Annotated in this window: 51 protein-coding genes, 1 tRNA gene and 1 pseudogene; 33 read left to right on the top strand and 20 right to left on the bottom strand. The window is 70.9% G+C overall.

The features are described from left to right. Positions 1–50: 50 nt before the first annotated feature. From AB0M93_RS38415 to AB0M93_RS38365, 11 genes are all read left to right on the top strand, one after another. A complete protein-coding gene (locus AB0M93_RS38415) occupies positions 51–1,082 on the top strand; it encodes a glycosyltransferase family A protein (protein ID WP_364283643.1) in 1,032 nt (343 codons plus the stop codon). An 8-nt stretch (positions 1,083–1,090) separates the two neighbouring features. Next, on the top strand, positions 1,091–2,386 hold the full coding sequence (locus AB0M93_RS38410; RefSeq protein WP_364283956.1) for a hypothetical protein: 1,296 nt from the start codon (positions 1,091–1,093) through the stop codon (positions 2,384–2,386). Between the two features lie 61 nt (positions 2,387–2,447). After that, positions 2,448–4,427: a DUF6541 family protein gene (locus AB0M93_RS38405; RefSeq protein WP_364283641.1), complete on the top strand. Its 1,980-nt coding sequence runs from the start codon at positions 2,448–2,450 to the stop codon at positions 4,425–4,427. A gap of 17 nt (positions 4,428–4,444) precedes the next feature. Next, positions 4,445–5,188, top strand: a complete 744-nt coding sequence (locus tag AB0M93_RS38400; RefSeq protein WP_364283638.1) for a glycosyltransferase family 2 protein — start codon at positions 4,445–4,447, stop codon at positions 5,186–5,188. Positions 5,189–5,200: 12 nt separating this feature from the next. Beyond that, positions 5,201–5,635: a DUF2304 domain-containing protein gene (locus AB0M93_RS38395; protein ID WP_364283635.1), complete on the top strand. Its 435-nt coding sequence runs from the start codon at positions 5,201–5,203 to the stop codon at positions 5,633–5,635. A 37-nt stretch (positions 5,636–5,672) separates the two neighbouring features. Continuing rightward, entirely contained in the window at positions 5,673–6,176 is a 504-nt protein-coding gene (locus AB0M93_RS38390; RefSeq protein WP_364283953.1) for a uridine kinase, read from the top strand. A 327-nt stretch (positions 6,177–6,503) separates the two neighbouring features. Beyond that, entirely contained in the window at positions 6,504–8,183 is a 1,680-nt protein-coding gene (locus AB0M93_RS38385) for an ABC transporter substrate-binding protein (protein WP_364283632.1), read from the top strand. 86 nt (positions 8,184–8,269) lie between these two features. After that, positions 8,270–9,271: an ABC transporter permease gene (locus tag AB0M93_RS38380; protein ID WP_364283629.1), complete on the top strand. Its 1,002-nt coding sequence runs from the start codon at positions 8,270–8,272 to the stop codon at positions 9,269–9,271. Further along, complete coding sequence (locus AB0M93_RS38375) at positions 9,268–10,197, top strand: ABC transporter permease (RefSeq protein WP_364283626.1); 930 nt, start codon at positions 9,268–9,270, stop codon at positions 10,195–10,197. The genes AB0M93_RS38380 and AB0M93_RS38375 overlap by 4 nt, the downstream gene beginning before the upstream one ends. Positions 10,198–10,203: 6 nt before the next feature. Then, positions 10,204–11,199 carry an ABC transporter ATP-binding protein gene (locus AB0M93_RS38370; protein ID WP_364283623.1) on the top strand — a complete coding sequence of 332 codons (996 nt, stop codon included), beginning with the start codon at positions 10,204–10,206 and terminating at the stop codon, positions 11,197–11,199. Then, positions 11,196–12,308, top strand: a complete 1,113-nt coding sequence (locus AB0M93_RS38365) for an oligopeptide/dipeptide ABC transporter ATP-binding protein (RefSeq protein WP_364283620.1) — start codon at positions 11,196–11,198, stop codon at positions 12,306–12,308. The genes AB0M93_RS38370 and AB0M93_RS38365 overlap by 4 nt, the downstream gene beginning before the upstream one ends. Positions 12,309–12,355: 47 nt before the next feature. Here AB0M93_RS38365 and AB0M93_RS38360 read toward each other — a convergent pair whose 3' ends face one another. Both AB0M93_RS38360 and AB0M93_RS38355 read right to left on the bottom strand, forming a co-directional pair. After that, the gene (locus tag AB0M93_RS38360; RefSeq protein WP_364283617.1) at positions 12,356–13,552 is read right to left on the bottom strand and encodes a DUF6596 domain-containing protein; all 1,197 of its coding nucleotides are present in this window, start codon (positions 13,550–13,552) and stop codon (positions 12,356–12,358) included. Beyond that, positions 13,549–13,905 carry a YciI family protein gene (locus tag AB0M93_RS38355; protein WP_364283950.1) on the bottom strand — a complete coding sequence of 119 codons (357 nt, stop codon included), beginning with the start codon at positions 13,903–13,905 and terminating at the stop codon, positions 13,549–13,551. The genes AB0M93_RS38360 and AB0M93_RS38355 overlap by 4 nt, the downstream gene beginning before the upstream one ends. Positions 13,906–13,984: 79 nt before the next feature. Here AB0M93_RS38355 and AB0M93_RS38350 point away from each other — a divergent pair, with 79 nt between their 5' ends. Both AB0M93_RS38350 and AB0M93_RS38345 read left to right on the top strand, forming a co-directional pair. Then, positions 13,985–14,416 (top strand): SgcJ/EcaC family oxidoreductase, encoded by a 432-nt coding sequence (locus AB0M93_RS38350; protein ID WP_364283614.1) that lies wholly within the window; start codon positions 13,985–13,987, stop codon positions 14,414–14,416. A 500-nt stretch (positions 14,417–14,916) separates the two neighbouring features. Then, positions 14,917–15,564, top strand: coding sequence for a DedA family protein (locus tag AB0M93_RS38345; RefSeq protein ID WP_364283611.1), 648 nt, complete (start codon positions 14,917–14,919; stop codon positions 15,562–15,564). Here AB0M93_RS38345 and AB0M93_RS38340 read toward each other — a convergent pair. Continuing rightward, positions 15,561–16,457: an EamA family transporter gene (locus AB0M93_RS38340; protein ID WP_364283608.1), complete on the bottom strand. Its 897-nt coding sequence runs from the start codon at positions 16,455–16,457 to the stop codon at positions 15,561–15,563. The genes AB0M93_RS38345 and AB0M93_RS38340 overlap by 4 nt on opposite strands. An 86-nt stretch (positions 16,458–16,543) precedes the next feature. Between AB0M93_RS38340 and AB0M93_RS38335 the strand changes: the two genes are divergently transcribed. Then, positions 16,544–17,449, top strand: coding sequence for a LysR family transcriptional regulator (locus tag AB0M93_RS38335; protein WP_364283605.1), 906 nt, complete (start codon positions 16,544–16,546; stop codon positions 17,447–17,449). Here AB0M93_RS38335 and AB0M93_RS38330 read toward each other — a convergent pair. Then, positions 17,439–18,041 (bottom strand): TetR/AcrR family transcriptional regulator, encoded by a 603-nt coding sequence (locus tag AB0M93_RS38330; RefSeq protein ID WP_364283603.1) that lies wholly within the window; start codon positions 18,039–18,041, stop codon positions 17,439–17,441. The two genes, AB0M93_RS38335 and AB0M93_RS38330, sit on opposite strands and share 11 nt — an antisense overlap. Positions 18,042–18,099: 58 nt before the next feature. Here AB0M93_RS38330 and AB0M93_RS38325 point away from each other — a divergent pair, with 58 nt between their 5' ends. After that, complete coding sequence (locus AB0M93_RS38325; protein WP_364283601.1) at positions 18,100–18,714, top strand: peroxiredoxin-like family protein; 615 nt, start codon at positions 18,100–18,102, stop codon at positions 18,712–18,714. Here the strand turns inward: AB0M93_RS38325 and AB0M93_RS38320 are convergent. Continuing rightward, on the bottom strand, positions 18,701–19,252 hold the full coding sequence (locus tag AB0M93_RS38320; protein WP_364283599.1) for a VTT domain-containing protein: 552 nt from the start codon (positions 19,250–19,252) through the stop codon (positions 18,701–18,703). The genes AB0M93_RS38325 and AB0M93_RS38320 overlap by 14 nt on opposite strands. A 129-nt stretch (positions 19,253–19,381) precedes the next feature. On the opposite strand from AB0M93_RS38320, the gene AB0M93_RS38315 reads away from it, so the two are divergent. Further along, a complete protein-coding gene (locus AB0M93_RS38315) occupies positions 19,382–20,284 on the top strand; it encodes an SDR family oxidoreductase (RefSeq protein ID WP_364283597.1) in 903 nt (300 codons plus the stop codon). On the opposite strand, the gene AB0M93_RS38310 is transcribed toward AB0M93_RS38315, so the two are convergent. Both AB0M93_RS38310 and leuA read right to left on the bottom strand, forming a co-directional pair. Next, a complete protein-coding gene (locus AB0M93_RS38310) occupies positions 20,275–21,252 on the bottom strand; it encodes a YafY family protein (RefSeq protein ID WP_364283594.1) in 978 nt (325 codons plus the stop codon). The genes AB0M93_RS38315 and AB0M93_RS38310 overlap by 10 nt on opposite strands. Next, entirely contained in the window at positions 21,249–23,009 is a 1,761-nt protein-coding gene (leuA, locus tag AB0M93_RS38305; protein ID WP_364283591.1) for a 2-isopropylmalate synthase, read from the bottom strand. Before leuA ends, AB0M93_RS38310 begins: the two co-directional genes overlap by 4 nt. A gap of 228 nt (positions 23,010–23,237) precedes the next feature. Here leuA and AB0M93_RS38300 point away from each other — a divergent pair, with 228 nt between their 5' ends. Continuing rightward, the gene (locus tag AB0M93_RS38300) at positions 23,238–23,603 is read left to right on the top strand and encodes a hypothetical protein (protein ID WP_364283588.1); all 366 of its coding nucleotides are present in this window, start codon (positions 23,238–23,240) and stop codon (positions 23,601–23,603) included. A gap of 10 nt (positions 23,604–23,613) precedes the next feature. On the opposite strand, the gene AB0M93_RS38295 is transcribed toward AB0M93_RS38300, so the two are convergent. Continuing rightward, a complete protein-coding gene (locus tag AB0M93_RS38295) occupies positions 23,614–24,789 on the bottom strand; it encodes a Fic/DOC family N-terminal domain-containing protein (protein WP_364283585.1) in 1,176 nt (391 codons plus the stop codon). 115 nt (positions 24,790–24,904) lie between these two features. Continuing rightward, complete coding sequence (locus AB0M93_RS38290) at positions 24,905–25,501, bottom strand: nitroreductase family protein (RefSeq protein WP_364283582.1); 597 nt, start codon at positions 25,499–25,501, stop codon at positions 24,905–24,907. A 228-nt stretch (positions 25,502–25,729) separates the two neighbouring features. Between AB0M93_RS38290 and AB0M93_RS38285 the strand changes: the two genes are divergently transcribed. Beyond that, entirely contained in the window at positions 25,730–26,995 is a 1,266-nt protein-coding gene (locus tag AB0M93_RS38285; protein WP_364283579.1) for an aspartate kinase, read from the top strand. Continuing rightward, entirely contained in the window at positions 26,995–28,035 is a 1,041-nt protein-coding gene (locus tag AB0M93_RS38280; RefSeq protein WP_364283576.1) for an aspartate-semialdehyde dehydrogenase, read from the top strand. Before AB0M93_RS38285 ends, AB0M93_RS38280 begins: the two co-directional genes overlap by 1 nt. A 51-nt stretch (positions 28,036–28,086) precedes the next feature. Here AB0M93_RS38280 and AB0M93_RS38275 read toward each other — a convergent pair whose 3' ends face one another. Further along, on the bottom strand, positions 28,087–29,187 hold the full coding sequence (locus AB0M93_RS38275) for a DUF4034 domain-containing protein (RefSeq protein WP_364283573.1): 1,101 nt from the start codon (positions 29,185–29,187) through the stop codon (positions 28,087–28,089). Between the two features lie 10 nt (positions 29,188–29,197). Further along, positions 29,198–30,682 (bottom strand): M48 family metalloprotease, encoded by a 1,485-nt coding sequence (locus tag AB0M93_RS38270; RefSeq protein WP_364283570.1) that lies wholly within the window; start codon positions 30,680–30,682, stop codon positions 29,198–29,200. Positions 30,683–30,844: 162 nt separating this feature from the next. On the opposite strand from AB0M93_RS38270, the gene AB0M93_RS38265 reads away from it, so the two are divergent. Together AB0M93_RS38265 and AB0M93_RS38260 are read left to right on the top strand one after the other, a co-directional pair. Continuing rightward, a complete protein-coding gene (locus AB0M93_RS38265; RefSeq protein ID WP_364283567.1) occupies positions 30,845–32,035 on the top strand; it encodes an RtcB family protein in 1,191 nt (396 codons plus the stop codon). A gap of 15 nt (positions 32,036–32,050) precedes the next feature. Then, positions 32,051–32,440, top strand: a complete 390-nt coding sequence (locus tag AB0M93_RS38260; protein ID WP_364283564.1) for a hypothetical protein — start codon at positions 32,051–32,053, stop codon at positions 32,438–32,440. Positions 32,441–32,519: 79 nt separating this feature from the next. Here AB0M93_RS38260 and AB0M93_RS38255 read toward each other — a convergent pair whose 3' ends face one another. Then, a complete protein-coding gene (locus AB0M93_RS38255) occupies positions 32,520–33,659 on the bottom strand; it encodes an MFS transporter (protein WP_364283947.1) in 1,140 nt (379 codons plus the stop codon). Positions 33,660–33,841: 182 nt separating this feature from the next. On the opposite strand from AB0M93_RS38255, the gene AB0M93_RS38250 reads away from it, so the two are divergent. Together AB0M93_RS38250 and AB0M93_RS38245 are read left to right on the top strand one after the other, a co-directional pair. Further along, positions 33,842–35,368: a DHA2 family efflux MFS transporter permease subunit gene (locus tag AB0M93_RS38250; protein ID WP_364283561.1), complete on the top strand. Its 1,527-nt coding sequence runs from the start codon at positions 33,842–33,844 to the stop codon at positions 35,366–35,368. After that, positions 35,349–35,948, top strand: a complete 600-nt coding sequence (locus AB0M93_RS38245; protein WP_364283558.1) for a TetR family transcriptional regulator — start codon at positions 35,349–35,351, stop codon at positions 35,946–35,948. The genes AB0M93_RS38250 and AB0M93_RS38245 overlap by 20 nt, the downstream gene beginning before the upstream one ends. Before the next feature lie 7 nt (positions 35,949–35,955). Here the strand turns inward: AB0M93_RS38245 and AB0M93_RS38240 are convergent, their stop codons facing one another. Continuing rightward, positions 35,956–37,008 carry an alpha/beta hydrolase gene (locus tag AB0M93_RS38240; protein ID WP_364283555.1) on the bottom strand — a complete coding sequence of 351 codons (1,053 nt, stop codon included), beginning with the start codon at positions 37,006–37,008 and terminating at the stop codon, positions 35,956–35,958. 127 nt (positions 37,009–37,135) lie between these two features. On the opposite strand from AB0M93_RS38240, the gene AB0M93_RS38235 reads away from it, so the two are divergent. The 4 genes from AB0M93_RS38235 to AB0M93_RS38220 all read left to right on the top strand — a co-directional run bounded on the left by AB0M93_RS38235 (position 37,136) and on the right by AB0M93_RS38220 (position 40,242). After that, positions 37,136–37,708: an NAD(P)H-dependent oxidoreductase gene (locus AB0M93_RS38235; protein WP_364283552.1), complete on the top strand. Its 573-nt coding sequence runs from the start codon at positions 37,136–37,138 to the stop codon at positions 37,706–37,708. Between the two features lie 134 nt (positions 37,709–37,842). After that, complete coding sequence (locus AB0M93_RS38230) at positions 37,843–38,265, top strand: organic hydroperoxide resistance protein (protein WP_013230586.1); 423 nt, start codon at positions 37,843–37,845, stop codon at positions 38,263–38,265. Positions 38,266–38,302: 37 nt separating this feature from the next. Next, positions 38,303–38,779: a DNA starvation/stationary phase protection protein gene (locus AB0M93_RS38225; RefSeq protein ID WP_364283549.1), complete on the top strand. Its 477-nt coding sequence runs from the start codon at positions 38,303–38,305 to the stop codon at positions 38,777–38,779. 74 nt (positions 38,780–38,853) lie between these two features. Next, positions 38,854–40,242, top strand: coding sequence for a glutamate decarboxylase (locus tag AB0M93_RS38220; protein ID WP_364283546.1), 1,389 nt, complete (start codon positions 38,854–38,856; stop codon positions 40,240–40,242). On the opposite strand, the pseudogene AB0M93_RS38215 reads toward AB0M93_RS38220, so the two are convergent. Then, a pseudogene (locus tag AB0M93_RS38215) lies at positions 40,239–41,042 on the bottom strand (oxidoreductase); the annotation flags it as partial. The gene AB0M93_RS38220 and the pseudogene AB0M93_RS38215 sit on opposite strands and share 4 nt — an antisense overlap. A 316-nt stretch (positions 41,043–41,358) precedes the next feature. Between AB0M93_RS38215 and AB0M93_RS38210 the strand changes: the two are divergent. Then, a complete protein-coding gene (locus tag AB0M93_RS38210; RefSeq protein WP_364283543.1) occupies positions 41,359–41,985 on the top strand; it encodes a TIGR03085 family metal-binding protein in 627 nt (208 codons plus the stop codon). Between the two features lie 10 nt (positions 41,986–41,995). Beyond that, positions 41,996–42,181: a tautomerase family protein gene (locus tag AB0M93_RS38205; protein WP_033261660.1), complete on the top strand. Its 186-nt coding sequence runs from the start codon at positions 41,996–41,998 to the stop codon at positions 42,179–42,181. Between the two features lie 57 nt (positions 42,182–42,238). On the opposite strand, the gene AB0M93_RS38200 is transcribed toward AB0M93_RS38205, so the two are convergent. Further along, positions 42,239–44,089 carry a prolyl oligopeptidase family serine peptidase gene (locus AB0M93_RS38200; RefSeq protein WP_364283540.1) on the bottom strand — a complete coding sequence of 617 codons (1,851 nt, stop codon included), beginning with the start codon at positions 44,087–44,089 and terminating at the stop codon, positions 42,239–42,241. 39 nt (positions 44,090–44,128) lie between these two features. On the opposite strand from AB0M93_RS38200, the gene AB0M93_RS38195 reads away from it, so the two are divergent. Beyond that, entirely contained in the window at positions 44,129–44,899 is a 771-nt protein-coding gene (locus tag AB0M93_RS38195) for a methyltransferase domain-containing protein (RefSeq protein WP_364283537.1), read from the top strand. A gap of 126 nt (positions 44,900–45,025) precedes the next feature. Here AB0M93_RS38195 and AB0M93_RS38190 read toward each other — a convergent pair. Continuing rightward, a tRNA-Pro gene (locus AB0M93_RS38190) sits at positions 45,026–45,099 on the bottom strand. Between the two features lie 29 nt (positions 45,100–45,128). Continuing rightward, on the bottom strand, positions 45,129–46,109 hold the full coding sequence (locus AB0M93_RS38185; RefSeq protein WP_364283534.1) for a metallophosphoesterase: 981 nt from the start codon (positions 46,107–46,109) through the stop codon (positions 45,129–45,131). A 178-nt stretch (positions 46,110–46,287) separates the two neighbouring features. On the opposite strand from AB0M93_RS38185, the gene AB0M93_RS38180 reads away from it, so the two are divergent. Then, positions 46,288–48,072 (top strand): protein kinase, encoded by a 1,785-nt coding sequence (locus AB0M93_RS38180; protein ID WP_364283532.1) that lies wholly within the window; start codon positions 46,288–46,290, stop codon positions 48,070–48,072. 115 nt (positions 48,073–48,187) lie between these two features. Here AB0M93_RS38180 and AB0M93_RS38175 read toward each other — a convergent pair whose 3' ends face one another. Together AB0M93_RS38175 and AB0M93_RS38170 are read right to left on the bottom strand one after the other, a co-directional pair. Then, positions 48,188–48,661 carry a hypothetical protein gene (locus AB0M93_RS38175; RefSeq protein ID WP_364283529.1) on the bottom strand — a complete coding sequence of 158 codons (474 nt, stop codon included), beginning with the start codon at positions 48,659–48,661 and terminating at the stop codon, positions 48,188–48,190. A gap of 9 nt (positions 48,662–48,670) precedes the next feature. Further along, positions 48,671–52,528, bottom strand: coding sequence for a hypothetical protein (locus AB0M93_RS38170; protein ID WP_364283526.1), 3,858 nt, complete (start codon positions 52,526–52,528; stop codon positions 48,671–48,673). Between the two features lie 499 nt (positions 52,529–53,027). Here AB0M93_RS38170 and AB0M93_RS38165 point away from each other — a divergent pair, with 499 nt between their 5' ends. Continuing rightward, positions 53,028–53,516, top strand: a complete 489-nt coding sequence (locus AB0M93_RS38165) for a hypothetical protein (RefSeq protein WP_364283523.1) — start codon at positions 53,028–53,030, stop codon at positions 53,514–53,516. 46 nt (positions 53,517–53,562) lie between these two features. Here the strand turns inward: AB0M93_RS38165 and AB0M93_RS38160 are convergent, their stop codons facing one another. Then, on the bottom strand, positions 53,563–55,749 hold the full coding sequence (locus AB0M93_RS38160; RefSeq protein ID WP_364283520.1) for a transglycosylase domain-containing protein: 2,187 nt from the start codon (positions 55,747–55,749) through the stop codon (positions 53,563–53,565). A 344-nt stretch (positions 55,750–56,093) separates the two neighbouring features. Between AB0M93_RS38160 and AB0M93_RS38155 the strand changes: the two genes are divergently transcribed. Beyond that, positions 56,094–56,390 (top strand): WhiB family transcriptional regulator, encoded by a 297-nt coding sequence (locus AB0M93_RS38155; RefSeq protein ID WP_364283517.1) that lies wholly within the window; start codon positions 56,094–56,096, stop codon positions 56,388–56,390. Positions 56,391–56,501: the final 111 nt, after the last annotated feature.

Raw genomic sequence — 56,501 nt, 5'->3', positions numbered from 1 at the left:
TAAGGATACTGGCCGACCCGGCGCGGGGGCCGCCGGGTAGCCTCGGCCCGGTGAGTGCGAACCCGCTCCTCCCCTCGCTCAGCGTCGTGATCCCGGTCTACAACGAGCAGGACTGGATCGAACGCAGTGTCGGCGCGCTGCTCGCCTCGGCCGAGGCGGCGAACTGGCCGATCGAGGTGGTGGTGGTCGACGACGGCAGCACCGACGCGACGCCGTCGCGGCTCGACGACCTGCGCGAACGCCGCGGCATCACGGTACTCAGCCAGGTCAACTCGGGCCGGTTCGAGGCCCGGCGGGCGGGCATCGCCAAGGCCGCGGGGGAGCAGATCCTGCTGCTCGACAGCCGCGTGGTCATGGACGCCGGGTCGCTGTCCTTCCTGCGCGACCAGCTCGTGGACCACCCCGAGCGGACGGTCTGGAACGGCCACGTCAACGTCGCTTCGGAACACAACCCGTACGCCGGTTTCATGGCCGGCCTGGTGAAGATCCCGTGGCGCCGGTACTGCGCGAACCCGCGCCTGATGTCCTTCGGCATCGAGGAGTTCGACCTCTTCCCGAAGGGCACCGGATTCTTCTTCGCGCCGCGAGCCGTGCTCGAAGCGGCCTCCGACGCTTTCGTTTCGCTGTTCGACGACGTCCGCTTCGCCAGCGACGACACCGGCGTCCTGCGCTGGATCGCCGAACGGCACCGCATCCACCTGGCCCCGGAGTTCTCCGCGACCTACAACGGGCGCGACAGTTTCAGGAAGTTCGTCGCCCAGTCCTACTTCCGCGGGACGACCTTCGTGGACTCCTACCTCGGCTCGCCCGGCCCGGCCCGCAACGGCCTGTTCGCCGCGTTCGGCGTCGGCCTGCTCGGCCTCGCCGTCGCGGCCAAGCGGCCGAAGACGGCCGTGGCGCTCGCCGCGGCCGGCTCTGCCGCGGCCGGCGCGGCCGTGACCCGCTTCGGCGCGACGACCGCCGAGGCCAAGGCCGTCGCGAAGCTGGCCCCGGTGTTCGGCGCCGGCTTCGGCGCGGGTGCCGTCCGTGGCCTGGTGATGGCGCTGCGTGCCCGCCGTCGGCGGGGCGAGCAGGGCCGATGAGCTCGCCGATGACCGACGAGGCGGACGGGCGCAGCCTGGCGAAGGAAACCGGGCGCTCGGCCGGGAAGATCGGCCTCTCGCTGCTGGTCGCCATCGCGCTCGGGTACGTGCTGACCGTGGTCGCGACGCGCTGGCTCGGCCCGGTGAACAGCAAGGTCTACCTGTCGTTCTGGGGCATCCTGATGGGCCTCGGCAGCGCGCTGTCGCCGCTCGAGCAGGAGCTGTCCCGCCAGTCCGCGGTGGCCGCGCTCGACGGCGGCAAGGCCGGCAAGCCCGCGCTGCGGGCGCTGACCGTCGGCGCGGTGGCCGTCGCCGTCGTCGCGGCCCTGACCCTGGTGGTGCCGGTGCTCTCGGACCGGCTCTACGGCGGGAACGCCGCGCTCGGCGTCATCGTGCTGTGCGGGGCGGTCGCGTTCGCCTGCCAGTTCGCCGCGCGCGGCCTGCTCGTCGGGCAGCAGCGGATCAAGCCGTACTCGGGGCTGGTCGTGGCCGAGGCCGCGGTCCGGGTGGTCGTGCTGCTCGGGATCGCCGCCGCCGGGCTCACCGGCGTGACGTCGTTCGCGATCGCGGCGGCCGCCGGCTCCTTCGCGTGGCTGCTGTTCGTCCGGCCGGTCAGCCGCCTGGTCGACCCGCACGCCGACGGCGAGGGCTGGGGGCCGGTGACCGGCCGGATCCTCGTCCTGATGGCCGGTGCCGCGCTCACCGCGAGCGTCATCACCGGCTACCCGGCGATGGTCAGCCTGCTCGCACCCGGCGGGTCCGCGCGGGACGTCGGCGTCCTGTTCGCCACGCTCACCGTCTCCCGGGTGCCGTTGCTGCTGCTGTCCCCGCTGCAGGCGCTCGCGGTGCCGACGGTCGTCCGGCTTTCGGGCACCGATGAAGGACGGCACCGGCTGCGGAAGCTCCTCGCGGCCGGCGCGTTCGGCACGGTCGTGGTCGGCGTGGTCGGCGCGCTGGTCGGCTGGCTGATCGGGCCCTGGCTGGTGTCGCTGCTCTACAACAAGGACTTCGTCGCCCAGGGCTGGTGGGTGGCGTGGATGGTCTGGGGTGCGGTGCTGCTCACGGCGCTGCAGCTGATGACGGCCGTGCTCGTGGCCCGCAAAGAGGCGAACAAGGTGCTCGTCACGTGGGCGGTGGTCGCGGTCTCGACCGCGGCGACCCTGCTGCTCGTGCCCGGCGACCCGATCCTCAAGGCCGTCGCCGGCCTGGCCGGGGGACCCACGCTGGGCCTGGTGGTCGTGCTGGTGTTCGTGTTGCGACGGCCGGGCAACGTGCAGGCCGCTCCGGACGTCCCAGTAGGGTGACCCCGGCCGTACCCCGGACAGGTCGGCGTGAAACGCCGGTGAGGTTGGTTAGCGGAAAACCATGAACGTACTTCTGGTCGTGCTCGCCTTCTGGCTGCCTGGCCTCGTCTTCGGGGCGGCGATCCGGCTCCGCGGCTGGCTGCTCGCCGCGGCCGCGCCGCTCCTGACGTTCGGCGTCGTGAGCCTCGGCGTCCCGGTGCTCGGCGGGCTCGGCATCCGCTGGAACATCCTCGACGTCGCACTGTGGACGCTCCTGCTCTCGGCCGTCGCCTTCGGGCTGGCGTTCCTCGTGCTGCGGTTCACCGCCCGGCGCCACCCCGAGTGGGCCGAAACGGACGCCGCCGCGGCGCCGCCCGCCCGGTCCCTGCGGGAACACCTGCTGATCGGCGCCGGTGTGCTGGCCGGCAGCGTGATCGGGATCGTCACGTTCCTGCGCGGCGCGCGGGGCCTCAACCAGGTCCAGCAGGGCTGGGACGCGCCGTTCCACGCCAACCTGGTGCGCTGGATCGCCGAGCACGGCGACGCCCGGCCGTCGACCGTCGGCACGATCGCGAACCTGCCGGGCCAGGCGAACTACTTCTACCCGGACACCTACCACGCCCTGCTCGCGCTGGTCTTCGACAAGGCCGGCCTGGCGATGATGCCGACGCTGAACATGGCGGCGCTCACCGTCATCCTGTGCGTGCCCGTCGGCGTCGCCGCGATGTGCCACGTGTGGCGGATGCCGGCCCTCGCGGTCGCCGCGGCCGCGGCGGTTTCGGTGTCGTTCACCAACTTCCCGTACGACTCGCTGTGGCGCGGGCCGCTGTGGCCCTACGTCGCCGGCGTCGCGCTGATCCCGGCCGCGCTCGCGCTGGCCCGCCTGCTGCTGCAGCCGCGGGGCCTCGCCGGGCCGGTGGCGATCGGCGTCGCCGTCGCCGGGCTGATCGGGCTGCACACCAGCGTCGCGTTCGTCGTCGTCGTGTACTTCCTGCTGATCCTGTTCGCCGTGCTGGTCAAGTTCGAGCGCATCGACTGGCGCCGGTCCGCGCCTTCGCTGGCCGCGACCGTCGTGCTGGCCGTGGTCTGCGGGCTGCCGCTCGCGCTGCCCTCGCTCTACAACGCGGGCGGCGTGACGAGCGCGTTCTGGGCCTCGGACGCGACGGTCAGCGGCGGCCTCGGCGAGACGATCACGTTCTCGCCGATGGCGGCGTTCCCGCAGTGGTGGATCGGCGTGCCTGCCATCATCGGCATCTTCCTGCTGGCCAAGCACCGGCGGATGGTGTGGATGGTCGCCGCCTACGTCGTGTTCGGCGGGCTCTTCGCGTTCACCGTGTCGCTGGAGACGCCGCTCATCCACACCCTGACCGGCATCTTCTACAACGACCACTGGCGGATCGGCGCGCTGGTCCCGCTGGCCGGCGCGGTCGCGTTCGGCGAGTTCACCGACACTGCGGCCCGCTGGTTCGCGGGCAAGGCGGGCGCCCGGCTGCCGAACGTCCGGCCCGTGACGCTCGTCGCGGTCGGCGTGGTGCTGCTCGCGCTCGTCGTGGGCGGCCTGAGCCGCGGCGGCTACATCGGCCGCAACGCCGCCCGGCTGCAGCTCAACTACAGCGGCGGCCCGACGGTCAGCAACGACGAGCGCCAGGCGTTCGGCTGGCTCGCCGCGCACGTCGCGCCGGGCGAGCGGGTGATGAACGGCAAGGCCGACGGCTCGGTGTGGATGTACGCGCTCAACGGCGTCCAGCCGGTCGAATGGACGTTCTACGGCGCCGAATCGAACACCCCGGCCGGGTACCTCAGCGTGTTCCTCAACGACCTCGGCAAGTACCCGAAGGTGCGCCAGGAACTGACCGACCTCAAGGTCCGGTACGTGTTCGTCGGCTCGGGCCACGTCACGGCGACGACGAAGAACGGCGTCGGTCTCGACCACCTCGAGTCCGACCCCGGCTTCAAGCTGGTGTTCCGCAATCCCGGCGCGTCGATCTACGAGATCGAGGGCCAGCAGGACGTCGTCACGGCGGGTGCGGCGCCAGGGTCCGCGGCCGGTCACGGGAAGTGAAGGGCTAGAGTGATCGCGTGTCAAGGACCTCCGTGACCAGCCGCCGGGTGCTCATCGTGATGCCCGCGCTGAACGAGTCGGCGAGTGTCGCGTCGGTCATCGAGCAGGTGAAACGCGCCCTGCCGGACGGTGACCTGCTCGTCGTCGACGACGGCTCGGTCGACGACACCGCCAAGCTCGCCCGCGCGGCCGGGGCCGAGGTGGCCCGGCTCGCGGTGAACCTCGGCGTCGGCGGGGCGATGCGCACCGGCTTCCGGTACGCCGCCGCCCGCGGTTACGACGTCGTCGTACAGGTGGACGCGGACGGCCAGCACGACCCCGACGAGCTCGACGCCCTGCTGCGCGGCCTGGACGACGCGGACATCGTGATCGGCTCCCGGTTCGCCGGCAAGGGTTCGTACAAGGCGAGCGGGCCGCGCAAGTACGCCATGGTCGCGCTCTCGCTCGTGTTCTCGCGGCTGGCGAAGACCAAGCTCACCGACGTCACGTCGGGCTTCAAGGCGATGGGGCCGCGCGCGATCCGGCTCTTCGCCGGCTACTACCCGGCGGAGTACCTCGGTGACACCGTGGAGTCGCTGGTGATGGCCATCCGGGCCAAGCTGACCATCAAGGAGATCCCGGTCGTCATGCGGGAGCGGGTGGCCGGTACGCCCAGCCACTCGCCCGTGAAGTCGGCCGTCTACCTGAGCCGGGCCGGGCTCGCACTGCTGCTGGCGCTGGTGCGCCGGCGTCCGGCGGTCGACTCGTCCGACTCGGCGTAAGGGGAAGTGGAAATGGCCGGTTGGCGCATCCTCAGCATCGTCGTCGCCTGCATCGTGCTGTTCGTCGTCCTCGAGATGATGCGGCGGCGGAAGCTGCGCGAGAAGTACGCGGGCGTGTGGCTGATCGTGGCGATCGGCGTCGTCGTGCTCGCGGTGGTCCCGCAGGCCGCCGAGTTCCTGGCCCTCCACACCGGCGTGCAGACGCCGTCGAACTTCGTCTTCCTCCTCGCCGGCGTCGTGCTGGCGCTCGTGTCGCTGCACCTGTCCACCGAGGTCGGGCACCTGGAGGAAGAGGTGCGCACCTCGATCGAGGAGATCGCGCTGCTGCGCTGCGAGCTGGAGGACAGCCGCCGCGAGCTGGCGAGCCGGATCGCCGAGCTGGAGGCGAAGACGGCGGCTCCCGACGACGTCAAAGGGCTTCCCGAGGTCGAGCGCCTCAGCAAGTGACGCGCTGATCGAGGCCCTGCTCGCCGCGCCCGCGCGGCTGGGCGGGGTGCGGGTGCTGGCCGTCGACGGGCCGTCGGGCGCGGGGAAGTCCACACTCGCCGCGCAGGTCGTCGCCGGGCTCCGGGCCCGCGGGTGCCGTACCGAGCTGGTGAGCACCGACGCCTTCGCGACGTGGGACGACCCGGTCGGGTGGTGGCCACGGCTCGTGGAGGGCGTCCTGCGGCCCCTGGCGGCCGGCCTGCCGGGGGCCTACCGGCAGATGGACTGGACCACCGGGGTGCCCCGGCCGGGTGAGCTCGTCCGGGTGGCCGTGCCGGAGGTTCTCGTGCTGGAGGGCGTCTCCAGCGGCCGCACTTCGGTAAGACCCCTGCTTTCGCACCTCTGCTGGGTCGGCGGCGGCTCAGCGGCCGAACGGCTGGCCAGGGCCGTCGCGCGGGACGGCGCGGCCGCGCGGGCCGAACTGGGCCGCTGGCAACGGTTCGAGCGCGGCTGGTTCGCCGTCGACGGCACCCCCGGGGCGGCCGGAACCCGACTTTCGTAGTGGGTCGGCCGGTCACCCTGCGTGCGCGACCCGTTCCGGATCGATCAAGCCGACGGGCGACCGCAACACGACCGGACTAATGTCGGTACCGCCATCTGAGTTAGTGATCCGGCACGGCATGCAGCCAGAGCACCCAAACGGTCACTTTCTGTCGCGATTTAGGGACACATTGCGGTCAAATCGACGCCCACGTAGCGCGATCGTAACCTCACGTGCTTAAGTGCGGGCCGAGTTCCCGCTAGTGTCGGCGAGCACACCGATCGTCCGTCGAGTTCCTGACCGACCGGACGGTGACTTTGAACCCGAACATCTCCCAAGGGGTGCCAGATGCAGCAATTGCGGCTGACCCGAACACGCCGCGTGGCCCTGATCGGGCTCACCGGCGCGCTCGCGGTTTCGCTGTCCGCCTGTGCGGAATCCAAGCGTGACGAGGGCGCAGGGGGTGGTTCCGGGGGCACCATGATCTTCGGCGCGGCCGGCAACCCGAAGTTGTTCGACCCCATCTTCAACGACGAGGGCGAGACCTTCCGGATCACGCGCCAGATCTTCGACACGCTGATCCAGAACAAGCCGGGCACCGCCGACCTCGAGCCCTCGCTGGCCGAGAAGTGGGAGCCGAGCAACGACGGCAAGACCTGGACCTTCTCCCTCAAGCAGGGCGTGAAGTTCTCCGACGGCACCCCGTTCGACGCGACCGCGGTCTGCTTCAACTTCGACCGCTGGTACAACATGAAGGGCGCCGCCGCCCAGAGCCAGATGATCTACTACGCCGACGTCTTCGGCGGGTTCGCCAAGAACGAGAGCACCGACTACAGCGACCCGGTCTACAAGAGCTGCGAAGCCAAGGACCCGGCGACCGCGGTGGTGAACCTGAACAAGGCGAAGGGTGCGTTCCCGGCGGCCTTCACCCTGCCGTCGTTCGCGATGCAGAGCCCGACCGCGCTCAAGCAGTACAAGGCCGACGAAGTCGCCCAGTCCGGCGACTCGTTCACCTACAGCGAGTACGCGAACAAGCACCCGGTCGGCACCGGCCCGTTCAAGTTCGACGGCTGGGACCAGGGCAAGGGTGAGATCGCCCTGTCCAAGAACGACACCAGCCCGACCCAGACGGCCAAGCTGGACAAGCTGATCTTCAAGGTGATCCCGGACGAGAACGCCCGCAAGCAGGCGCTCAAGGCCGGCGACATCCAGGGCTACGACTACCCGGCCCCCGCGGACTACGGCCTGCTGCGCAACGAGGGCGAGCAGGTGCTGGTGCGCCCGCCGTTCAACGTGCTCTACCTCGGCATCAACCAGTCCGGCCCGGCCGGCGAAAAGCTGAAGGACATCAAGGTCCGCCAGGCACTCGCCTACGGCATCAACCGCGAGCAGTTCGTGAAGAGCAAGCTGCCCGAGGGTGCCGAGGTCGCCAACGAGTTCGTGCCCAAGACGATCTCCGGCTACACCGACGACGTCACCAAGTACCCGTACGACCAGGCGAAGGCCAGGCAGCTGCTCCAGGAAGCCGGCGCGACGAACCTGACGCTGAAGTTCTACTACCCGACCGAGGTCACCCGTCCGTACATGCCCAACCCGGCGGACGTCTTCACCTCGATCTCGGAGGACCTGAAGGCCATCGGCGTCAAGATCGAGCCGGTCGCCAAGCCGTGGAACGGCGGTTACAAGGACGACGTGCAGAAGTTCGGCAAGCACGACCTGCACCTGCTCGGCTGGACCGGTGACTACAACGACGCCGGCAACTTCGTGGGCACCTTCTTCGGCCGCACGAAGAAGGAGTTCGGGTTCGACAACCCGCAGCTGTTCCAGGCGCTGGCCGCCGCGGACGCCTCGCCCGCCGGCGACGCGCACGCCAAGGCGTACCAGGAAGTCAACAAGCAGATCATGGACTACCTGCCCGCCATCCCGATTTCCTACGGCCCGCCCGCGATCGTGGTCGGCCCGAAGGTCAAGGGCCTGGTCGCCAGTCCGCTGACCGACGAGCGGTTCAACACCGTGACTGTCAACTGACGGTTCCACATTGCGAGGCATGGGGTGGGTGCTACCGCGCCCACCCCATGTTCCGTACTCAGCGGGCTGCCACCTAAGGACTGCAAGTGCTCCGTTTTCTCGTGCGTCGGCTGCTACAAGCGATCCCGACGCTGCTCATCCTGTCCATCCTGGTCTTCGCCTGGCTCCGTTCGCTGCCCGGAGGGCCCGCGGCCGCCCTCCTCGGCGACAAGGCAACGCCGGAGAAGATTGCCAACCTCAACCACGTGCTGGGGCTCGACCAGCCGGTCATCATCCAGTACTTCAAGTTCCTCGGCCGCGCGCTCACCGGTGACTTCGGCGCCTCGCTGGTCTCCACCCAGCCGGTGATGTCGGAGATCGGCACGTTCCTGCCGGCCACCATCGAGCTGGGCATCTCCGCGATGATCATCGCGGTGGTCATCGGCATCCCGGCGGGTTACCTTTCGGCCCGCTACCGCGGCGGCGTCGCCGACAACGTGATCATCGTGCTGACGCTGATCGGTGTCGCGGTGCCGGTCTTCTTCCTCGGCTACATGATGCAGGACCTGCTCGCCGGGCCGCTGGGCCTGCCGTCGCAGGGACGGCAGACCGCCGGCCTGGACGCGACCGCCATCACCAACTTCGCCATCCTCGACGGCATCATGACGAGCGAGTGGGACGCCGTCTGGGACGCGATCAAGCACCTGATCCTCCCGGCGTTCGCGCTCGCCACCATCCCGCTCGCGGTGATCACCCGGATCACCCGCGCGTCGGTGCTGGAAGTGCTCAACGAGGACTTCATCCGCACGGCCAACTCGAAGGGCCTCACGCAGCCGGTGGTCCGCCGCCGGCACGTGCTGCGCAACGGCCTGCTCCCGGTGGTCACCACCATCGGCCTGCAGACCGGCGCGCTGCTCGGCGGCGCGGTGCTGACCGAGCGGGTGTTCAACTTCCGCGGCCTCGGGTTCCTGCTGGCCGAAGGCATCGAACGGCGTGACTACCCCCGGCTCCAAGCGCTGCTGCTCTTCGGCGCGCTGGTGTACGTGCTGGTGAACATGCTGGTCGACGTCTCGTACGGGATCATCGACCCGAGGGTGCGTGTGCGATGAACACTCTGCTGAACAAGAAGAAAGAGCCGATCGACAAGCTGGCCGCGGCGAGCGGGAACAGCCTCGGCCGCGAAGCCCTGCGGCGGATGCTGCGCAGCCCGGTCGCCATCGCCGGTGGCGTGATCACCGGCCTCTTCGTGCTGCTGGCGGTGTTCGCGCCGCTGATCGCGCCCAAGGACCCGTTCGAGCGCTACCTGCAGGACAAGGTCGCCCTCGGCCAGGGAATCATCCCCGGCAGCCAGCCCGGTTTCCCGCTCGGCGTGGACGACTTCGGCCGCGACGAGCTGTCGCGGCTGATCGTCGGCGCGCAGAACACCCTGCTCGTCGGCGTGCTGGCCACGGTGATCGGCGTGCTCCTCGGCATCATCATCGGCGGGCTCGCCGGCGCGTTCGGCGGCTGGGTCGACACCGTCCTCATGCGGCTCGTCGACGTCATGCTGTCGGTGCCGTCGCTGCTGCTGGCGATTTCGGTCGCGGCGCTGTTCGCCAAGCCGAGCCAGTGGACGGTGATCCTCGCCGTCTCGCTGATCGGCGTGCCGATCTTCGCGCGGCTGCTGCGCGGCTCGATGCTGACGCAGCGCAGCAGCGACCACGTCCTCGCGGCGACGTCGCTGGGCGTGAAGCGCGGCGCGATCGTGTTCCGGCACATGCTGCCGAACTCGCTCGGGCCGGTCATCGTGCAGGCCACGCTGACCCTGGCCACCGCCATCCTGGAGGCCGCGGCGCTGTCGTTCCTCGGTCTGGGCGACCCGGACCCGAACCGGGCGGAGTGGGGCATCATGCTGAGCAAGGGTGCCCGGCAGTTCCTCGACGTCCGGCCCGAGCTCGCGTACTACCCGGCGATCGCGATCATCATCGTCGCGCTCGGGTTCACGCTGCTCGGCGAGTCCCTCCGCGAAGCCCTCGACCCGAAGAACAGGCGGTGAACACCGATGGCACTCCTTGAAGTCCGTGACCTCACGGTCCAGTTCGTCCGCCGTGGCGAGCAGTCGTTCACCGCGGTCGACAACGTCAGCTTCGACGTCGAGCCGGGCCAGACGGTCGGCCTGGTCGGCGAGTCCGGCTGCGGCAAGTCCGTGACGTCGCTGGCGATCATGCGGCTGCTGGCCAAGCGCGGCAACAAGGTCAGTGGTTCCGTGCGCTTCGAAGGTACCGACCTGCTTTCGTTGTCCGACAGGGACATGCGCGACCGCCGCGGCCGCGACCTCGGCATGGTGTTCCAGGACCCGCTGTCCTCGCTGAACCCGGTCATCCCGATCGGGCTGCAGATCACCGAGGTGCTGGAGCGCCACCGCGGGATGTCGCGCAAGGCGGCGTCCGTCGAAGCGGTGGACCTGCTCGACAAGGTCGGCATCCCCGACCCGTCGCGCCGGCTTTCCGAGTACCCGCACCAGCTTTCCGGCGGGATGCGGCAGCGCGCGCTGATCGCGATCGCGCTGGCGTGCCGGCCGCGGCTGCTCATCGCCGACGAGCCGACCACCGCGCTGGACGTCACCATCCAGGCGCAGATCCTGGCGCTGCTGCGGGAACTGGTGCAGGACACCGGCACCGCGCTGATCATGATCACGCACGACCTCGGCGTGGTCGCCGGGCTGTGCGACGAGGTCAACGTGCTCTACGGCGGCAAGATCGTCGAGCGGGCGCAGCGGCACCAGCTGTTCGCCGAGCCGCGGCACCCGTACACGCACGGTCTGCTGGCCTCGATCCCGCGCTTGGACGCGGGTCGCGGCGAGAAGCTGATCCCGATCCGGGGTTCGGTGTCCGACAACATCCCGTGGGACCACGGGTGCGCGTTCGCGCCGCGCTGCCCCAACGCGCTGCCGGTCTGCCGCGAGGTCCAGCCGCAGCTGGTGCCCGACCAGGGCGGCCTGCTGCGCTGTCACAACCCCGTGCGGCCCGCGGTCGCCGCGGGAGGAGGAACCCGATGACCCGTCCTGCTGGTGACGTGCTGCTCGAGGTCACCGACCTCAAGGTGCACTTCCCGATCAAGAGCGGCGTCGTGTTCGACCGGACGGTCGGGCACGTGTACGCGGTCGATGGCGTCGACCTGGCCATCCGGCGAGGCGAAACCTACGGCCTGGTGGGCGAATCCGGCTGTGGCAAGTCCACTTTGGGCCGGGCGATCCTGCGGCTCAACGAGCCCACTTCCGGGCACGTGGTGTTCGACGGCACCGATGTCGCCCAGCTCAAGGGCGAGGAACTGCGGAAGGCCCGGCGCCGGATGCAGATGATCTTCCAGGACCCGATGTCCAGTTTGGACCCGCGCCAGTCGGTCGAGTCCATCCTCGTCGAGGGCATGCACGCGCACGGCCTCGACAAGGACAAGGAAGCCACCCAGCGGCGGCTGCGGCAGCTGCTGGCCGCGGTCGGCCTCCCGGAGACGTCGCTGCGCAAGTACCCGCACGAGTTCTCGGGCGGGCAGCGCCAGCGCATCGGCATCGCGCGGGCGCTGGCGGTGGAGCCGGACCTGATCGTCGCCGACGAGCCGGTGTCCGCATTGGACGTTTCGGTGCAGGCCCAGGTGGTGAACCTGCTGGAGGACCTGCAGGACCAGCTCGGCCTGACCTACGTGGTGATCGCGCACGACCTCGCGGTGGTGCGGCACATCTCCGACCGCATCGGCGTGATGTACCTGGGCGCGTTGGTCGAGGAGACCGACGCGGACTCGCTCTACCGGGACCCGCTGCACCCGTACACCAAGGCGCTGCTGTCGGCCATCCCGGTGCCGGACCCGCAGGTCGAGGACACCCGCGAGCAGATCCTGCTCGCCGGTGACCTGCCTTCGCCGGCGAACCCGCCGTCGGGCTGCCGCTTCCACACGCGCTGCCCGTGGAAGCAGGCGAGCCTGTGCGACACCGACCGCCCGCAGCTGCGCGAGATCGGCGGCGGGCACCGGGTGGCGTGCCACTACGCGGAGGACATCCGCGACGGGCGCATCCAGCCGCACGAGGTGGAGCCGGAACTGGTGGAGCTCACCGGGGCGCTCAACCCCGACCTGGGCCCGCCGGACGTCGGCACCGCAGCCGAGATCCTGTGACGCTTCGCTGAGCACGGCCGGCCGGGCCTCGTCCCGGCCGGCCGTTCTCATGTCTCCAGCTTGGCGGCCCGCGACTGCAGGTACGCCTGTTCCGGCAGGCTCAGCGTCCGCCGGGCGGCGGCCAGGTACGCCGCGCGAGCCCCGGCCGCGTCCCCGGACAGCTCGAGCAGGTGCGCGCGGATCGCGTCGACCCGGTGGTGCCCGGCCAGCGCGGGGTCCTCCGCCGCCTCCGCCAGCTCCACCAGCCCGGCCCGCGGGCCGTGGACCTGCGCGAACGCCACCACCCGGTTCAGCGTCACCATCGGCCCCGGCGCGACGACCCGCAGCAGGTCGTAGAGGGTGAGGATCTCGGCCCAGTCGGTCGCTTCGGCGTCGGCGGCCTCGTCGTGGACCGCGGCGATCGCCGCTTGCAGCTGGTAGGGGCCGACCGGCGCCGTCGCGAGGGCGTGCGTGATCAGCTCGACGCCCTCGTCGATGAACGCCCGGTTCCACCGGCTCCGGTCCTGGGCGGCGAGCGGGACCAGCGCCCCGGACGCGTCGGCCCGGGCCGGCCGGCGGGCATCGGTGAGGAGCATCAGGGCCAGCAGGCCGGTGACCTCGCCGTCGGCCGGGAGTTCCGCGCGCAGCTGCCGGGTCAGCCGGATCGCCTCGGTCGTCAGGTCGACGCGGCTGAGTGCGTCGCCCGAGCTGGCGGTGTGGCCCTCGGTGAAGATCAGGTAGAGCACCTGCAGGACCGCGGCCAGCCGCTCGGGGCGGTCGTCGCCCGTGAGCTGCTCGCCTTTCAGTTTTTGTTTCGCGCGGCTGATGCGCTGGCCGATCGTGGCCTCGGGCACGAGGAAGGCGCGGGCGATCTCGGCGGTGGTCAGCCCGCCGACCGCGCGCAAGGTGAGGGCGACCTGCGACGGCCGCGTCAGCGAGGGGCGGCAGCAGAGCAGCAGCAGGGTCAGCGTGTCGTCGACGCCGCTGACCGGCTCCTGGCCGGGCGGCTCGGCGAGCACGACGGCTTCCTCCCGCCGTTGCCGCGCGGTGTCGCTGCGCCACTGCTCGATGCGCCGCCGGGACGCGGTCGTGATCAACCACCCCTTCGGGTGATCCGGGACCCCCTCGACGGGCCACTGCCGAGCGGCGGCCAGCAGCGCCTCCTGAACGGCGTCCTCGCAGGTGTCGAAGCCGCCGTACCGCCGGACGAGCGCGGCGAGGACCTGCGGCGCGAGCTCGCGGAGCAGGCGCTCGACGTCGCTCACAGCTCCGGTCCGTGCAATCCCATCACCGGCCGCACCTCGACCTTGCCGAAGGACGCCTCCGGAAACTTCGCCGCGATCTCGAGGGCGCGGTCTTCGCTTTCGCAGTCGAGCAGGTAGAAGCCGGCGAGGAACTCCTTGGCCTCGGCGAACGGCCCGTCGGTGGCGCTGCTGCCCACCCGCTTGGTCAGTTCGGGAAAGGCGAGCCGTTCGGAGACGATCCGCTCACCGGAGGCATCGAGATCATCGTTGAGCTGCTGGTAGTAGGCGAGCCCGGCGGCCCGCTGCTCGTCACTCATGCCCTCCCAAGCCTTGCGCGACTCGGGGTTGCCGTAGATCAGCACCACGTATTTCACGTTCGCCTCCGCGAGGATGTCGAAATCCGCTTGGTGGCGCCTACGTCTCTCGGCAAGCACCACCTGTGAGGAGAATGACATGAGCGAGCAGCAGATCCGCGAACTGATGGCCACCCGCGAGATCGCGATGACGGCCCGCGACGCTTCGACGTTGGGCTCCCACTACGCGCCCGACGTCGTGGCGTTCACGTTGGCCCCGCCGCTGGTGCACCGCGGCGCGGAGGTCATCGACGTCGCGGCCCGGAAGGCGTGGTTCGAGACGTTCGAGGGCCCGATCGAGTACGAGATCCGCGATCTGGAGATCACGATCGGCGGAGACATCGCGTACAGCCACTCACTGAACCGCATGTCGACGACCCCGAAGGGAGCACCGGCGCGATTCGAGCTGTGGTTCCGCTCGACGGTGTGCTTCCGGCGTGAGGGCGGCGAGTGGCGGATCACGCACGTGCACGACTCGGTGCCGTTCTACATGGACGGAACGCTGAGCGCGGCGGTCGACCTGAAGCCCTGACGGCCGGCCGGAGTTGTCCACATGGGGGTGGAGCCTGTGGACAACTCTGGGGATCGCTCGTTCGGGGGTGAGTTGTCCCGGGAATCACGCGTGATGCCTCTCTGGTCACGTGTGATGCCCCGGTGGTCACGGGTGATGCCCCTACCGACCCGGACGCCGGATTGTTCAGCGGCCGCTGATGCGGCTACGTATCGGGTCGGCAGGGGGGGTGTGGTCGGTGGGGCCGGCCGTCGAGGTGGCGGCCAGGCCGGCTGGCGCCGGATGCCGCGGGCGATCTGCCGGGCGGACGCCGCCGCCGACTCGGGGCACGCGACCACCGACTCCTCGGGCCGCCACCGTGGCCGCCGTCGAAAACGTTGTTTCCGGGCGACACGATCGGCTGACCCCGACCAAAGTCGTACCTCGGGCAATACCTGAGGATGCCGCCCGGGGCGTGCCGGCCCCGGTACCCTTCGGAAAGCGAACACCAATCCGGGCGTAGGTACCAGGGGGTACGGGCTGTGCACATCGACCAATGGCTGGCGTCGATTCCGGCGATCTCGGTGTACCTGATCGTCGGCGCCGTGATCATGATCGAGAGCCTCGGCATTCCCCTGCCCGGTGAGGTTGTGCTGGTCAGCGCCGCCTTGCTCACGCTGTCGCACCCCAACCTGAGCCCTCTCTGGGTCGGTGTCGTGGCCAGTGCCGGTGCCATCGTCGGTGACAGCATCGGCTACCTGATCGGGAAAACCGGTGGGCAGCGGCTGTTCGCCTGGGCCGGGCGGAAATTCCCGAAGCACTTCGGGCCCACACACATCGCCAACGCCGAACGGATTTTCAACAAACGCGGTATGTGGGCCGTCTTCTTCGGCCGGTTCATCGCGTTCCTGCGCATCCTCGCCGGCCCGCTCGCCGGGTCGCTGCGCATGCACTACCCCAAGTTCCTGATCGCCAACGCCCTCGGCGGCATCGCCTGGGCGGGTGGTACCACCGCGCTCATCTACTACGTCGGCGAGGCCGCCGAGAAGTGGCTCGGCGACTTCTCCAAGTACGGCCTCGTGGCCGCCATCGTGCTCGGCGCGGTGGTCTTCGTCGTCATGAAGAAGCGCCTCGGCCGCGAGCACCAGAGCGCCGCGGAAGCCCCGAAGCAGGAAGAGACCGCCGCCTAGACCGCGACGAGCTCGGGGTCGGGTTTGCGTGCGGTTCGCAGCGAGCCGAGCAGGACCCCGGCGATCACGACCACGGCGGCGCCGACCTCCGGCCAGGTCGGCCGCTCGCCCAGCAGCAGGAACGACGCCGTCAGGCCGACCACCGGCACCAGCAGCGAAAACGGTGACACGACGCCGGCCGGGTTGCGGCGCATCAGCGTTGTCCACAGGCCCGATCCGACGACCGTGCCGATCAGCACCACGTACGTCAGGCCGCCCAGCGCGGTCAGGCCCGTCGGGGTGCCGAGCGTCGTCAGGGAACGCCACTGCGCGGCCGGCCCCTCCATGATCAGCGACAGCGCGAACATCGGCAGCGGTGGCACCACCGACATCCACAGCGTGAAGTGCAGCGGGTTGTCCGGCTCGGCCTTGCGCGTGCTGAGGTTGCCGAACGCCCAGCTCAGCGCGGCCAGCAACGTCAGGACCATCGGCAGCAGCGCCGCGTGCCCGGACCGCTGCCACGCGATCGCCGCCATCCCGGCCACCGCCAGCGCGATGCCCGCCAGCTGGTGCGGTGTGACGCGTTCGCGCAGGAAGACCGCGCCGAGCAGCACCGTGAACGGCGCCGACGCCTGCAGCACCAGCGACGCGAGCCCGGTCGGCATCCCGGTGTCCATCGCGATGAACAGGAACGCGAACTGGCCGGTGCCGAACCCCAGGCCGTAGCCGAGGAGGTGGCGCACCTTCACCTTCGGCCACGGGACGAACAGGATCGTCGGCACCGCGATCACGGCGAACCGCAGCGCGCCGGCGAACACCGGCGGGAACTGGCCGAGCGTCGCGTGGATGGCGAGGAAGTTGAGGCCCCACAGGACGGCGACGAGCACGGCGAGCAGGCGATCACGGGCGGGCATGCCTCCACTCTGACAAGGTCGACCGTGAAGGACCAGCGAGAATATCTGCAGGAACCTTGTAGCTGTGCTTCAACTAAGCTGACGGCGTGGATCTGGGCCGGTTGCGCACGCTGCGCGAGTTCGCCGATCGCGGCAGCGTGACGGCCGCAGCGCGGGCGCTGCACTGCACGCCGTCCGCGGTTTCGCAGCAGCTGCGCGCGCTGCAGGGCGAGGTCGGCCTGCCGCTCACCGAGCCGGCCGGCCGGGGCCTGCGGCTGACCGACGCGGGCCGGGCGCTGGTCGCCCGCGCCGATGAGGTGCTCGCCGCGCTCGAGCGGGCCGAGTCCGAACTGGACACCTACCGCAGCGCGCCGCGCGGGCGCGCGCGGATCGCGATCTTCCAGTCGGCCGGGCTGATGCTGCTGCCCGGGCTGCTGAGCCGCGTCGCCGGGTACGACGGCCTGGAAATCGACGTCCGGGACGTCGACATGACGCCGCCGGAGGTGCCGGGCCTGGTCGCGGACTACGACGTCGTCGTGGCGCACCGCGACGAGCACGCGCCGGAGTTCGACGTCGGCCGCCTCGACGTCGTGCCGCTGCTGCGGGAGCCGCTCGACGTCGCGCTGCCGGTCGGGCACCGGCTGGCGAACCGGCGCCGCGTGGAGCTGTCGGAGCTGGCCGACGAGCGCTGGATCAGCGTCGACTTCGGCTTCCCGGTGGACGACGTGCTGCGCTCGCTGACCATCCGCACCGGGGTGCGGCCGGTCGTCGTCCAGCGGATCAACGACTTCCGCATCACCGAGCGGCTGGTCGCCGCGGGGCACGGGATCGCGCTGCTGCCGCGCTACACGATGGACACCCGCCGCGGCAGCGGCCTGGTCGGGCGCCCCTTGGCCGGCATCCGCGCGGCTCGCCTGGTGGAGGCGGTCTGCCGGACCGGCGCCCGCCAGCGGCCGGCGGTGGCCCAGGTGATCGCGGAGCTGCGCGCGGAAATCGTTCAGCTCACCGCTTGAAGCCGCGCAGGTAGGCCAGCGCGATGCCCAGCGCGTCCTCCAGCGCGGTGAGGTCGTGCCGGATGTGCGCCAGCAGCAGTCCACCTTGGACGGACGTCATCGCCGCCTGCGCCAGCCGCGCCGGATCGGCGCCGGGGTCGAGCTCGCCCTTGTCCTGCAACGTGGTCAGCCCACGCTCCAGGTGGGACTCCCAGGTCCGGTACGCCCGGTCGACCAGCGGCGCGAGCTTCGGGTTGTCGCCCACTTCGCCGGCGAGGTTGCCCAGCGGGCAGGCGATCGGCGCACCCGCGCGGCGGTGGATGTCCAGCAGCTGCTCGGTCCACGTCTCGAGATCGGCCCAGGAGGCCAGCGTGAAGATCGCCGGCTGGTTGCCGAGGATCTGCTCGAGGTACCGGTCGATCACGGCCTCGACCAGCTGTTCCTTGTTCTTGAAGTAGTGGTACATCTGCGATTTCCCGGCGCCGCTCGCAGCCAGCACCTTGTCGACGCTCGTGCCCGCGACACCGTCGACGTACATCAGCGCGGCGGCCGCGTCGACGATCGCGTCGCGCGTCCGCTTGCCCCGCGGGGTCGTGGCCGCTTGCGTCTCCATGTACTGGATAGTACAGTTCGGCTCACTGTACCGATCAGTACAACTGCTAGGGGGATCCATGGCACTCGAGAACGCCCTGACCGCGATCAACGACCAAGCCCGCGGCGCGCTGCCGCCGGAAATCTTCGCGGTCCTCGAAGCCGATCGCCGCCGGGCCGGGAACCCGGACTTCGCCCAGGTGGGCGCCCGAATGGACGACTTCGAGCTGCCCGGAGCCGATGGCGCGCCGACGAGCCTCGGCGACCTGGTCGCGGACGGGGCGGCGGTGCTCGTGTTCTACCGCGGGCAGTGGTGCCCGTACTGCAACCTGACTTTGCGCACCTACCAGCAAGAAGTGCTCCCGGAGCTGGGGAAGTACGGCGCGACGCTGGCCGCGATCAGCCCGCAGCGCCCGGACGCCCCGGCGCCGGACCTGGCGTTCCCGGTGCTTTCGGACGTCGGCAGCACGGTCGCGCGCGGGCTCGGGCTGAGCTACCCGGTCTCCGAAGCCGTCCGCGAGGCCATGAAGACGCTGGGCACGGACCTCGAGGAGGTCAACGGCACCTGGGAACTGGTGCATCCGGCTGTCGTCGTGGTCGACCGGGACCGGGTCATCCGGTTCGTCGACGTCCACCCGGACTTCGTCACGCGGACCGAACCCGCGCAGATTCTGGAAGCGGTCAAGTCGCTCTGACGCTGTGCCGGACGCTGTAGGCGATCACCGAACCCAGGACCAGGGCCACGGCCAGGGAGAGCAGCAGGCTGATCCCGGGTTCGGTGACGATCCGGCCGCCGGCGTAGCCGAGGAAGGCCGCGTACGACGTCCAGAGTGTGACGCCGACAGCCGAGGCGGTGAGGAACTCCGCCCTCGGCCACCGCAGCGAACCGGCGAGGAGGGCGCCGACGGTTCCGCCCGACGGCAGCCAGCGGGCGACCACCAGCACCGGCCGGGGATGGCGCTGCAGCCGCCCGTCGAGCCAGCCGAGGCCGGCGGCGAACTTCCGCCGCCGGCTCAGCCGGTCCAGCGCCGCCCGGCCGCCGGACCGGCCGAGGGCGTAGAGCGCCTGGTCGGACGCCAGGCAGCCGGCACTCGCCACGGCGATCACCAGCGCCAGCGACGTCCCGCCCTGCGCCGCCTCGATGCCCATGCCGAGGATGGTCACCTCGGTGGGCAGCAGCGGCACGAGCGAGACGACGAACAGCACCAGCAGTCCCGCCGTCGATCCGTCCACACCTCCATTAACCGCCCGCTCGGCCCCGGGCACTCCCGATCACCGGGTACTCACAGGAACCCGACAGCTCGTCCACAGACTCGGGAAACCATGCCAGGAGGTGTCATGGTTCGCCGCGAGGCTGGCGGCATGAACACACTTTCCGGAAAAACCGCACTGGTGGCGGGCGGCACGCGCGGCGCGAGCCGGGCGATCGCGGTCGAACTGGGCCGGGCGGGCGCCTTCGTGTACGTGACCGGCCGGACCACCCGCGCCGGACGGTCCGAAGTGGACCGTCCGGAGACGATCGAGGAGACGGCCGAGCTGATCGAGCGGGCGGGCGGCCGCGCGGAGGCGATCCGCGTCGACCACCTGGTCCCGGCCGAGGTCGAAGCGCTGGCCAAGCAGGTCGGCCCGCTCGACATCCTGGTGGACGGCCTCTGGGGCGGCGACAAGCACCTGGGCTGGGGCAAGCCGGTGTGGGAGCACGACCTGGGCGCGGGCCTGCGGATGATCCGCCTCGGCATCGACGCGCACCTGATCACCAGCCACTTCCTGCTCCCGCTGCTGATCGACCGCCCGGGCGGCCTGGTGGTCGAGCTGACCGACGGCACGGCCGAGTACAACGCGAAGTACCGCGAAGGCACTTCGCTGCCGTTCTACGTGGCGAAGGCGTCGGCGCACCTGCTGGCGATCGGCGAGGCGGCGGAGCTGGCCGCCCACGGTGCGACCGCGGTCGCTTTCACACCGGGCTACCTGCGGTCGGAGACGATGCTGGAGATCTACGGGGTGACGGAGGACAACTGGCGCGACGCGTGCGAGCGCGTGCCGCACTTCGCGATCTCGGAGACGCCGACGTTCTGCGGCCGGACGGTGGCGGCCCTGGCGGCGGACCCGGACCGGAACCGGTGGAGCGGGCAGACGGTGAGCAGCGGCCAGCTCGCGAAGGCGTACGAAGTGGACGATGTGGACGGCAGCCGGCCGGACGCCTGGCGGTACATGACGGAGGTCGCGGACGCGGGAAAGCCCGCGGACACCACCGGCTACCGCTGAGCGTTGCGGGCGGCCAGTTCCGCGCCGATGGCGGCCAGTTCCGCCCGCAGCGACGCCGGCTCGAGCACCTCGACGCCCGGGCTGAGCGCGACCAGCTGGCCGAGGCCGATCTCGTCCCCTTCCAGGGCGAGCTCGGCCTCGGCCCAGCCGTCGTTGTCCGGTGTCCCGAGGGAAACCACCGTGTCCGCCAGATGCTCCCCGCCGAACACCCGGCGCAGCTCTCGTACCGCCGTCCGGTTCAGCCGGGCCTGCACCCGCACCGGCCGCGCGACCTGCTCGAACGTCACCGACGACGCACTCCACCACTGCGCCAGGTCGAACGACGACGGCCGCTCGAACGCGATGTCGAGCTGAGCCGCCGAGAGGATCCGCGACACCCGGTACGTCCGCAACGCGTCGTCCGGCACCACCCGCGCCACCAGGTACCAAACGCCCGCCTTCAGCACCAGGCCCAGTGGTTCCAGCTCCCGCTCGGCCACCTTGTCCCGGCGCCGGTAGGTGATCGAGAGCCGCCGCTGCGCCCAGACCGCCTGGACGATCGGGGCCAGCGACGGCGGCTCGTCCGGCGAACCGAACCAGCCCGGTGCGTCCAGGTGGAACCGCCCCGCCACCAAAGCCGCGTGTTCCCGCAGCTCGGCGGGCAGGCCGGCGGACACCTTCGCCCGCGCCGCGCTGCCCGCCGTGTCCAGACCGAGTCCCGCGAGGGCCGAAGGGACGCCCAGGGCGAACAGCGCGACGGCCTCACGCGTGGTGAGGCCGTCGAGCCCGGAGCGCCAGCCGTCGACCAGGCGGAAGCCGCCGTGGCGGCCCGGCTCCGTCCACAACGGAACGCCCGCGTCGCGCAGGGCCGCCAGGTCGCGGTGCATCGTGCGCTCCGACACGCCCAGTTCCGTTGCGAGCTCGGCGGCGGTCGCACTGCGCCGGCGCTGCAGTGTGAACAGCAGCGCGACCAGCCGCTCGGCCCTCACCGGTTGGCGCGGTTCACCGCCGAGACGACCGCGCGCAGGGACGCCGTGACGATCGACGGGTCGATGCCGATGCCCCAGAACACCCGGTCCGAGATCGCGCACTCGATGTAGGACGCCGCGCGCGAGTCGTCGCCCGGGGAGAGCGTGTGCTCGCTGTAGTCCAGCAGGCGCAGGTCGAAGCCCACCGTCGACAGCGCGTCGAAGAACGCCGCGATCGGGCCGTTGCCGCGGCCGGTGACCTCGTGCTCGTCACCCTCCACGCGGACCGTCGCGGTGATGTCGTACTCGCCGTCGCCGTTGTCGCGGACGTGCTGGCGGACCAGCTCCAGCGGCGTCTTCAGCTCCAGGTACTCGGCCGAGAACGCGTTGTACATCGTCGTCGGGTCGACCTCGCCGCCCTCGGTGTCGGTGTAGCGCTGGATGACCTTCGAGAACTCGATCTGCAGCCGCCGCGGCAGGTCGAGCTGGTGCTCGGCCTTCATGATGTAGGCGACGCCGCCCTTGCCGGACTGCGAGTTCACCCGGATCACGGCCTCGTACGTGCGGCCGACGTCCTTCGGGTCGATCGGCAGGTACGGGACCTCCCACGGGTGCTCGTCGACGGGTACGCCGGCCTTGTCGGCGGCGTCCTTCAGCGCGTCGAGGCCCTTGTTGATCGCGTCCTGGTGGCTGCCGGAGAAGGCGGTGAACACCAGGTCGCCGCCCCACGGCGAGCGCTCGGGTACCGGCAGCTGGTTGCAGTACTCGACCGTCCGCTTGATCTCGTCCATGTCGGAGAAGTCGATCTGCGGGTCGATGCCCTGGCTGTACAGGTTCATGCCCAGCGCGACCAGGTCGACGTTGCCGGTGCGCTCGCCGTTGCCGAACAGGCAGCCTTCGATCCGGTCGGCGCCGGCCTGGTAGCCCAGCTCGGCGGCGGCGATGCCGGTGCCCCGGTCGTTGTGCGGGTGCAGCGACAGGATCACCGAGTCGCGGCGGGCCAGGTTCCGGCTCATCCACTCGATCGAGTCGGCGTAGACGTTGGGGGTGGCCATCTCGACGGTGGCGGGCAGGTTCAGGATCACCGGCTTCTCCGGCGTCGGCTGCCAGATCTCGGTGACGGCGTTGCAGACCTCGAGCGCGTAGGACAGCTCGGTGCCGGTGTAGGACTCGGGCGAGTACTGGAAACGGAAGTCGGTGTCCGGCTGCTTCGCGGCCAGCTCGACGACCAGTTCCGCGGCCTGCGTGGCGATCTTCTTGATGCCCTCGCGCTCCTCGCGGAAGACCACGCGGCGCTGCAGGATCGACGTCGAGTTGTAGATGTGGACGATCGCCCGCGGCGCGCCTTCGAGGGCCTGGAAGGTCCGCTCGATCAGCTCGTGGCGGCACTGGGTCAGTACCTGGATGCTGACGTCGTCCGGGATGGCGTGGTCTTCGATGATCTCGCGGACGAAGTCGAAGTCGGTCTGCGACGCGGCCGGGAAGCCGACCTCGATCTCCTTGTAGCCCATCCTGACCAGCAGGTCGAAGAACTTGCGCTTGCGCGCCGGCGACATCGGGTCGATCAGGGCCTGGTTACCGTCCCGCAGGTCGACGGCGCACCACAGCGGCGCGCGCTCGATGCGCTTCTCGGGCCAGGTGCGGTCGGGCAGGTCGATGTTCTCGACCAGGTCGTACCAGGGGCGGTAGCGGTGAACCGGCATCGACGTGCCGCGCTGGGTGTTCCAGGCGGGCTGGCCGGCGGGCGCGGGACGAGAGGGCTTGCGGATCTTGCTCATGGGTTTTGGGGTGTCTCCAGCTCGACGGGTGCGACCGGCACCACGAAGCCCCGCGACGGGGAGCCGGTCCGGTCAGGCCCCGTCGCGGCAGCGAAGCAGGAGAGCACGCGCCACGGCCCCACCATAACCAGCGAACGTGCGCCGAGGGAAGCCGGGCCGCGATGGATTCGTTACCCGGACGGTTACTTGTGGGTAGCAATCGGCGTAGCACCGTGCGAAACTGCGGGCATGGGTGAGCACGCAGAGTCGTCGGAGGAGACGCGCGTCTCCCGCCGCGCGGCCGTCGACTGGCGCGAGCGGCGGGGCAAGGCGGCCTCGCTGGTGGCGTCGATCGTCCGCTGGGTCGGTCTGGTCTTCGCGGCCTTCCTGGTGATCCACGTGATCTTCACGGTCGGCTCGGCCAACCCGGACAACGGCATCGTGTCGTTCGTGAAGTCCTGGGCGGACAGCCTCGCGCTCGGCTTCAGCGACCTGTTCACGCCGAGTGACCAGAAGCTGCGCGTGCTGGTCAACTACGGCATCGCGGCCATCTTCTGGCTCGTGGTGTCCGGGATCCTGGCCAAGGTCATCCGCCGGCTGGGCGGGACGTCATAGCGCGGGCCGGCTAGCTCTCGGCGAGTTGGTCGTACACCCGATCGCAGATGTACCGGCGCCCGTAACTTCCTCCGGTGATCTCCCGGAGGAAGCCGGCCTCCTCCAGCTTTTTGATTGCGCTGGCTGCGGTCGGATATGACACGCCCAGGTCCGCCTGAACCTTGGGAATGGTCATCATCGGGTAGCCGATGAGATTCACGGCCAATTCATGGACGGTACCGCGGGCACCGGCGCCCTTCATCGTCTCGATGACCTCCTGGGAGAACGCCATCAGGCTCCGGATGGTTTCCGAAGCCGCCATTGCGCGTGCTTTCACCGCTTCGGCGAAGAACCGCACCCATGGATCGAAGTTGCCCGTTCTGCTCACGCTGAGCAGGTGGTCGATGTAGTCGTCGCGGCGGGGCTCCAGCCAGGGGGACAGGTTCAGGACGGGATGCTTGAGCACGTGCTCTTCGATGAGCTGCAAGGTGATGATCAGGCGGCCGATCCGGCCGTTCCCGTCGCTGAACGGATGCAGCGTTTCGAACTGGTAGTGGCCGAGGGCCACTTTGACCAGCACCGGCATCTCCTGCTCGGCGTTTATCCACTTTTCCCAGTCGCTCACGCCGTCGCGGAGCAGGTCTCCGTTGGGTGGCGGGACGAACCTGGAATGTTCGATTCCCCTGCCGCGGTCTCCGATGCAGACGAGTCTTTCGCGGAGCCTGCCGGCGTCGTAGGCGTCGCCGCGGGTCTCGCTCACGAGGATTTGCTGGAGGCCGGACACGACCTGAAGGCAGATCGGCAGCTTCTTGATGAGGTCGAGACCGGCAAAAGCCGCCTGAACGTAGTTCCGTACCTCTCGCACTTCCGCCGTCGGGTGCTGGCTGCCGACGTACTGGGCTTCCAGTACGTCGGCGTAGGGCGCGTACGTTCCTTCGAGTGCCGAGGTGCTGACGGCTTCCCGGGTCAGCGACGGCCGGACCAACAGGTCGGGATTGGGTAGCCGGTCGGTGAGGGCGTCCAGGGAGCCAAGTGCACGGTCGGCTTCGCTGATGAGCTTGTACGTGCCGGGTGAGAGTTCGACGAGGTTGGGGAGGGGAGCGGGTACGAACGCGAAGTGGCTGTAGGGCTGGTTGGTGCGGCCGTCGACGCCGCTGATCGGCACCAGGCGGCCGACTGGTGACTGGTTGAATGTTCCTACCTGCACTTTTAAAGGTTACCGCAAGAAGCGTTAGTTTCCTCGCTGGGTTCTAAGGGTTCTTGCAGTCCAGGGCCGCGAATGCAAGACATCGGTGTGATCCTTTGAAACTCCGGGTTGGCTGCTAGCTCTCGAGCGCGGGCTTGCCCCACTCGTCGGTGAAGGCGAACTCCTCGAGCGGCAGCCGCACCCGGTCCGCCTTCTCGCGCTCGATCCGCCAGTCCTCCGCCAGCACCTCCGGCGACGCCGGCGACCCCACCGCGATCGCCACCTTCGGGACGGCGTCGTCCGGCAGGGCGAACGCCTCCCGCGCCGCGTCCGGTGAGAAGCCCGCCATCTGGTGGGCGATCAGGCCCAGCTCCACCGCCTGCAGCACGAGGTTCTCCGACGCCAGCCCGAGCCCGTACTCCGCGTAGGGGACGTCGCCCTTCTCGTTGGTCGTCACCATCACGCCGATCAGCAGCAGGCTCGCCCGGTGCGCCCACGCCTGGTTGCCCGAGTTCAGCGTCCCCAGGATCGCGTCGAACGCCGGGGTGCCGCGGACGCCCACCAGGTAGCGGGCCGGCTGGGTGTTGCCGAACGACGGCGCCCAGCGGGCCGCCTCCAGCAGGGCCCGCACCTGCTCCGGCGTGACCGACGCGGAGGAGTCGTACGCCCGCGGGCTCCACCGTTCCGCCATCAGGGTTGCGATCGGGACGCTCGTCACAGCTGGTTTCCGCACGCCGCCGAGCGTACCTACGAGTGCTGTGCATCACTCGGGAGGAAGGGCTCCGCGCATTGCGTTGGTGTTGCGGAAGATTTACATCCGAGGCACCCGCCGGACGGGTGCGGCCCACGTCAAGAGGGTGGCGGGCCGCCCGGGCCCCGGTAGGCTCCAGTGCAAATCATGGGACGCGGGGGCTCTCCGGTGCCCACCAGGGAGCCGCCCGGCCCGCGAGGAGGTTCGGGCGTGGCCCTCGTGGTCCAGAAGTACGGCGGATCGTCGCTGGAAAGTGCCGACCGGATCAAGCGCGTGGCGGAACGGATCGTCGCGACCAAGAAGGCGGGCAACGACGTCGTCGTCGTCTGCTCGGCCATGGGTGACACCACCGACGAGCTGCTCGACCTGGCGCAGCAGGTCAACCCGGCGCCGCCGGAACGCGAAATGGACATGCTGCTCACCGCGGGTGAGCGCATCTCGAACTCGCTGGTCGCGATGGCCATCGCTTCCCTGGGCGCCGAGGCGTGGTCGTTCACCGGTTCGCAGGCCGGCGTCGTGACGACGTCCGTGCACGGCAACGCGCGCATCATCGACGTCACCCCGAGCCGGGTCACCGAGGCCCTCGAGCAGGGGTACATCGCGCTCGTGGCGGGCTTCCAGGGCGTCGCGCAGGACACGAAGGACATCACCACGCTGGGCCGCGGCGGCTCGGACACCACCGCCGTCGCGCTCGCCGCCGCGCTGAACGCCGACGTCTGCGAGATCTACTCCGATGTGGACGGTGTGTACACGGCCGACCCGCGGGTGGTACCGGACGCGCGCAAGCTCGACACCGTCACGTACGAGGAAATGCTCGAGCTCGCCGCGAGCGGGTCGAAGATCCTGCACCTGCGTTCGGTCGAGTACGCGCGCCGCTACGGCGTCCCGATCCGAGTCCGCTCTTCCTACAGTGACAAGCCGGGCACGACGGTGACCGGTTCTATCGAGGAGATCCCCGTGGAACAAGCCCTGATCACCGGTGTGGCGCACGACCGCTCCGAAGCCAAGATCACGGTGACCGGGGTGCCGGACCACACCGGTGCCGCGGCCCGGATCTTCCGCGTGATCGCCGACGCCGAGATCGACATCGACATGGTGCTGCAGAACGTGTCCAGCACCGTCTCCGGCCGCACGGACATCACGTTCACGCTGTCGAAGGCCAACGGCGCCAAGGCCGTCAAGGAGCTGGAGAAGGTCAAGGCGGAGATCGGCTTCGAGTCGGTCCTCTACGACGACCACGTCGGCAAGGTGTCGCTCGTCGGCGCCGGGATGCGCTCGCACCCGGGTGTCACGGCGACCTTCTGCGAGGCGCTCGCCCAGGCCGGCGTCAACATCGAAATCATCAACACCTCGGAGATCCGCATCTCGGTGCTGATCCGGGACGCGCAGCTCGACGAGGCCGTGCGCGCGATCCACGAGGCGTTCGAACTCGGCGGCGACGAAGAAGCCGTCGTCTACGCGGGGAGTGGTCGCTGATGGCGGACGGGCTGCGGGTCGGGGTGGTCGGCGCGACCGGCCAGGTCGGCGCGGTGATGCGCAAGCTGCTGGCGGAGCGGGAGTTCCCGATCGCCGAGCTCCGGTACTTCGCTTCGGCGCGCTCGGCGGGCTCGAAGCTTCCCTGGCGTGACACCGAAATCACCATCGAAGACGCGTCCACGGCGGACCCGTCCGGTTTGGACATCGCGCTGTTCTCCGCGGGCGGCTCGACGTCGAAGGCGCAGGCGCCGCGGTTCGCCGCGGCCGGCGTGACGGTGATCGACAACTCGTCGGCGTTCCGGATGGACCCGGACGTGCCGCTGGTCGTCAGCGAGGTCAACCCCGAAGCCATCAAGGAAGCGCGGAAGGGGATCATCGCGAACCCCAACTGCACCACGATGGCCGCGATGCCGGTGCTGAAGCCGCTGCACGACGAAGCCGGGCTGGTCCGGCTGGTCGCCTCGACGTACCAGGCGGTGTCCGGCAGCGGGCTGGCCGGCGTCGACGAGCTGGCCGGCCAGGTGAAGGCGGCCGCCGAGCACGCGTCGCTGCTGACCCACGACGGCGCGGCGATCGACTTCCCGAAGCCGGAAAAGTACGTCCGGCCGATCGCGTTCAACGTCCTCCCGATGGCCGGGTCCATTGTGGACGACGGCGAGCTGGAGACGGACGAGGAGAAGAAGTTCCGCAACGAGAGCCGCAAGATCCTGAGCATCCCGGGCCTCGGAGTCTCGTGCACCTGCGTGCGCGTGCCGGTGTTCTCGGGGCACTCGATCTCGGTGAACGCCCAGTTCGAGCGGCCGCTGACCGTCGAACGCGCGACGGAGCTGCTGGCGCACGCGCCGGGCGTGGAGCTGTCGGAGGTCCCGACCCCGTTGCAGGCGGCGGGCAACGACCCGAGCTACGTCGGCCGCATCCGCGTCGACCAGGGCGTCGAGGGTGGCCGCGGGCTGGCGCTGTTCATCTCGAACGACAACCTGCGCAAGGGCGCGGCGCTCAACGCCGTGCAGATCGCCGAGCTGGTGGCCCAGCAGCTCTGACGACCACGCCGGAGGCCCCGCACCGCGCTCGGTGCGGGGCCTCCGCGCGTTTCACGGCCGGGTGGTCGAGCCGTGGCAGGCGAGGTAACGCGTCTTGACGAATTCGTGGACCGGCTTGCCACCGTAGGCCCAGACCAGCGCGTCCGCGTGCGTGCCGAGCACCATGAACTGCTCGACGGCCTCGTCGCAGCGTCCGTTCACCACCAGCGCCTTGGCCGCGTAGGCCCGGTCGCGCAGGTTCGCCGGGTGGTCCCGGCCCTCGCCGGCCAGCCAGGGCACGACGACGTCGAGCGCGCGCTGCGTCCGTTCGCTCTGCCACGCCTCGACGTCCTTGGCTTCCGCTTCGTGCGCGGCGACCAGGGTCAGACCCGCGAGCTTCGGCGCCTTCGCCGCGGCCTCGTCGGCGAAGGCGAACATCTGCTCGTGCGAGCCGAACCACTTGGCGCACCAGTACTGCAGCGCCTGGTCGTGGGCGGCGCGGTGGAGCGGGTCCCGGGCAGCGAGCTCCGTCCAGACCGCGCGGAAGCCGTCGTTGTCGTACTGCCGTCCGCGCGCGACCATGAGCATGGTGCACCACGGGGTGGGGTCCTCCGGCACGGCTTCGACCGCGGCGCGCGTTGCCGCTTCGGCGTCCTCGAGCACCCGGAAGAAGCCTGCCCACTGCTCCTCGGAGACGTGCTCGGGGGTGGCCCTCGTGCGGATCTGCCAGGCCAGCGCGACCAGGCCCTGGGCGTTGACGACGGCCGCGTCCGCGCTTCCGGACGCCTGCCACGCCTTCAGCGGGGCGTCGTCGTCCGCTGCCGCGTCGCCGAGCTGCTGCACGGCGAAGGCGCGGCGGTCCCAGTCAGTGCCCAGGTCGGCCAGCAGCGTGGCGGCCGGCTGCCAGTCGCCGGCGCGGTAGGCCGCGACGGCTTCGGCGACGCGGGCGTCGGCGAGGAACGGCGCCGCCGACACCTCCTTGCCCGCCGGCAGGCCCCACCGGGTCACGTCCAGCAGCTCGGACTTCGGCTTGTCGTCCTGGGGGACGAACTGCGCGAGCTCGTCCCGGGAGAGCGTCTTCGCGTACTCCTCGACCGTCATCCCGCGAGCCCTGGCCGCTTTGACCAGCGCGACGGCGGCCTTGCGGCGCTTGGAGTTGAACAACGACAGCACGGTTTTCTCCTCAGTGATGGACGGGCAGCACGCCGGTGGCGGCCAGCAGGCGGCGCAGCGGTGCCGTGTCGTGGTCGACGGCCGCCGCGGCGTCGACGGCCGCGGTCAGCTCACTGCCGTGGGGTTCGTCGACGACGAATTCGGGCGGCCCGGACCACGACAGTTTCCAGTGCGCTACCTCGGCTTCCGCGAGGTACGACTGGACCACAGTGGACAGTCGCTCCCGGACCGAGGGTGCGGCGAACTCGCGCTGGGCCCGGGGACCGGCCGACGCCGGCGGCTTGCGTTCCGGGTCGGCCAGCTGGGCGGCGCGGCCGGCGTCGATGAGGTCGAGCGCCTGCGCGATCGTCCCGCCCGGACCCAGGATCCTGGCGGCCTCGCGCGTCACGGTGTGCCGGACGCCGAGGTCGACGAGCCGGTTCCAGTCCGTGCGCCGCTTGAGCTTCGCCTTGTCGGACAGGTCGGAGGCCATCGCCGCCTCCAGCGTCGGGACGGGGTCGCGGAGGATTTCGCTCGCCGGGTGGTCGCCGCCGGGCCGTCCCGGAACCTCCGGCAACGCCTCGAGCGCCGCGATCCGGTCCGGCGTCGGCGGGTGCGTGGCGTACCGGGACTCCTCCTTGGCCGGCGGGTGCTGCCGGAGCCGGTCGAACTCCGCGGCGCGGGTTTCGTCGGTGAGCAGCTCCGCGAAGCCGCCGGCCAGCCGGTCGGGCAGGTAGCCGGCGTCCCAGCCGATGGCGACGTAGCGGTCGGAGTAGAAGTCCCAGGCGGCGTCGAGGACTTCGACCTCGCGCAGCACGCCGGTCATCGCCGCGGTGCCGGCCACGCGGGCCGCGGCGGCGTCGGCGGCGAGCTCCTGACGGCGGCAGACCGCGGCGGACACGGCGAAGTAGAGCTTCGCGTAGAGGACGAACAGCTTGCGGACCAGGCCTTCGAACCAGCCGTCACCGCCCAGGCCGGCCAGCGCGCGCTCGATCGATCGGCGGCCGCGGTAGGTCAGCGCGGCCAGCCGGGTGTCGCGGTTGCTGTAGTGCCCGAGTTCGTGGCCGAGCAGGGCGCACAGCTGGTCGTGCCGCAGCCCGGCGAGCAGCTGCGCGCCGATGAACATCTCGCGCCGGCGCACCCGCAGGCCGAGCCAGCCGGTGCGCTCGCGGACCCCGGCGTTGACCTCGCTGATCAGCGTGATCGTGTCCGGCGGCCGGGTGCCGACCGCGGCGGCGAGCTCCTCGACCAGTGCCCACAGCGCGGGTTCGCCCGCCCGCGTCGCCGGCACGCCGGGCAGGTCGTCCCCGCGCGTCCGCTCGATCGCGAACAGGGCCTTGAGCAGGGCGTACGACACCGGCACGGCCACGATGGCGAGCTTGATCGCCAGGATGCCGGAGTGGTGCCGGAAGAAGTAGTACTCGGTCACGGCCAGTCCGCCGACGACCAGGAACACCAGTGCCGGGAACCCGGCGAGCAGGGCGACCGCGACGAGCGCGCGCCAAGATGTCTTCACAATGGATCGATCCTCCCCGTGCCGTCCCTCCCCGGACGGTCGGCTCATTGTGCCCGAATGATCGTCACGGCGGATTTCTTTTTGCTCACGAAGAAATCGCGTTGGTGTTTTGGCAGCGGCTGGGGGAACCTGTGCACCGCAAGCGAGTCAAGGGGAGGAACTATGTACACCGCTGTCGACGGCGCCCGCGTCCCGATCCGGATGTGGGCGGATCCCGCGTCGGTCGAAGACCAGGCCATGCGGCAGCTGCACAACGTCGCCAACCTGCCGTGGGTGCACGGCGTCGCCGTGATGCCCGACGTGCACTACGGCAAGGGCGCGACCGTCGGCAGCGTCATCGCGATGCGCGACGCCGTTTCGCCCGCCGCGGTCGGTGTGGACATCGGCTGCGGGATGAGCGCCGTCCGGACGTCCCTCACGGCGAAGGACCTGCCGGACGACCTCGGCAAGCTGCGCCGGCGCATCGAAAGCGCGGTGCCGGTGGGGTTCGGGCTGCACAAGACGCCGGTGAACCCGGCCAAGGTGCACGGCGTCGGCGGCTGGGACGCGTTCTGGAAGCAGTTCGGCGATCTGCACACCGGCGTCCAGGAGCTGCACGACCGGGCCGCGCGGCAGATCGGCAGCCTCGGCGGCGGCAACCACTTCATCGAGGTCTGCCTCGAGCAGGGCGGTGCCGACGAGGGCCGGGTCTGGCTGATGCTGCACTCGGGTTCGCGCAACATCGGCAAGGAGCTGGCCGAGCGGCACATGGCCGTCGCGCGCAAGCTCCCGCACAACGCCGACCTGCCCGACTCCGACCTGGCGGTGTTCGTCGCCGGCACGCCGGAGATGCAGGCGTACCGGCGTGACCTGTTCTGGGCGCAGGACTACGCGGCGCGCAACCGCGCCACGATGGTCGCGCTGGTGAAGCTCGCGCTGGCGGAGGTCGTGCCGGGCACGACGTTCGACGACGCGATCTCGTGCCACCACAACTACGTCGCCGAGGAGACCTACGACGGCGTCGAGCTGCTCGTCACCCGCAAGGGCGCGATCCGCGCCGGATCGGGTGACCTCGGGATCATCCCGGGCAGCATGGGGACGGGCTCGTACATCGTCCGCGGGCTGGGCAACGACTCGTCGTTCCAGTCGGCGTCGCACGGCGCGGGCCGCCGGATGTCGCGGACCAAGGCGAAGAAGATGTTCACCGCCGACGACCTCGCGGCGCAGACGGCCGGCGTCGAGTGCCGCAAGGACTCCGGCGTGGTCGACGAGATCCCGGCGGCGTACAAGGACATCGAATCGGTGATCCGCGCGCAGACGGACCTGGTCGAGGTGGTGGCGCACCTCAAGCAGGTGGTCTGCGTCAAGGGCTGACGGTACGTTGACGCCATGACGAGGGGTGGGATCACGGCTGCACTGCCGGCTTCGGCCGCACTGCTGGCTCTGCTGTTGAGCGGGTGCACCGAGGTCGGCAACGCGGTCGACCAGGGGAACAGGACGGCGGACAAGGTCGCGGCGTGCACCGAGGCGCTCGGCCTCGCCGACCTGAACCCGCTGGTCGACCCGGCGAAGCTCAAGGAGCGCGCCGCCGACAAGGAACGGCGGCTGCGCGAGCTGGCCGGGAACGTCCAGGACCAGGACGTCAAGAACGCGCTTCTCGGCATGGCCGGCTCGTACGTCGAGGTGCAGAAGGAACGCATCGAGGACGCCGGCGTGGTGGCCGGCTGGGTGCAGCGCAACGTCAAGAAGCTCGACGCCCTCCGCGCCGCCTGCGGCTGAGCACCCTGCCGCAGCCCGTCGTGAGTGGTAAGGCGCGTTAGAACTCGTCTTGCCACTCACGACCGCCGCGGCAGGCTCGCTAGGTGCGGCTTTCGGCGAGTGCCGGGGTGGGGGCCGGTGCCGGGGAGCGGCGCCAGAGGAAGCCGGCCGAGGCGATCACCAGGCCGCCGAGGCCCGCCGCCGCGAAGCCCCACGCCGGGGTCGAGTGGTCGATCGCGAAGCCGACCACCGGGCTGCCCGCCGCCAGGCCGAGGCGGGTGAACGCGTCCTGCAGGCCCATCGCCTCGCCGCGGACCTGCGGCGGGGCGATCCGGCTGACCGTCTCGGTCGTCGCCGCCAGGGTCGGCGCGCACAGCAGGTTCGTCGGGATCAGCACCAGCATCAGCAGCCACCAGGGGTGGTCCGCCAGGCCGACCGGGATCACCAGCAGCGCGAGCAGCAGCATCAGCACGCCCTGCGGCAGCGACCGCTTCACCGCGCCGTGCACGACGCCGCCGAGGATCGATGCCGCGCACATCACCGCGATGACCAGCCCCGTCACGCCGAGCTCGCCGTTCGCGCGCAGGGCCGCCAGTGTCGCCAGCTCGGTGCCGACGAGCACGAACAGCGTGCCGCCCGCGATCAGCAGCGTCGCCACGAGCCGGCCGGTCAGCCAGCTCCGCAGCGGCGGCCGGGTGCCCCGCGCGGCCGGCTCGGCCGCCCCTTCGCGGATCGGCGGGTCGACCAGCCAGATGAGGAACGCCGTGCCGCCGAACAGCAGGCCGAGCGCGGTGAGCGTCCACGTCGGCGAGAAGGCCGTGATGGCCGCGATGCCCGCCGCGGGACCGATCATGAAGGTCACTTCGATCGAGATCGTGTCGAGCGAGTACGCCGCGCGGCGCTCCTCGGGCGGCACGAGCGTGGCCAAGACCTGCCGGGCCAGCGAGCCCGCCGGCACCGACAGCATCCCGGCCGGGAGCGCGACGACGGCGAGCGCCACGAACGGCAGGTGCGGCGCGGCGACCCAGAACACCGTCGTGCCGATCCCGCAGACCGCGACCACCGGCCGCAGCCCGTACCGGTCGAAGCAGCGGCCCAGCAGCGGCGCGCCGAGCGCCATCCCGAGGGTGACGCTGCCGCCGACCAGGCCGGCGGCGCCGTAGCCGCGGCCGAGCCCGGTGACGATGTACAGCGTCATGAGCACGCCGTTCATGGTCATCGGGAGACGCGCCAGGAACATCAGGGCCATCGTCGAGGGGACGCGGGGGACGGAGAGCACCCGGCGGTAGGGCTGCAGCGGCACGCCTCCGATGAGAACCCAGGGTGGTACGCGCGTGCAACATATTTCCGCGGTCGGGCCCTGGCGCCGGAGAATTATGAGAGTTACCCTCACTTGGTAGTCACTATCAATTGGGGGTCGCTATGACGAAGACTTACCCGCGCAGGTGGTGGGCGCTCGGTGCGCTCGCGGTGAGCCTGCTGACCATCGGGCTCGACCTGACCGTGCTCAACGTGGCCATGCCGACCCTGGCGGTCGACCTCGGCGCCACGACCACGCAGCTGCAGTGGTTCGGCAACGCCTACACGCTCTCGCTGGCCGCGCTGCTGCTGCCGGCCGGCCTGTTCGGCGACCGCTTCGGCCCGAAGGAGCTGATGCTCGGCGCGCTCGTGGTGTTCGGGCTGGCGTCGCTGTGGTGCGCCTACGCCGGTTCGCCCGGCGAGCTGATCGCCGCCCGGGTCCTGCTCGGCGTCGGCGCCGCGTTCCTCATCCCGCTCTCGCTCTCGCTGCTGAACATCCTGTTCCCGCCGGAGGAGCGGGCGAAGGCGCTGACGACGTGGGTGATGGCGATGTTCGTCGGCATCCCGCTCGGGCCGCTGCTCGGCGGCTGGCTGCTCGACCACTTCGCGTGGGGCTCGGTGTTCCTCATCAACGTCCCGCTGACGGCGGTCGGCGTGGTCGCGGTGCTGTTCCTGGTGCCGCTCACGCGGGGTTCCGGGCGCGGCGCGATCGACTTCACCGGCATCGGGCTCTCGACGGCCGGGCTGGTCGCCCTCACCTACGGTTTCGTCCACGCCGGCGAGCACGGCTGGACCGACCCGGTGACGTACGGCCTGATCGCGCTCGGCGTCGCGCTCGTGGCGGCGTTCTGCTGGACGCAGCCGCGGGTCGCCGCGCCGCTGACCGACCTCGCGTTGTTCCGCGAGCCGCGGTTCGTCTGGGGCGCGGTGCTGGCCACGGTGGCGTCGTTCGCGCTGATGGGCCTGCTGTTCGTGCTGCCGCAGCTGTTCCAGGCGGTGCAGGGGGCCGACGCGCTGCAGACCGGCGTGCGGCTGCTGCCGCTGATCGGCGGGATGCTGGTGTCGGCGAAGCTCGCCGAGCGGCTGGTCGCCGTCCTGGGCGTGCGCGTGGTCGTCGCGGCCGGGTTCGCGCTGCTCGCGGCCGGGCTCGCCTGGGGTTCGGCGACGTCGCCGTCGGACGGCTACGGCGCCACCGTGGGCTGGGAGATCGTCATCGGCCTCGGCACGGGCTCGACGCTGCCGCCGTTGATGACGATGGCGATGGGCGCGCTCACCGAGGGCCGCTCGGGCGCCGGCTCGGCGCTGATCCAGGCGTTGCGCCAGGTCGGCGGCACGATCGGCGTCGCGGTGCTGGGCACGGTGCTGAACAGCGGCTACCGCGACGGCGTCGACGTCGGTGGCCTGCCCGCGCCGGTCGCCGACGCGGCGCGCGGCAGCGCCTCCGCCGCCGTCGCCGTGGCGGGGCAGCTCCACCGGCCCGCGCTGGCCGACTCGGCGCGGGCCGCGTTCACCGACGGCATGGCGGCGACGCTGTGGGTGTGCGCCGGCCTCGGCGTCGCCGGGGCGCTGCTCGCGCTGGTGTTCCTGCCCGGCCGGGCGGCGGCGGGGGCGCTGCCGCCAGAATCGGAGCATGACGTCGTCGCCATCTGAGCCCACGGGGCTGCGGGAACGCAAGAAGGCCAGGACGCGCGCCGCGATCCAGCGGCACGCGTTGCGGCTGTTCCACGAACAGGGCTACAGCGCGACGACGGTGGACCAGATCGCGGCCGCGGCGGAGATTTCGCCGAGCACCTTCTTCCGGTACTTCCCGACGAAGGAGGCCACGGTGCTCTACGACCCGTTCGACCCGGTGCTCATCGAGGCGGCGCTCGCGCAGCCGCCCGAGCTGAGCCCGATCGACGCGCTGCGGGCGACCATGGACTTCATCCGCGAGCAGATCCCCGCCGACGCGTGGGAGGACGAGCGGCAGCGGCAGATGCTGGTGTTCCGCGAGCCGGAGCTGCGCACGGCGGTGCTGGACAAGTTCGCCGAGGGCATCGACCTGCTGGCCGCCTACGCCGCCCGCCGCACGGGCAGGCAGGCGGACGACTTCGAGACCCGCAACTGGGCCGGCGCGCTGGTCGGCGTGGTGATGGCGGCGTTCGTGGGTGCGGCGGCGGATCCGGATGCCGACCCGTTGGTGGTCGTGGACCGGGCCGTCGCCCATCTGGAAGCGGGACTCCCGCTGTAGCCGACCGTCAGTGCACTTTGGACAGTCCCTGCCGCAGGGCGCCCGCCGTCTCGGCCAGTGCTTCGCGGAAGCGCGTGCCGACGCCGGTGAAGTTGATGAACCCGTGGATCAGGTCGTCGTGGCGGCGGAGCGCGACCTCGACTCCCGCGTCGGCGAGCTTCTCCGCGTACGCTTCGCCTTCGTCGCGCAACGGGTCGAATCCCGCCGTGACGACCAGTGCGGGCGGCAGGCCGCTCAGGTCTTCCGCGTGCAGCGGCGAAAGCCGGGGGTCGGTCAGGTCGGTGCCCTCGGGCACGTAGTGGCCTTCGAACCACTTCATGTGCACGTCGGTCAGGAACAGGTCCTCGGCGAACAGGTCCTGCGAGCGGTAGCGCCGCGCGAAGTCCGTCGCCGGGTAGATCAGCAGCTGGAAGGCCGGGACCGGGCCGCCGCGGCGCACGGCCTGCTGCGCGGTCACGGCGGCGAGGTTGCCGCCCGCGCTGTCGCCGCCGACGGCGATCCGCGCCGGGTCGGCGCCCAGGTCGCCCGCCTTCGCCACCGCGTATTCGAACGCCGCCAGCGCGTCTTCCGTCGCCGCCGGGAACGGGAACTCCGGCGCCAGCCGGTACTCGATCGACAGCACCCGCACCCCGGCGTGCTTGGCCAGGAACCGGACGGCGTTGTCGTGGCTCGAGCGGGTCCCGATCACCCAGCCGCCACCGTGGAAGAACACCAGCAGCGGCGACTTCTCGGGCAGCCCCACCGGCGTGTAGAGCGTCGCCGGCAAATCCCCGTCCGGCGTCGGAACGGCGATCTCCCGCACCGAGACCGGCTCGATCGGCCGGCCGCTGACCAGGTGCCGACCCGCGTCGAGCAGCGCGCGCGACTGCTCCACCGAGCCGCGCACCAGCTCCGCGCGGGCGATTTTCTGCAGCCGGAGCAGCAACTGGGCGTCGAGGGCGAGGTCCTGGCCGTCGATGCGGACCGGGCGGCCCGCGACCGCCCGCCGCACCGGCGTGGGCAGCCAGAACGCGAGCTGCGACGCGGCCGCCTGGGCACGGACCGGGAGCGGGATCGCCATGGTTCCTCCATCAGCGTCGGGGCTGCCCCGGAGGTTACTTGCCGGTAGGTAACAGGTCCAGCTGTGACCGGCACCTCGGTCCCAGAGTCTGGTCCTCCAGTTAACTGGAGGGGCTAGCCTGGAAACCGTGACCTCAGCCAGGACGATCAACGTGCTCGGGATCGGCGGTTCGCTGCGTGAGGGCTCCCAGTCCGAACGCGCGCTGCAGATCGCGCTCGACGGCGCCGCGGAAGCGGGCGTCCGGACCAGGCTGCTCACCGGCCCGGACCTCGTGCTGCCGTTCTACGACGCCGGCGTCCCCGACCGCGACGAGCGTGCCACCCGGCTCATCGAGGCCATCCGGGAGGCGGACGGGCTCATCGTCGTCTCGCCCGGGTACCACGGCGCGCTGTCCGGCCTGGTCAAGAACGCCCTGGACTACGTCGAAGACCTGCGCGAAGACCGCCGTCCGTACCTGGACGGCCGCGCGGTCGGCCTCGCCGCCGTCGCGTACGGCTGGCAGGCCGCGGTGACCACGCTCGAGCAGCTCCGCACGATCACGCACGCGCTGCGCGGCTGGGCCACCCCGCTGGGCGGCTCGATCAACTCGGCCGAGACCAAGTTCGACGAAGGCGGCGGCGCGTCGGACCAGAAGAGCATCCGCACCCTTCGCCTGATCGGGCGGCAGGTCGCCGAATTCGCGGTGACGCGCACCGCATGACGTTTTGCCCAGCGGTGCCCGGGTAGCCGATTCACGTGATGCCTGCCATGTGGCGGCACTGTTCCGCGGCTGCGGGATGTTGTGCCGGGTGAGACGCTCGCTGTGGAGCGTCCGCGACAGAAGGCAGGCTGAGCATGGGTCAGGCGATCTACACGGCGGTGGCGACGGCGCGCGGCGACGGGCGGAACGGCGAAGTGACGTCGTCCGACGGCGTGATCGACGAGTCGCTGGCCATCCCCAAGGAGATGGGCGGCCCCGGTGGGGACAAGACCAACCCCGAGCAGCTCTTCGCCGCCGGCTACTCGGCCTGCTTCCACAGCGCGCTGCAGCTGGTCGCCCGCCAGGCGAAGGTGCCGCTGAACGGCTCGACGGTGACGGCGGAGGTCAGCGTGCTCAAGCAGGAGGTCGGGTTCGGCCTCGGCGTCGCGCTGAACGTCTCGCTGCCGGGTCTCGACCAGGCCCAGGCCGATCAGCTGGTCGAGCAGGCCCACCAGGTGTGCCCCTACTCCAACGCGACCCGCGGCAACATCGAGGTCGCACTCTCCGCCACCGTCTGACCCCCCGTCCACGTCCGCACGAGGAAAGGATCACCAGATGAGCAAGTCTCCGATCAAGAGCCCGCTTTCCGAGGCCGACAAGGAGATCACCGGCAACGCCTTGCAGGCGACGCTGGTCGACTTGGTCGACCTGTCCCTCATCGCGAAGCAGGCGCATTGGAACGTCGTCGGCTCGAACTTCCGCAGCGCGCACCTGCAGCTCGACGAGCTCGTGAACACCGCGCGCCAGTACGTCGACGAGGTGGCCGAGCGCGCCAACGCCATCGGCATCTCGCCGAACGGCAAGGCGAAGACCGTCGTCGAGAGCTCGGGCGTGCCGGACTACCCCGACAACTGGCAGTCGGTCGAGTCCACGGTCGCCGCGATCGTCGACATCCTCGCGGCGCTCATCGAGCGGCTGCGCCAGCGCATCGACGAGACCGACAAGAGCGACCTCGTCACGCAGGACCTGCTGATCGAGATCACCCGGGCGCTGGAAGAGGCGCACTGGATGTGGCAGGCGCAGCAGGCCTGATTTTTCCCACCCAAAGGGGCCGTTCCGGACGGAGCGGCCCCTTTCGCGCGCGTGCGCCCAGTACGTTCGGTGGCATGGTCTTGCATCAGGGGAACGCCGACCGCCCGGACCGCACGGCCGGGACTAACCCGCTCTACGCCGGCGCGAACCCGGCGCTCGCCGCGGGCTTCGTCATGCCGCACGACAAGCTCCGCGAAGACTCGCTGCCGCCGGACACGGCGCTGCAGCTCGTGCGCGACGAGCTGATGCTCGACGGCAACGCGCGGCTCAACCTCGCCACCTTCGTCACGACGTGGATGGAGCCGCAGGCGCGGGAGCTGATGGCCGAGTGCGTCGACAAGAACATGATCGACAAGGACGAGTACCCGCAGACGGCCGAGCTCGAGCGGCGCTGCGTCAACATCCTCGCCGACCTGTGGCACGCGCCCGATCCCGCGGACATCATGGGCTGCTCGACGACGGGGTCGTCGGAAGCCTGCATGCTCGCCGGGATGGCGCTGAAGCGGCGCTGGGCCCGCCTGGGGCGCAGCGGCAGGCCGAACCTGGTGATGGGCGCGAACGTCCAGGTGTGCTGGGAGAAGTTCTGCGAGTACTGGGAGGTCGAGCCGCGGCTGGTCCCGATGGAGGGCGACCGCTACCACCTGACGGCTTCGGAGGCCGTCGCGCGGTGCGACGAGAACACGATCGGCGTGGTGGCGATCCTCGGCTCGACGTTCGACGGCAGCTACGAGCCGGTCGCGGAGATCACGGCGGCCCTGGACGCCCTGCAGGAACGCACCGGCTGGGACATCCCGGTGCACGTCGACGGCGCTTCGGGCGCGATGATCGCCCCGTTCCTGGACCCGGACCTGGAGTGGGACTTCCGGCTCCCGCGCGTGGCGTCGATCAACACGTCGGGCCACAAGTACGGGCTGGTGTACCCGGGCGTCGGCTGGGTGATCTGGCGCGACAAGGCGGCGCTGCCGGCCGAGCTGGTGTTCAACGTGAACTACCTGGGTGGCGACATGCCGACATTCGCGCTGAACTTCTCCCGCCCGGGAGCCGAGGTCGCGGCCCAGTACTACACGTTCGTCCGGCTGGGTCGCTCCGGCTTCCAGGCGGTGCAGCAGGCCTCACGCGACGTCGCCATGCACCTGTCTTCCGGGATCGCCGCGCTGGGGCCGTTCTCCTTGCTGACGCGCGGCGACCAGCTGCCGGTGTTCGCGTTCACGACCCGCGAGGACGCGGGCTTCGACGTCTTCGACGTGTCCCGCCGGCTGCGCGAGCGGGGCTGGCTGGTGCCGGCGTACGCGTTCCCGGAGAACCGGACGGACCTGGCGGTGCTGCGGATCGTGGTCCGCAACGGCTTCACGCACGACCTGGCGGATCTGCTGCTGGCGGACCTGGCCCGGGTGCTCCCGGAGCTGGAGCAGCTCGGCGGCCGCCCGAAGGACCCGGCGAAGGCGACCGCGTTCCACCACTAGTGCCAGGACTTGGCGCGGGCGTACTGGTCGGGCCAGGGCACGTCCGCGCCGAGGGTGTTCGCCGCGCGCAGCGGCCAGTGCGGGTCGCGCAGCAGCGCGCGGGCGAGGAACACCACGTCGGCTTGCTCGCCGGCGACGATGTCCTCGGCCTGCTGCGGGTCGGTGATCATGCCGACCGCGCCGGTCGGGAGGCCGGCCTCGGTGCGGATGCGTTCGGCGAACGGCACCTGGTAGCCGGGGCCGACGGGGATCTGCGGGTGCGGGGTGTTGCCGCCCGACGACGCGTCGATGAGGTCGATCCCGCGCTCGGCCAGGAGCTTCGCGAGCCGGACGGAGTCGTCGACGGTCCAGCCGCCGTCGGTCCAGTCCGTCGAGGAGAGCCGGGCGAACAGCGGCACGCTCACCTCGGCGCGGACGGCGTCCGCGATCTCCAGCGCGAGGCGGCTGCGGCCGTCGAAGTCGCCGCCGTAGCGGTCGGTGCGGGAGTTGGACAGCGGCGAGAGGAACTGGTGCACCAGGTAGCCGTGGGCGAAGTGCAGCTCGAGCGCGTCGAACCCGGCGCCGACCGCTCGCCGGGCCGCTTCGGCGAAGGTCCCGGGGAGCGCGCTGACCTCGTCGGTGGTCAGCGGTCGCGCCGGAGCGTAGGTGCCGAACGGCTGCGCGTCGGCTCCGACGCTCGGCCAGCCGCCCTCCTGTTCCGGGACGCTGCCGGTGCCTTCCCACGGCCGCCGCGTCGAGCCCTTGCGGCCGGCGTGGCCCAGCTGCATGCCGATCGCCGTGCCCTGCCCGTGCACGAATTCGACGCTCTTCCGCTCAACGGCCTGATTTCAGCTGCCGTTGCCCCGCAAGCTGATCGCCTTCCACCGCGGACGGGGTGCACCAGACCCGGCCGGCCCCAGAGCGGCCCCCGCCCTTCCCTGGGGGGCGTCCCCTGTTCCAGTCTATCGGCGCTGGCGGGCGAAAACGGCCACGTCGGCAATCTGGGGACAACTCCGCGGAAAACGGCGACCAGCCTGGAACCTGTGGACAGGCGGTTGCGGCGCAGCGCGAGCTGTGGCACGTGCCCGCGGTCTCTTCCCGTCGCCACGGCGGGTACCGGCGGGTAACGTCGACCACATGGGTGTCGCTGCTGACGAACGCCGGGCGCTGAGCGCCCTCTTCGAAGACCTCGGGCCGGACGCGCCGACGTTGTGCGAGGGCTGGACCACGCGGGATCTCGCCGCCCACCTCGTCGTGCGCGAGCACCGGGCGGACGCCGCGCCCGGCATCCTCGTGCCCGCGCTCGCCGGGTACACGCAGAAGGTCCAGGACCGGTACGCCGCGAAACCCTGGGCGCAGCTGGTCGAGCAGGTTCGGCGGGGGCCGTCGAAGTTCTGGCCGACCGCGATCGGGCCGCTCGACGAGCTCACCAACACCGCCGAATTCCTCGTCCACCACGAGGACGTCCGGCGTGCGCAGGACGGCTGGGAGCCGCGGCCCGCGGACCCCACCCGGGACGCCGCCGCCTGGCGGTCGGCGGCGCAGGCGGCGAAGCTGAACCTCCGCAAGTCGCCCGTCGGCGTGACGCTGCGCACGAAGGACGGCCGCGAGGCCGCCGTCAAGACCGGACCCGATCCGGTGACCATCGTCGGCGAGCCGGTGGACCTGCTGCTGTTCGTCTTCGGCCGGGACGCCGTTCACCTGGACTTCGAGGGCGACGCGGCCGCGATCGGCCGGCTGCAGTCGGTGAAGCGGGGGCTCTAGGCTTCGCCCCATGCCGATGATCAGCGTTGCCATGTTCCCCGGCCGCACCCCGGCCCAGAAGAGCGCCCTGGTCCGCGAACTGACCGACGCCTTCGTCCGCACCTGCGGCGGCAAGCCCGAGGGCGTCCAGGTGACGCTCGTCGAGGTCGGTGCCGACCACTGGGCCAGCGGCGGCGTCCTGTACTCCGAACGCTGAGCGGCACTTTCACGTGAAAGTGCCCCTGTGGCTTTTCACGTGAAAGTGCCGGGTGCGTCAGCGCAGGCCGAGGGCCCGCAGGGCGAAGTGGACCTCGATCGCGGTCTGCTTGATCGTCTCGGCGATCACCAGCGAACCGTGGCCCGCGTCGTAGCGGTAGAACTCGTGGTGCAGGTCGCGGTGGCCGAGCCGGTCGAGGTAGTTCTCGATCTGGCGGATCGGGCAGCGCGGGTCGTTGTCGCCGGCCAGCACGAGCACCGGCGCGGTGACGGCGTCGACGTAGGTGATCGGCGAGCACTCCCGGTACACCGCGGGCACGTCCTCCGGCGAGCCGCCGAAGATCCCGCGGTCGAACGAGCGCAGCTGCTCCATCTCGTCCTCGTACGCGGCGACGTAGTCCGCCACCGGCACCCCGGCGACGCCCGCCGCCCACCGCGACGGCTGCGTGCCGAGCGCGAGCAGGGACAGGTAGCCGCCCCACGAAGCGCCGTTCACGACGCACTTCGCCGGGTCGCTGAGTCCGGTTTGGACGGCCCAGTCGTGGACCGCGGCGACGTCCTCCAGCTCGGTCAGGCCGGGACGGCCCTCGATGGCGTCGCGCCAGGCCGAGCCGTAGCCGGTCGAGCCGCGGTAGTTGACCTCGACCACGGCGAACCCGGCGTCCAGCCAGGTCGCGCGGTAGGCGGAGAAGCGGTCCTCGTCCGCCGCGTGCGGGCCGCCGTGCAGGGAGAACACCGTCGGCAGCGGCCCCTCCGGCGCGCCCGACGGCCGCGAGACCAGCGCGTGGATCCGGCCGCCGACGCCTTCGACGAACGCGTCGGTCACCGGCTCGGAACCCGGCGCCCGCTCGCCCGGCGGCTCGAGCAGGATCGAGTCGGTGCCGTCGGTGGTCCGCGCGCGCACCGCGGCCGGCTCGGCGGCACTGGACCACGAGTACTCGACCGTGCCGTCGGGGCGGACGCCCGCCCCGCCGATCCGGCCGGCCGGAGTGTCCACAGAGGACAATTCGGCCGAGTCGAGGTCGTAGCGGTACAGCGAACTGCGGCCCTCGTGGAAGTGGACGACGAGCAGGGCGCGCGCGTCCGGGTACCAGCCCGCGACGACCTCGCCGGGCAGGTCCAGCTCGATCTCGGTCTCGGTGTCCGCCCGGACGTCCCAGACCAGCAGCTCCTCGCGGCCGCGCCGCTCGTGCAGCACCAGCAGCCGCTGGTCGCCGGGCAGCGGCGAGAATTCGAGCGCGGTGAGGCCGTTGCCCTCGCCGTCCCACTTTTCGGCGACGGCCTCGAACCCGTCGGTCGCGAGCACCCGCAGCGCGGGGTGGCGCGAATCGCCGTGCTCGGAGTGCGAGATCGCGATCAGGCTCTCGTCGCGGGAGAGGGAGGCGATGCCGGCGTCGTCCGGGTGGCTGTAGAAGCGGCGCGTCTCGCCGCCGATCCGGGCGAACAGCTCGCTGCCGTCGTCGGTCGAGACGCCGACCGCGACGATCTTCGCGCCGATCTCGAGCCCGGCCTGGTAGCCGTCGTGGACGTCCGGGACGGCCTTCTCCGGCTTGCTGCCCTCGGTCGCGGCGAACGGCTCGCGCACCCAGGAGCCGAACTCGTCGCCGTCGGTGTCGTCGAACCACCAGATCCACTGGCCGTCCGGGGACGGCGTGGCGTGCAGGGTGCCGTTGGGCCGGTCGGTGACGCGGCGGTGTTCGTCCGTCGCGCGGTTCCAGGCGTAGACCTCCCAGACGCCGCTGGCGTTGGAGGCGTAGACGTTGGCTTCCGGGGCGTCGCGGGCCCACTCGGGTGTGGAGATGCGCGGGGCGTGGAAGCGGGCGCGCCAGCGGGCTTCGGCTTCGGCGTCGTCGAACAGCCGGTCCGGGACCACCGCGGGCGGATATTGGTTGGCTGACTGCGTGCTCACCCCTCGATCCTGCCACCTTCTGGCCGTACTGTGTGCGGGGTGCTGGAGGGTTACGCGCCGGGCTACGGGCGAGACGCGGTGTCGATGATGTCCGCGCGCACGGCTGCCGAGCGCGCGACGTTCGCCCAGCCCCTGTTCCGGCCGGGGATGTGGGTGGTCGACCTGGGCTGCGGCCCGGGCTCGATCACGCTGGGCCTGGCCGCGGAGTCCCGGGTGACGGGCGTCGACCGCGACGCGGGCCAGGTGGAGCGCGCCCGCGCGGCGGCCCGCCGCGCCGGACGGTCCACAGTGGACTTCGTGGTGGCGTCGGCGTACGACCTGCCGTTCGCCGACGGCAGCGTGGACGTGGCGTTTTCGCACGCCCTGTTCGAGCACCTGGCCGCCCCGCGGGACGCGCTGGCGGAGCTGCACCGGGTGCTGCGACCGGGCGGCAGGCTGGCGTTGTCCACATCGGACTGGAGCAAGGCCCGCCTGCGCCCGAAGACGGCGAACGTCGACGCGGCCCTGCGCGGGCACTACCTGCTGCGCCGCCGCGCGGGCGGCGACCCGTTCGCGGGCCGCACGATCGCGGACCACTGCGCGTCGGCGGGCTTCACCGACATCGCCTCGCGCGCCCGCTACCGCGAGGACATGACGTACCGCGGCCTGGCGAAGTACGTGGAATCCCGGCTCGGCGAAGCGGTGGCGGACCCGAAGTTCGGCCGCGACCGCGACCAGCTGGCGAGCGCGGCCCGCTCGGCTCTGACGTGGGTCCGCAGCGGCGACGGCGACTTCAGCCAGTGCTGGGTCGAGGTGACGGCGACGCGATAGCCGGGACGCGCGGGGGTCCGGGGGCGAAGCCGCCCGGCGGGGTTTGGGGTTCGACCCCAAAAAACACCGAGAGGGCCAGCGTGGTTGGCGTTTTCCGCCAACACACCGGCCCTCTCGGCGCTCTCGTCGGGGTGGCGGGATTCGAACCCACGACCTCCTCGACCCGAACGAGGCACGCTACCAAGCTGCGCCACACCCCGAGGTACTGCTTAACGGGTCGTGGAGAAGTCTAGCGGACGGTGTCTCGGGCTTTTCGGGGGGCCGACTTACGCGGCTCCGACGAGCCTGACCCGCGCGGGACCAGCGTCAACAGGCTCGCCTCCGGCGGGCACGCGAACCGGGCCGGCGCCCACGGCGACGTCCCCAGCCCGGCCGATACGTGCAGCCACATGTGCGCCCCCCACCGCGACGCCCCCCGCGCCCGACTGCGATCCAGGTCACAGTTGGTGACGATGGCGCCGTAACCCGGGAGCCGGAGCTGGCCGCCGTGGGTGTGGCCCGCGAGGACCAGGTCGTAACCGTCCGTGGCGAACGTGTCGAGCACCCGGGGCTCCGGCGAGTGCGTCACGCCGATGCGGACCGCCGCGCCGCTGTCGGCCGGGCCCGCGATGTCGGCGTACCGGTCGCGGCGCAGGTGCGGGTCGTCGACACCGGCCGCGAAGACGCGCCGGCCGCCGACGTCGATCGTGCGGCGGACGTGCGTCAGGTCCGTCCAGCCGTGCTCGACGAACGCCGCGCGCAGGTCGCGCCACGGCAGCTGGACGCCGTGGATGCGCTTCTTCTTGCCGCGCGGCATCAGGTAGCGGGCCGGGTTCTTCGGCTTGGGCGCGTAGTAGTCGTTGCTGCCGAAGACGAACACCCCGGGCCGGTCCAGCAGCGGCCCCAGCGCCCGCAGCACCGACGGGACGGCCGTCCGGTGCGACAGGTTGTCGCCGGTGTTGACCACGAGGTCCGGGTTCAGCTCGTCGAGCGCGGCGACCCAGCGCTGCTTGCTCTGGTGGCCGGGCAGCATGTGCAGGTCCGAGACGTGCAGGATCGTGAAGGGCCGGGAGCCCGGCGCCAGGACCGGCAGTTCGGCGGTGCGGAGAGTCCAGCGGCGCCGTTCGATGCCGACGGCGTAACCCAGGGTCGCGGCGCCGAGCGCCAGCGTCCCCGCGGCGACGCGCTTCGCCGTCGCCCCCGACGTGCGTGTGTTACTGAGCGTGCTCACGAAGTCCAGGATACGTGCTCAACGGTTGGGTGACTTCGCCGCCGTTCCGGGGAACCTCGCGCTTAGCATCTGCGTCGGCCCGATGAAGTGTCTTTCGGGGGTCCGGGTGGCGGAGCCCCCGGCCGGGGCGAAGCCCCGGTTGTCACAGCGTCTTGAGCCGGGGGGCTTGGGGAGAACGATGGAGCAGTTCGGGCCGTACCGGATCGAGGGCGTGCTCGGCCGCGGTGGCATGGGCGAGGTCCACCGCGCCTACGACACGGCGCACGACCGGGTCGTCGCGCTGAAGCTGTTGTCCGACCCGTTCGTCGCCGACGAAGCCTTCCGCGCGCGGTTCCGCCGCGAGTCGCAGATCGTCGCGCGGCTGCGTGAACCGCACGTGATCCCGATCCACGCCTACGGCGAGATCGACGGCCGCCTCTACCTCGACATGCGGCTCGTCGAAGGCCGCGACCTCAAGGAGCTGCTGGCGGACGGCCCGCTCGAGCCCGCGCGGGCGGCGGGAATCGTGGCGCAGGTCGCCGGCGCGCTCGACGCGGCCCACGCCGACGGCCTGGTGCACCGGGACGTCAAGCCGTCCAACGTGCTCGTCACGAGCGCCGACTTCGTGTACCTGGTGGACTTCGGCATCGCCCGCTCGATGACCGCCGAAGGGACGTCGATCACCGGCACCGGCAACGTGATCGGCACCCTCGACTACATGGCGCCGGAACGCTTCGGCGACGCCCCGATCACCGGGCTGGTCGACGTCTACGCGCTGGCGTGCATGTTCTTCGAGTGCCTGACCGGCCGCCGCCCGTTCCCGGCCGAGGGCGCGGCCGCGCAGATGGGCGCGCACCTGACCGCGCCGCCGCCGGTGCTCTCCCGGGCGCGGCCGGGCCTGCCGCCGGCCTTGGACGCCGTGGTGGCCCGCGGGATGGCGAAGAACCCGGCCGACCGGTACCCGACCGCGGGGGCGTTCGCCGACGCCGTCCGCGCGGCATTGACCGCGTCGGCGCCGCCGATCCCGACGTGGCAGAAGACGTTGCCGCGCCTGGTGCCGAACGCCGCTCCGGCGCCGATGACCCCGCCGCGTCCGATGCCGGTCCCGACGGCCCCGCACCCGGGCCCGCCGACGGGCCCGTTCTCCGCACCGCACCCGGGTCCGCCGACGGGACCGTTCTCCGCGCCGCTCCCGGGCCCGTTCTCCGGACCGCCGCCGATCGCCCAGCCGGGCCGCCCTCCGAAGTCGCAGCGGAACCGGTGGATCGCGCTGTGCGCCGCGCTGGCGGGAGTCGTCGTGGTGGCGTTGGTGATCACCTACGTCGTGACGCGGGACCACGCGGTGCAGACGGGCGGCCCGGGACCGTCGACCCCCACGGCCGACGCCCGAAGCTCCACACCGGACACACAGACCCCGCCGACCGAACCACCGTCCACTTCGGCCACTTCGGAGTCGAAGCCCACCGCGGAATCGAAGCCGCCGCACGACACCAAGCTGTCGGACGCGCTTCCGCCGGCGTACAAGGGAAACGCCACCTGCGCCGACGCCGAACCGGACGCCGGCGCGGTCGCGGCGGTGCAGTGCGTGGACTCGAACGTCGGTGACGTCAGGTCCGGCAACGTCATCCTGAACCAGCCCACCGGCGCACGCTTCATGCGGTTCCCGGACGCGGGCTCGATGGACGCGTTCTTCCAGACCATCGTCAAAGCGAAGGGCCTGACCCGCAACGACGCCCAAGGCGCGTGCCGTCCGTTGAAGGCACCGAACATCTGGGGCACGTACTACCGCGCCGAGACACGCAATCCGCTGCCGGGCGATTTCCTGACGTGCTACCTCGGCGACCCGGCGATTCTCGTGTGGACGGATGGGCAGAACCTGACGGCCGGCCTGCTGAAGTCGGAGAAGGTGACCAACGCCGACGAACTGGACCAGCTCTACTACTGGTGGAACGAGCAGATCCTGTCCACGATGTCCGGCGGCTGACCACCGGAGCGTTCGCCGAGCGCGGCGTTCAGCCGGAGAGCCGCACGGCGACTTTGGTGTAATCGCCGCCCCCGCGGTACCCGAAGATCCGGGGCGCGTACCACCGCGCGAAGACTCAGTCCGTCAGCTTGATTTCCCGGTCGACCGGGACGCCGTTGTCGGGGCCGGGCAGGCCGGCGGGGCAGGCGAGGTCGGCCATCGTCACCGCGCCGGGCCGGTCCAGGTCACCGGTGTACGAGACGCACAGCCGCACGGCGATCTGTTCGTACTGGCCCTGATACCCGCCGCCGACCAGGGAGACGAACGCGTACCGGGCCGTGTACCGGCCGTCGGCGGACAGCTCGCGGCCCAGCAGCACGGTGCCACCGACCCGGTTCTCGTTCGGCACGACGTCCGCGATCGCCCGTTCGACCGACGCCCGCATGGGCGGCGCAGCGGCCTGCAGCTGCCGCAGCGCGTCCGCGGCCGCGGCCCGCGCCCCGGCGACCGCCTTCGGCCGGAGCTCGTCGGCGGGACCGGCGCAGGCCGTGCCGCACGTCGCCACCGCGATCGCCCCGCACAGCCCGGCCAGTCCCGCCCGCAAGCCCATCTCCCGAGGCTACATCCCCGCGATCGCCGCGGTAGCGACCTGCGCGTAGACCTGCGAACCTTGTACCGTCGGGTGCAGGCTCTGCTGGGAAACGGCGTTCGCGGCGTCGCCCCGGGTGAGCGTCAGCACGACCCGGTGGATCAGCTCCGAGCCGCTCGGTGCGCCGGCCCGGTCCTCGCCGCACGCCGCCCGGCCGGCGAACGCCGCCCGCGGATCAGCCCACGTAACCGGGATTCCCGTCGCTTTCGCGTTGGTCACCGCGGTGCGCAGCACGTCGTCGAGGCGGTTGTTCATCTCGTTGATCCAGGGTCCCTCCTCGGTACCGATCCCGGGAATGCACTCGCCGTCGAGCTCCAGCAGAATCGGGTAGCCCATCACGAGGATCTTCGCGTTCGGGGCCCGCGCCGGATCCCGGAGAGACGTAAGAACCGCCTGCAGGGCCGGGCCGATCTGGTCGATCTTCTTCGGCTCGGCCGACGAAAGCGGTTCCCCGTCGTCGCCGAACACCTGGTTCTGGCAGACCGTCACCGACAGCACGCACTGGTTGAAGATCGGTGTGAACCGCGCGTCGTTGCCGCCCGCGGAGAACGTCACCAGGGTCGTGTACTGGTCCAGATAGCCCTGGTCGGGCTGCTGTCCCTCCTGGTACTGCCCGGACCCGCCGGGGAGCAGGTTCCGCGTCGTCGCGCCGGCGCAGGCGGACATGTGGTAGCTCAGCGTCGGATCGAACGAATCCACGCGGGACCCGATCGTGCGGCTGGAGTTGTCCGGCAGGAAGGTTTGGCGCGCCCACGCGCCGGGCGCGCGGTGGCAGGCGTCGCGCATGGTGTGGTCGTCGCCGTGTTCGTCCCGGCCGTCGTGGTCGCTGCTGCGGTAGTAGCTCCACGCACCGTTCACCGGGTCGCCGCTCGCGCCCTCGCCCGAGGCGTAGGAGTCACCGAGGGCGACGACCTGGTTGGCGGGCTTGCCGGGCAGCGGCTGGAAGGCCAGGGCGTCCCACGGCACGTCCCGTACGTCCTCAGCCCACTGGGTGTCGACTGCGCGGTGCGTGAAGTTGTCGAGCGACACGCTCGGGGTGCCGTGGAAGTTGAACGCGCCCAGGGATTCCCAGTGGCCGGGAGCCGGGTTGCGCCCGTCGTCGAGGTAGTTGCCTTCCACGACCGATCGGCTCGGCGAGGTCGAATCGGAGCCGTTGACCGTGTAGAACGCCTGGGGTGTCCGGGCGCGGTGGTCCGGGATGTACACCAGCACGCGCGCCCAGCCGTTGAGCTGCTGGTCCAGCGTCCACGTCCCGGTCACCTTGTGTTTCGCGTTGGCCGGGGTGTCCGTCCACGCGTGTGCGCTCCACATGTGCCCGCCGAAACCGCCGTCGACCTGGTGGAAGTCGATCTTCGACGGGTAGTGGCCCTGGTTGTCGGCGGCGAACTTGAACGTCAGCGAACCGTGGTTGGTCCAGTCCTTGTTGCAGCCGCGGTAGGTCGTGACGTCGCCGGGGACGTCGTCAATGATCAGCGAGCCGGCCGGGAGTTCCGCCGCCCCGCCGCAATCGGGCCGGTAGAGCACCTTCGACGCGGCCAGCGCCGGTTCGGCGGTGCCCGGCGTGTAGCGCGGGTTCTCGCCGCCGCATCCGGTCGGGCAGTTCGTCCAGCTCGCCGAGGCGTGCCACCAGCAGCGCAGGTCGTCGCGCAGGCAGTGGCTGCCGGAATCGTTCGGGTACTGCGACGGCTTGTGGATCTGGCTCATGTCACAGGACACCGCCGCGGTGCAGAACGTGCCCAGCGGCGGCCGCTGCGGGGTGCCGGCGTTGGGCCACAGCGCGGGCTGGTAGGCGGTGCCGTACGTGCCCGCCTTCCAGTCCAGCCGCACCAGCGGGTGCTTCGCCCAGCCGAGCACGCGTTCGGGGTAGGCCCAGTGGCCGGGCGTCTTCGCGTCGTCGTAGCTCGCGTCGAGGAAACCGTTGCGGTCGGGCGGGAAGTCCTCGTTGGCCACGTTGTTGGCCCAGCCGAGGCCGTAGACACCGGCCACCTCGCCCACTGCGTGCCAGCCGCTGTTGTACGCCCAGAGCGCGTACCACCAGTTCTCGATCTTGGCGGGATCGCCGTTGTTGACGGTGATGCCGACCTGCTTCATCTGGTTCCACTTGTCGATCAGGATGTTGAGCCCGGCGGCGATGTTGGCCGCGTAGTCGACGGTCAGCGCGACCTGCTGCGTCGGCGTGTACACCGAGGTGCCTTCGCTGACCTTCATACCGGTGGTCACCTGGGTCGCGCCGTAACCGCAGTCGACGTGGCCGAAGTCCACGCTGTCGACGCCGACGCCCTTGCCGTAGAAGCCGCCCTGGTTGAAGTTGCCGCTTTCGCCGTCGACGGTGTTCATCCCGGACTGCCACATGTTCGATTCCTGGGCCATCACGCCGAGCAGCACCTGGGCGGGCACCTGCCCGCCACCGGTGAGCGCGTGCAACGGGAACAGGCCCTGCGGGGTGTAGGCGGGCAGCGTCGAGCCGTTCCAGCCGGCCGGGCGCTGGACGTTCAGCTGCCCCTTCACCGCGAGGTCGGCCGCCCACTCGGCCATCTCGGGCGTGGCCTGCAGCGACTGGATCTTCGGGTCGTTGCGGGGCACCGCGCACCCGCGGTCGGGGTCGATCGTGGTGGTCGACGGGTCGACGGCGGCCCGCAGGCCGGTGCCGGCCGGCGCGCCGATCGCGGGCGAGGCCGCGCGTCCGGCCGACGGCTGCAGCGCGTCGGGGTGCACGGAAAACTTCGGCTGCGCACCGGTTTTCAGCACCCGGGCCTCGATCTTGACCGGCGACGCGTCACCGGGCTGGTCCGGTGCGCCGTCGACGTTCGTGGCGGACAGCACGGCCAGGGCACCGGTGGTCGACAGGCTCGCACCGGCCGGGACGTCGGCGGCCTGCCAGCCGGCGGGCAGCGGTGTGGCGAGCCGGGCCGCGGCCGGGCCCTGCACGACGACGTGGCCCGCGACCTGGCTCAACCGCACGGAATCCAGCGGCGCCACGGTGATCTTCGTGTCGCCGGCCGGGGTGTAGCGGTGGAGTTCGGTGCCGGCCTTCGTGCGGACTTCATAGCCGACGCCACCGTCCTTGTCCGCGCTCAGCCGGAACGGTGTGCCGGCGGTGTCGGCGACGTGCCGGAGCTTGCCGTCGGAGCCGACGGCGGCGAGGCCGTCCACCGCGGCGGCCAGCACGCCGTCGCCGAAGGGCACCGCGGAGGTGACCTGCCCGCGCGCGTCGACCTGACGCACCACCTGCGCGGTGGGGGCGTCGACGGTCACCAGCCGCGACTCGTACGTGTCGCCGGCGGTGAGGTTGCGGGTGAACACGACCTGGTCACCCGCGCCGCAACCCGGGTTGTAGTAGGCGAGGTTCACCGCGAACGGCAGTTTGCGCACGGCACCGGTGCCGAGGTCGACGACGGCGGCGAGCCCGCCGGCGTGGAAGCGCTCCTCGCGGTTCACTGCCTCACGTGGTGCGTAGACGACGGCGGCGAACCGGCCCGAGCCGGTTACGCACTCCTGCCCGATCCACTGGCTGGTTTCGGCGCCGGGCTCGGTGAGCGTCGCCGCGGTGCGCCAGGCGTAGCCGTCCTTGGCGTCGGCGACGAGGACGTGGAGCCCGGAGGTGTCGCCCACGGTGGTCACCGCGCGGTCGGCGGAGGCGGCCCAGCCGGAACCGAGCACGCCGGCGCGCTGGGCGGGCGGAACCGCCGAGGTGGGGGCTGGGTCGGCGGGTGGTGGAGCGGACGCGGCGGACGCGGTGCTCTGCCCGGTGGCGAGGGCGGAGAGCAGGGTGACGGCCGCCGCGAGGGGCTGCCACCGTGGCGAACGGTGTCTTCGGACTTTGCGCATGGGCGCGTTGCCTTCCTGGAATCGTGACGGCAGCGGCCATCACGGAAAGATGGGTCGAACGCGGTCGCTGAAATGCCGGAACGCCGCGGAAACCGGAGCGAACCGGCGGAAATGAGGGAATTCAGCGCTCGACGGAAAAAGGTGGGCGCGATGTGGAACCGAACGTGTGTGCGGCTCGTGGCCGAAGGCGCGGCAGAACCGTTCACCCCCTCCCCAGGGTTGGTGACCGCGGCGGCCTGAATGGCATCGCTGCAGCGTGTGACGCTAACAGGTGAAGATTGCCATGATCAAGGGCCGACCGAGTGACTGGTCAACCGGCTCGGCCGAGGCTTCGTGGAAGTCTGGCATCACTCGAACGGCGGATTGAGATCATCTCGGCAGCCGCGGTTATGCTCCGTTCGGGAGGAGGAGCCGGCAGCCCGGAATGGGCGCCGGTCATCGAGCCGTCGGTTCATTTTCGACTCCCGTCAACGGTTGTTCCCGGTGAATCGAGGCTTTGATGCGGATCATTTCCGGAAAAACGGCGGCGCTGGCCGCCGCGCTGGCCGCGGTGGCGGCCTTGGTCGTCCCGGTGGGGACGGCGTCCGCGAGCACCAGTGACTGCACTGGTGGGCGGAACGGGTTCGTCGACATCCCCGACAACCAGGACGGCTACTCGGCCGCCTGGAATTCGACCATCACCATCGGGAACGCCGAGGAGCGCCTCGATCTCGAGTTCGCGACCATCGCGGGTAAAACGCGGGGCTTCGCCGTCCTGTGGGCGGATGGCACCAACGGCAGCGGGCCGCCGTACGTCGCCTTCGACTCGGTCTGGATGGACTGGACGAGGGATGGCGGCCACACCTGGATCCAGTGCGGGCCGTTCGGCAACCCCAAGGGCCGGGCGAGCATCACCTCGGCGGCGATGGTGACGAATCCCAGTACGGCTTGGCGGTTTCGCGCCGGGGCCATGGCGCACGGCACGATGTACCTCACCGACTGGTACTGAGCCGGCAAAAACCAGGGGCCCCGCGGATTCCGCGGGGCCCCTGCGCTCAGCGGCCGGGGCCGCCCATGTACTGCGGATCCGGCGGCGGCAGCGGCGCTTCAGGCTGCCCGTCCAGGATCTTCGACACCGCACCGAACCAGGTCCTGGCCGGAGCGTGCCCACCGAAGATGTTGCCGTCGCGGCCGCCTGGACACAGGCTGACCCGGCCCGGACCGGCGTCGCAGATACCGCCTTGGCCGCCGCCGAACTTGAACGTCATGGCCGCGCCGGCGATCTGCGGGGTACCGCCCACGAACGCCGCCGAGACGTTCGACTGCGTGGTTCCGGTCTTGCCGATCAGCGGACGCGTCCACCCCGCCGCGGACGCCGCCTGGAACGACGTGCCGCCGCCGGGCTGGTCGTCCTTGCTCATGCCGACTGCGAGCGTGTTCGCCAGCCCTTCCGGCACCGCCTGCTCACAGGGGGCTTCCTTGATCGGCACCGGCTTCCCGTTGCGGTCGGTCACCCCGGCGATCGGCGTCGGCGGGCACCAGACGCCACCCGACAGGATGGTGGCGGCCACATTGCCCATCTCGAGCCCGCTGACCGGGCTCACGCCGAGGGTGAACGAGCCGAGGCCCGGGCTGTTGCCCTGGGGGCCGTAATACTTCGTCTGGGTGTCCCGCAGCTCGGCCTTGGTCGCGTTCGGATCGGGTGTGCGGCCCGCCGCGCTGCTGGCCATCGTCTCGCGCAGGCCGAGGCGGTGCGCCATGTCCACGGCGGGGCCGGTGCTGCCGATCCGGTCTTCGAGTTCGACGAACGCGGTGTTCGGCGACGTCGCCAGCGCGGTCTGGATGTTCGCGCCACTCGCCAGCCTGCTGTAGTCGCCGGCGTTGCCGACGCAGTACCAGAACGTTCTCGGTTTGCCGGTCGGCCCGCCGCACCCGCCGGGCCCGGTGGTGAAGACGTGCGAGGTGTACTTGTCGGGGATGTCGATCGGCGAGTAGATCCCGGCGATCCCCTTGTCCATCGCCGCGGCGGTGGTGAAGATCTTGAACGTCGACCCCGCGCCGCCCGTGTTGTACACGCCTGCGGGCAGGGTGTACGTCGTCTGGCCCGCGTCCTGGTTCTGCCCGTAGTCGCGGTTCGCCGCCAGCGCCACCACTTCGTGGCGGTCCTTGCCCGGTTTGATCAGCGACAACGTGTTCGCGATGTACGGCTGAGTCTTGTTGACCTGCGCCTCCGCCGAGACCTTCGCCTCGTGGTTCGCGCGCTCGTCCAGGGTGCTTTTGATCGTGTAGCCGCCGGTGTAGAGCTGGTCCTTCGTCATCCCGCTGGCCTTGAGCAGGTAGTCCTCGACGTACTGGCAGAAGAACCCGGCCTCCGGGCCCGCGCCGATGCAGTTGGCCGGGGGTTTCTTCGGGGTGTCCGGGACCACGCCCAGTGGTTCGGCCTTGAAGCGGTCCGCGTCGGCCTTCGCCAGCTTCTTGTTGTCCACCATCCGGTCGAGGACCAGGTTGCGGCGCTGGGTGGCCTTGTCCGGGTGCTTCCACGGGTCGTTGTTGATCGGGTTGTTCACCAGACCCGCCAGCAGCGCGGCCTGCGGCACCGTGAGCTTCTCCGGCGTCGTGTCGAAGTACGCGTGCGCCGCCGCGCCGATCCCGAAGATCTGGCGGGAGAACTCGACGATGTTGAGGTAGTTGGCCAGGATCTGCTGCTTGGTCAGCTTCGTCTCGAGCTGGATCGCGATGCGCGCTTCCTTCAGCTTCCGCGAGATCGACTGCTCCTGGGCCTTCTTCTGGCCGATCGGGTCGGTCCGGTAGACGACGTTGATCAGGTAGTTCTTGGTGAGCTGCTGGGTCAGCGTCGAGGCGCCCTGGGTGTCGGCGCCGGTGCTGTTGCTGACGGCCGCGCGCAGCGTGCCCTGCCAGTCGACGCCGTGGTGCTCGTAGAACCGCTTGTCCTCGACCGAGACCAGGGCCCACTTCATGGCCTCGTTGATCTGGTTCTCGGTGATCGGCAGCCGGTACTGGTCGTAGAGGGTCGCGATCGGCGCCCCGGCGCTGTCGGTGACCGTCGTCACCAGCGGGGGCGGGATGTCGGCGAGGTCGGAGGAAGTCTTCTCCACCGTCTCGCTGGCCTGGTTGGACATCACACCGGCCGCACCCACGACGGGGAAGAGCATGCCGGCGACGAGTACCCCCGCGAGCAGACAGAGGCCGATGAGCTTGAACAAACCATCCGCTTTTCGCACGAGGGCCAGGCTACCCGGAGTGAGCCGGGCGCCGGTGACGCCGTGTCCCCGGAGGTGTGGGATCCGTGACAAAACGGCCCCCCTTCGGTGACAACTGGTAACGGAAGGCATTCTGGGTCTTGGCGGGGGGAACCGAAGGCCCCTACAGTCCGTCAACGTCTCACGAAGACAAGCCGACGGATGGATCAACGCGAGTGGGAGCTCGCCTGCTCCGTTCGGCGGCGCCGGCACCGGGGAGGTGCCCGGGTAACCGACGTGAGCAGAGGGAGACACGCTCGCGGGGGCAGGGCGCGCAGTGCCTTTCCCCGCTGGTGCGTCGATCACCAGGGTAGGGAGCTGGGGGCATGGAAACCAACCAGTCGAGCTGGCGAATCAACGCGTCCTGCCGGGACGCCGATCCGGACGGCCTGTTCGTCCGGGGTGCGGAGCAGAACCGGGCCAAAGCGGTCTGCATGGGCTGCCCGGTCCGGACCGAATGCCTCGCCGAAGCGCTCGACGGCCGGATCAACTTCGGCGTCTGGGGTGGCATGACCGAGCGCGAGCGGCGGGCCCTGCTGCGCCGCCGCCCCGACGTGGAGAGCTGGGCCGACCTGCTGGAAGCAGCCAAGCGCGACGCGCAGGAACGGGTCAAGGTCGGCTGAGCACCTGCCGCGGCCGGGGGGGGGGGGGGGGGGGGGGGGGGGGGCCCGGCCCCCCACACACCCCCCGCCGGGGGGGGGGGGCCGGCGCCCCGTTCCCCGGGGGTCCGCCGG

Origin of the sequence: Amycolatopsis sp. NPDC051102 (assembly GCF_040682815.1) — a bacterium.
In the GTDB taxonomy this organism is placed as follows: Bacteria; Actinomycetota; Actinomycetes; order Mycobacteriales; family Pseudonocardiaceae; genus Amycolatopsis.
Note: the sequence above shows the minus strand (reverse complement) of the source record. Positions and strands in the feature narration are given on the sequence as shown.

Bases quoted from the DNA above. Each gene is read 5' to 3' on its own strand.
- AB0M93_RS38370 (WP_364283623.1), top strand. From the start codon at position 10,204: ATGGCACTCCTTGAAGTCCGTGACCTCACGGTCCAGTTCGTCCGCCGT.
- AB0M93_RS38240 (WP_364283555.1), bottom strand. From the start codon at position 37,008: ATGGCGATCCCGCTCCCGGTCCGTGCCCAGGCGGCCGCGTCGCAGCTC.
- AB0M93_RS38165 (WP_364283523.1), top strand. From the start codon at position 53,028: ATGCGGATCATTTCCGGAAAAACGGCGGCGCTGGCCGCCGCGCTGGCC.
- AB0M93_RS38205 (WP_033261660.1), top strand. From the start codon at position 41,996: ATGCCGATGATCAGCGTTGCCATGTTCCCCGGCCGCACCCCGGCCCAG.
- AB0M93_RS38395 (WP_364283635.1), top strand. From the start codon at position 5,201: ATGGCCGGTTGGCGCATCCTCAGCATCGTCGTCGCCTGCATCGTGCTG.
- AB0M93_RS38170 (WP_364283526.1), bottom strand. From the start codon at position 52,528: ATGCGCAAAGTCCGAAGACACCGTTCGCCACGGTGGCAGCCCCTCGCG.
- AB0M93_RS38375 (WP_364283626.1), top strand. From the start codon at position 9,268: ATGAACACTCTGCTGAACAAGAAGAAAGAGCCGATCGACAAGCTGGCC.
- AB0M93_RS38330 (WP_364283603.1), bottom strand. From the start codon at position 18,041: ATGGAGACGCAAGCGGCCACGACCCCGCGGGGCAAGCGGACGCGCGAC.
- AB0M93_RS38410 (WP_364283956.1), top strand. From the start codon at position 1,091: ATGACCGACGAGGCGGACGGGCGCAGCCTGGCGAAGGAAACCGGGCGC.
- AB0M93_RS38340 (WP_364283608.1), bottom strand. From the start codon at position 16,457: ATGCCCGCCCGTGATCGCCTGCTCGCCGTGCTCGTCGCCGTCCTGTGG.
- AB0M93_RS38225 (WP_364283549.1), top strand. From the start codon at position 38,303: ATGAGCAAGTCTCCGATCAAGAGCCCGCTTTCCGAGGCCGACAAGGAG.
- AB0M93_RS38260 (WP_364283564.1), top strand. From the start codon at position 32,051: ATGACGAGGGGTGGGATCACGGCTGCACTGCCGGCTTCGGCCGCACTG.
- AB0M93_RS38315 (WP_364283597.1), top strand. From the start codon at position 19,382: ATGAACACACTTTCCGGAAAAACCGCACTGGTGGCGGGCGGCACGCGC.
- AB0M93_RS38245 (WP_364283558.1), top strand. From the start codon at position 35,349: ATGACGTCGTCGCCATCTGAGCCCACGGGGCTGCGGGAACGCAAGAAG.
- AB0M93_RS38175 (WP_364283529.1), bottom strand. From the start codon at position 48,661: ATGGGCTTGCGGGCGGGACTGGCCGGGCTGTGCGGGGCGATCGCGGTG.
- AB0M93_RS38155 (WP_364283517.1), top strand. From the start codon at position 56,094: ATGGAAACCAACCAGTCGAGCTGGCGAATCAACGCGTCCTGCCGGGAC.
- AB0M93_RS38325 (WP_364283601.1), top strand. From the start codon at position 18,100: ATGGCACTCGAGAACGCCCTGACCGCGATCAACGACCAAGCCCGCGGC.
- AB0M93_RS38280 (WP_364283576.1), top strand. From the start codon at position 26,995: ATGGCGGACGGGCTGCGGGTCGGGGTGGTCGGCGCGACCGGCCAGGTC.
- AB0M93_RS38405 (WP_364283641.1), top strand. From the start codon at position 2,448: ATGAACGTACTTCTGGTCGTGCTCGCCTTCTGGCTGCCTGGCCTCGTC.
- AB0M93_RS38210 (WP_364283543.1), top strand. From the start codon at position 41,359: ATGGGTGTCGCTGCTGACGAACGCCGGGCGCTGAGCGCCCTCTTCGAA.
- AB0M93_RS38255 (WP_364283947.1), bottom strand. From the start codon at position 33,659: ATGTTCCTGGCGCGTCTCCCGATGACCATGAACGGCGTGCTCATGACG.
- AB0M93_RS38265 (WP_364283567.1), top strand. From the start codon at position 30,845: ATGTACACCGCTGTCGACGGCGCCCGCGTCCCGATCCGGATGTGGGCG.
- AB0M93_RS38365 (WP_364283620.1), top strand. From the start codon at position 11,196: ATGACCCGTCCTGCTGGTGACGTGCTGCTCGAGGTCACCGACCTCAAG.
- AB0M93_RS38350 (WP_364283614.1), top strand. From the start codon at position 13,985: ATGAGCGAGCAGCAGATCCGCGAACTGATGGCCACCCGCGAGATCGCG.
- AB0M93_RS38220 (WP_364283546.1), top strand. From the start codon at position 38,854: ATGGTCTTGCATCAGGGGAACGCCGACCGCCCGGACCGCACGGCCGGG.
- AB0M93_RS38180 (WP_364283532.1), top strand. From the start codon at position 46,288: ATGGAGCAGTTCGGGCCGTACCGGATCGAGGGCGTGCTCGGCCGCGGT.
- AB0M93_RS38230 (WP_013230586.1), top strand. From the start codon at position 37,843: ATGGGTCAGGCGATCTACACGGCGGTGGCGACGGCGCGCGGCGACGGG.
- leuA (WP_364283591.1), bottom strand. From the start codon at position 23,009: ATGAGCAAGATCCGCAAGCCCTCTCGTCCCGCGCCCGCCGGCCAGCCC.
- AB0M93_RS38385 (WP_364283632.1), top strand. From the start codon at position 6,504: ATGCAGCAATTGCGGCTGACCCGAACACGCCGCGTGGCCCTGATCGGG.
- AB0M93_RS38300 (WP_364283588.1), top strand. From the start codon at position 23,238: ATGGGTGAGCACGCAGAGTCGTCGGAGGAGACGCGCGTCTCCCGCCGC.
- AB0M93_RS38250 (WP_364283561.1), top strand. From the start codon at position 33,842: ATGACGAAGACTTACCCGCGCAGGTGGTGGGCGCTCGGTGCGCTCGCG.